Source organism: Streptomyces erythrochromogenes (genome assembly GCF_040684695.1).
Taxonomy (GTDB): Bacteria; Actinomycetota; Actinomycetes; order Streptomycetales; family Streptomycetaceae; genus Streptomyces; species Streptomyces erythrochromogenes_C.
In genome coordinates this window covers 55,564-109,502 of the sequence record NZ_JBFBGM010000029.1, presented here as the reverse complement: position 1 = coordinate 109,502, position 53,939 = coordinate 55,564, and the positions used below count along the sequence as shown (strand labels likewise).

Genomic DNA, 53,939 nt, shown 5'->3' with positions numbered 1-53,939 from the left:
ACTGCAGGGGGGACCCTGTGGGAGAGTAGGACGCCGCCGAACAATCATTGTGGGAAAGCCCCGCACCGTCATGGTGCGGGGCTTTTCTGCGTTCAGGACAGCAGCGGGGTCTCCTGTAGGGTCAGGGGGCATCGAACGACCATTTCTACCGTCACAGTGGAGGCCCCCGGGTGGAGGTCCAGGAGACTCGGGTTCAGACTGACCGAATTTTCACCATTCCCAACATCCTGAGCATGGCTCGCCTGGCCGGCGTGCCCCTGTTCCTGTGGCTGATCCTCGCGGAGTACGACGGGTGGGCCCTTGCCGTCCTCATGCTCAGCGGGGTCAGCGACTACCTCGACGGGAAGCTCGCCCGGCGCTGGAATCAGATCAGCAAGCTCGGCCGGCTGCTGGATCCCGCCGCGGACCGCCTCTACATCCTGTCGACGCTGTTCGGTCTCACCTATCGCGAGATCCTGCCGTTGTGGCTCACCGGCGCCCTCCTCGCACGTGAGCTGATGTTGCTGGTCATGGTGTGGATCCTGCGCCGCCACGGATATCCGCCGCCGCAGGTCAACTTCCTCGGCAAGGCCGCGACCTTCAACCTGATGTACGCCTTCCCGTTGCTCCTGCTCAGTGACGGAAGCGGCTGGTTGGCCTGGTTGGCCTCAGTTTTCGGATGGGCGTTCGCGGGATGGGGTACAACCCTCTATTGGTGGGCAGGAATCCTTTACGTGGTTCAAGTCCGCCGCCTGGTGAAGGCTGACGCCACGGCCGATTGAGCCCGCCCGACGCCGGATGACGCGGAGGAGTCGCGAAGTCACCGAACGAGGTGGGTGAGAGTCGGCACGACTGTCATCTCTCAAGGAGGACTCTTCCGACATGAAGGCCGTCGTGATGGCCGGTGGCGAGGGCACACGCCTTCGTCCCATGACCTCGAGCATGCCCAAGCCGCTCCTGCCGGTGGCGAACCGTCCGATCATGGAGCACGTGCTCAGGCTGCTCAAGCGGCACGGGCTCAGCGAGACCGTGGTTACCGTTCAGTTCCTGGCGTCGCTCGTCAAGAACTACTTCGGGGACGGCGAAGAGCTCGGGATGGAGCTCACCTATGCCAACGAGGAAAAGCCACTCGGGACCGCCGGCAGCGTGAAGAATGCCGAGGAGGCCTTGAAGGATGACGCCTTCGTCGTCATTTCCGGCGATGCGCTGACCGACTTCGACCTCACCGACCTGATCCGCTTCCACAAGGAGAAGGGCGCACTCGTCACGGTGTGCCTGACCCGGGTGCCGAACCCGCTGGAATTCGGCATCACGATCGTGGACGAGGAAGGAAAGGTCGAGCGCTTCCTGGAGAAGCCGACCTGGGGCCAGGTGTTCTCGGACACCGTCAACACCGGCATCTACGTCATGGAGCCCGAGGTCTTCGACTACGTCGACGCCGACGTCTCGGTCGACTGGTCCAGTGACGTCTTCCCCCAGCTGATGAAGGAAGGCCGGCCGATCTACGGCTATGTCGCCGAGGGCTACTGGGAAGACGTGGGCACGCACGAGAGCTACGTCAAGGCGCAGGCCGACGTCCTGGAGGGCAAGGTCGAGGTCGAGATGGACGGCTTCGAGATCTCGCCCGGCGTGTGGGTCGCCGAAGGAGCCGAGGTCAGCCCGGACGCCGTGCTGCGCGGACCCCTCTACATCGGGGACTACGCCAAGGTCGAAGCCGGCGTGGAGATCCGCGAGCACACGGTCATCGGGTCGAACGTCGTCGTCAAGAGCGGAGCCTTCCTGCACCGGGCCGTCGTCCACGACAACGTGTACATCGGCCCCCACAGCAACCTCCGCGGCTGCGTGATCGGCAAGAACACCGACATCATGCGCGCCGCCCGGATCGAGGACGGAGCCGTCATCGGCGACGAGTGCCTCGTCGGTGAGGAATCGATCGTTCAGGGGAACGTGCGCGTCTACCCCTTCAAGACAATCGAGGCCGGTGCCTTCGTCAACACGTCCGTGATCTGGGAGTCCCGCGGACAGGCCCACCTCTTCGGCGCGCGCGGGGTCTCCGGCATCCTGAACGTCGAGATCACCCCCGAGCTCGTGGTCAGGCTCGCCGGCGCCTACGCCACCACCCTGAAGAAGGGTGCGATCGTCACCACGGCCCGCGACCACTCCCGCGGCGCCCGAGCCCTCAAGCGGGCCGTGATCTCGGCGCTCCAGGCCAGCGCGATCAACGTACGCGACCTGGAGAACGTACCGCTGCCCGTGGCGCGGCAGCAGACCGCGAGAGGAAGCGCCGGCGGGATCGTCCTGCGGACCTCGCCCGGAGTGCCGGACTCAGTCGACATCATGTTCCTCGACGAACGCGGGGCGGACCTCTCCCTCCAGCAGCAGCGCAAGCTGGACCGCGTGTACGCGCGCCAGGAGTACCGGCGCGCCTTCCCCGGCGAGATCGGCGACCTGCAGTTCCCGGGCAGCGTCTTCGACGCGTACACCGGCTCGCTCCTGCGGCGGGTGGACACCACGGGCATCGGCGACGCCGGGCTCAAGGTCGTCGTCGACGCCACCAACGGCAGCGCCGGACTCGTCATGCCGAGCCTGCTGGGCCGGCTCGGGGTGGACGCCCTGACGATCAACCCCGGGCTCGACGAGTCCAGGCCGACGGAGACCGCCGAGTCCCGGCGGGCCGGCCTGGTGCGGCTGGGCGAGATCGTCGCCTCGGCGCGGGCGGCCTTCGGCGTGCGGTTCGACCCGGTGGGCGAGCGCATCTCCCTCGTCGACGAGCGCGGGCGGATCATCGAGGACGACCGGGCGCTGCTCGTCATGCTCGACCTGGTGGCCGCGGAGAAGCGCAGCGGCAAGGTCGCGCTCCCGGTGACCACGACGCGCGTCGCCGAGCAGGTGGCGGCGTACCACGGCACACAGGTGGAGTGGACGACGACGTCGCCCGACGACCTGACCCGGGTCGGACGGGCCGAGAACACGATCTTCGGCGGAGACGGCCGGGGCGGCTTCATCGTTCCGGAGTTCAGCAGCGTCTTCGACGGATCGGCGGCGTTCGTGCAGCTGCTCGGCCTGGTCGCGCGCACCCAGCTCACGCTGAGCCAGATCGACGCCCGGATCCCGCGCGCGCACGTCCTCAAGCGGGACGTGCCGACCCCGTGGGCGGTGAAGGGGCTCGTAATGCGGCGGGTCGTGGAAGCCGCCGGAGACCGGCAGGTGGACACCACCGACGGGGTTCGGGTGGTCGAGGCCGACGGACGCTGGGCGCTGGTCCTGCCGGACCCGGCGGAAGCCGTCACTCACCTGTGGGCCGAAGGCCCCGACGACACCTCCGCGCAGGCACTGCTGGAGGAGTGGGCGGGCGTGGTGGACGGAGCCGGGCACTGAGTGCCGGGCGGTTCGTGACATAGGGCGGAAGTCCGGTGGGCCGGGGCGGTGCGCCCGGCCCCGGCCCACCGGATGGACGCATTGGGTGTGTGCGGCGCCGACATGCGACGATGTGCGGCATGTCGCAGCCGCCCCACAACCGGACTCCGGCGTCTTCTGTGCCACCGCGGCCGGACGCCTCCATGTCGCTGCTGACGCACGTGATGGACCACAGCCTCGACGAGGGCTACGCGGAGGCGACGGCCAGGCGGCGGGCGGAGGGCACGGCCGGGCTGCCCCGCACGCTCAAGGCCAAGCTGGGGCTCGCCGCCGGACTCGTGATCGCCGCGATGGTCGTCACGCTCGGCGCGGCCGAGGCCCGGGTGGACGCTCCGGTGCTCGCCAAGGAGCGCCAGGAGCTCATCGACCGCGTGCAGCGGGCCGACGAGCGCGCCGACGCCCTGGAACAGAACATCGACCGGCTGAGGACCGATGTCGCCGCACGTCAGCGCGCGGCACTCAAGCAGCCCGGCGGGAGCCAGGGAGAGCTCGTCTCCCAGCTGGCCGGCGCCACCGAGGTCCGCGGGCCCGGGATCAAGCTGGTGGTGGACGACGCCAAGGGCTCCTCCACGGGCGACGGCGGGAAACCGCGCGAGAGCAGCGGCTTCTCCGACACCGGCCGGCTCCGCGACCGCGACATGCAGAAGATCGTCAACGGGCTGTGGCAGTCCGGCGCGGAGGCGATCTCCATCAACGGGCAGCGGCTGACGGAGCTGTCGGCGATCAGGGCCGCGGGCGACGCGATACTGGTCGACAACCGGCCGCTGGTGCCGCCGTACGAAGTGCTGGCGGTGGGGGACAAGAAGAAGCTCGGCCCGGCCTTCCAGGACTCGGCGGACGGCCAGTACCTGCACGTGCTGCAGGAGAGCTACGGGATCCGCTACACCCTGTCCGCGGCCGACGAGCTGCGGCTTCCGGCCGCTTCGAGCCTGATCGTACGTACAGCCACAGCAGCAGAGCAGCAGAAGGGTGCATCGTGATCGCGGTACTGGGCCTCTTGGCCGGAGTGGTGGTCGGACTTCTGGTCCGGCCCGAGGTACCGGCCGTGGTGGAGCCTTATCTGCCCATCGCCGTGGTGGCGGCGCTGGACGCGGTCTTCGGGGGCCTGCGCGCCATGCTGGACGGCATCTTCGTCGACAAGGTCTTCGTGGTGTCGTTCCTGTCGAACGTCGTCGTGGCCGCGCTGATCGTCTTCCTCGGCGACAAGCTGGGCGTCGGCTCGCAGCTGTCCACCGGCGTGGTCGTCGTCCTCGGCATCCGCATCTTCTCCAACGCCGCGGCCATCCGCCGGCACGTCTTCCGGGCGTGATGGCCATGAGCGCGAACGACACCCCGCCCGAGGAACCGAACGTCCCGGAACAGCCTCTTGAAGAGGGAAAGACACAGGCTGAGCCGGTTGCCGAGGAGACCGGGCGGCAGCGGCTGGCGGCGGGTCTGTGGCCGCCGAGGATCAGCCGGGCCCAACTGATCGTCGCGCTGCTGCTGTTCGTCCTCGGCCTGGGGCTGGCCATCCAGGTCCGCTCGAACAGCGACTCCAGTGCGCTGCGCGGGGCCCGTCAGGAGGACCTCGTACGGATCCTCGACGAGCTCGACGGACGGACCAAGCGGCTGGAGGACGAGAAGCAGCGGTTGGAGGACCAGCGCCGGGAGCTGGAGAGCAGCTCCAACCAGGCCGAGGAGGCCCGCAAGCAGACCGTGGAGAAGGAGCGTCAACTGGGGATCCTGGCCGGTACGGTGGCAGCACAGGGACCGGGCATCACGCTCAAGATCTCTGACCCCACCGGTCAGGTGCAGTCCGACCAGCTGCTGGACACCCTCCAGGAGCTGCGGGCCGCCGGGGCCGAGGCGATCCAGATCAACGGGGTGCGCATCGTGGCGGGCTCGTACTTCTCGGACGAGAACGGTGGGGTCGGCATCGACGGCAAGAAGATCACACAACCCTATGAGTTCAAGGTGATCGGCAAGCCCCAGGATCTGGAGCCCGCGCTCAACATCCCGGGCGGTGTCGTCCAGACGCTGGAGAAGGAGCAGGCCACGGTGGCCGTCACACGGTCGGCGAAGATCGTTGTGGATGCCTTGCGGGCTGCGAAGCAGCCTGACTACGCTCGGTCGTCATCGGGGTGAAGATGAAGCGGAGTGGAGAGTGGAGCGGCTCACGCGGGCTGATGCCTGCGGGGGGTCGACGCACCGAAGTTGCGGTGCGTGGTGGAAACTGTCTGGTGGTTACGGACGTTGTGAGAATGTCCGGGTCGGCAGGTGTCTGCATTCGGAGTTCGTCCTGCCCCACGGGCGGGTCTGTTTCAGTCAAGGGGAATCGCCCGTGAAGTTGTTTGAGAAGTTGTTCGGCAAGAAGAACCGCGAGGAGAGCGGCGCGGCGAGGCATCGCGCCGGGGGTCCGGAAGGGCAGGGCGACCGGCCGCTGTTCCGCGACGAGGTCGCCGGCGGGGGCGAGGTTCCGGGTGGTCCCGGCGCGTCGTCTGTTGACCCTGCTGGTACCGGCCGCATAGGTTTCGGTGAACCATCAACCTCAAGTGCGGGTGGAGGGTTTGCCCCCGACCCGTATGCCACCAACGCCTCCGCGGGGCAGCCGCGGCGCGAGGAGCCGTCCATGTCGGCCGAGCAGGTTTGCAGCAGGTGCGGACACCGTAGCGATGCGGCCAGCCGGTTCTGCTCCAACTGCGGAGCGCCGCTGCGGGCGGGTCTGACGCCGGAGCGCGCCTCGGAGACCACGTCCACCATCTCGATCTCGGGCCTGGAGGCCTACGAGGCCGAGGTGACGGGACAGACGCACGTGTCGTCCTCGCTGTCCCCCGAGGCCCAGGCCGCGGTGGAGGCGCTTCCGCCCGGTTCCGCCCTGCTCATCGTGCGGCGCGGACCCAACTCCGGCAGCCGCTTCCTGCTCGACGGCGAACTGACCACGGCCGGCCGGCACCCGCAGAGCGACATCTTCCTGGACGACGTCACCGTCTCCCGGCGCCATGTCGAATTCCGCAGGGTCCAGGACGGCGGCTTCACCGTGGCCGACGTGGGCAGCCTCAACGGCACGTACGTCAACCGTGAACCGATCGACTCCGTCGCCCTCCACAACGGCGACGAGGTGCAGATCGGCAAGTACCGGTTGGTCTTCTACGCGAGCCTGCGGGGCGTCTGACCCTCCCCCGGACCCGGTCCGGGGGCACCCGAGGGAAGGTCCCATGCTGCGCAATCCGACAGGCGGCGCCGGAAACGGCACCGCCGGCTCGGCCGGGCGGCTGGTGAGCATCGGAACGGTGCTCACCACGCTGCGTGACGAGTTCCCCGAAGTCACGATCTCGAAGATCCGTTTTCTGGAGGCGGAGGGGCTGGTCGAGCCCCGGCGCACACCTTCCGGGTACCGCAAGTTCAGTACGGAGGACGTGGAGCGCCTCGCCCGCATCCTGCGCCTGCAGCGTGATCACTACCTGCCGCTGAAGGTCATCCGCGAGCAGCTCGACGCGCTCGCACGCGGCGAGCAGATCCGCATCCCGGCGCCCGCGGCGCACGGAGACGGCGCCGACCCGTCCGACCCGGGTCCGGCCGCCGCCGTCTACGGCGAGGCGGTGCAGGAGCGGCCCCCCGCGGTCCGCGTGGGGCGGCCGGAGCTGCTCGAGGCCGTCGGCGTGGACGAGGACCAGCTCGTCGAGTGGGAGTCGTACGGGCTGCTTGCCGAGGCGCCGGGCGGCGGCTTCGACGCCGACGCGGTCACCGTGGCCCGGCTCGTGGCCGACCTGGGGCGTTTCGGCCTGGAGCCGCGGCACCTGCGCGCCATGAAGGCGGCCGCCGACCGGGAGGCGGGTCTGGTCGAACAGGTGGTGGCACCGCTGCGCCGGCACCGCAACCCGCAGACCAGGGCCCATGCGGAGGCCACGATGAAGGAGCTCGCCGGGCTCTCCGTACGGCTGCACGAAGCCTTGGTGCAGACCGCTCTCGGCGTCCGGTTGCGCTGACCGTCATCGGTCCAGGTGGAGCCCCGACTACCCAAACCTGCCGAGCAGGTCCTAGGGTTGCTGTGTGAACGAGCTCGACGTTGTGGGTGTCCGGGTGGAAATGCCCTCCAACCAACCGATCGTGCTCCTGCGTGAAGTGGGAGGCGATCGGTACCTCCCCATCTGGATCGGTCCGGGGGAGGCGACGGCCATTGCCTTCGCCCAGCAGGGGATGGCCCCTGCCCGGCCGCTGACGCACGACCTCTTCAAGGACGTGCTGGAGGCGGTCGGTGAGGAGCTCACCGAGGTCCGGATCACGGATCTGCGGGAGGGCGTCTTCTACGCGGAGCTCGTCTTCGCCAGCGGGGTCGAGGTGAGCGCGCGGCCTTCCGACGCCATAGCGCTCGCCCTGCGGACGGGGACGCCGATCTACGGCAGTGACGGCGTCCTCGACGATGCCGGCATCGCCATCCCGGACGAGCAGGAGGACGAGGTGGAGAAGTTCCGCGAGTTCCTCGACCAGATCTCACCCGAGGACTTCGGTACCGGCCCGCAGTGAGTCGCCGACCGCGTCGTCCACGGTGTGGCTCCAGCCCATTCGAGTAGCCTTTCCCCGCAATCGGATACGGGAAACCACTCTCAGGGTGATTATCACTCGGCGTGCCGAGTGTGGCGATCGTTGACGCACCCCTGGTGACTGCCTACCTTCGAGGTGGGCAGGTCAAGGACGGAGGGTCGACGTGAGGATCACGGGCGACGGTACGACCGGGGGCACCCCCGTACGGAGTGACGCTGGGCCGTACCCGCTGCACGGTGGTGCGGTCGGAGCCGCGCGCCGTCAGCCGGAGTCGACGCCGGTCGGACCGGTGGACGGCGACCCGGCGCCCGGCCAGGTCGGCTACCGCGGGCCGACGGCGTGCGCCGCGGCCGGCATCACCTACCGGCAGCTCGACTACTGGGCGCGCACCGGGCTGGTGGAGCCCAGCGTGCGGGCCGCGTACGGCTCGGGGACGCAGCGCCTCTACAGCTTCCGCGACGTCGTCGTCCTCAAGATCGTCAAGCGTTTCCTGGACACCGGCGTGGCACTGCAGAACATCCGCACCGCCGTGCAGCACCTGCACGACCGCGACCTCGCGGACCTCGAGCGGATGACGCTGATGAGCGACGGCGCCACCGTGTACGAGTGCACCTCTCCGGACCAGGTCGTCAGCCTCCTCCAGGGCGGGCAGGGCGTCTTCGGCATCGCCGTGGGCGTGGTGTGGCGCGACGTGCGGAGCGCGCTGTCGCAGCTGCACGGGGAACGCGTGGACACCGGGGAGACCCTCGTCGGTCACAACCCGACCGACGAGCTGGCCGCCCGCCGCAACCGCGCCGTCTGACCCGGGCCGGCCGAGCCGCCGCAATGTCAGTGGCGTAGGGCAGCATCGGTGCCGTGAGAGCCGCCCCGACCATCCTCCACCTGGACATGGACGCCTTCTACGCCTCCGTCGAGCAGGCGTCCAAGCCGAGCCTGCGCGGCAAGGCCGTGATCGTCGGCGGGCTCGGGCCGCGCGGGGTCGTCGCCACCGCCTCCTACGAGGCCAGGCGGTTCGGGGTGCATTCGGCGATGCCCACGGCGCAGGCCAGGAGGCTCTGCCCGAACGGTGCCTACCTGATCCCGCGGTTCACGCTCTACCGGCAGGTCAGCGACGTGGTGATGGCCATGCTGCGGGAGCTGTCGCCACTGGTGGAGCCGCTGAGCCTGGACGAGGCCTTCGTGGACCTGGAGGCGGGCGGGGTCGCCTTCGACTCGGGCTCCGCCCGGGCGACGGGCGAGCGGCTGCGCGCCGGCATCAGGGCCGCCACCGGGCTCAGCGGGTCCGTGGGGCTCGCCGGATCGAAGATGCTGGCCAAGGTGGCCTCCGAGGAGGCCAAGCCGGCCGGGCTGCTGCTGATCGAGCCGGGGACCGAGCGCGAGCTGCTCGCGCCGATGTCCGTACGGACCCTGCCCGGAGTGGGGCCGGCCACCGGGGAGCACCTGCGCCGCGCCGGGATCACCACGGTGGGGGAGCTGGTGGAGGCCGGCGAGGACGAGCTGGTCCGGATGGTCGGGCGGGCGCACGGCACGGGCCTGTACCGGATGGCGCTGGGGCTGGACGACCGGCCGGTGGTCGCGGAGCGGGACGCGAAGTCGGTGTCGGTCGAGGACACCTTCGACGTGGACCTGCACGACCGGGTGCGGATCAGGGGGGAGGTGCAGCGGCTCGCGGACCGGTGCGTGGGGCGGTTGCGGGACTCCGGGCACTCGGGACGCACGATCGTGCTCAAGGTGCGGCGCTACGACTTCTCCACGCTGACGCGGTCCGAGACGCTGCGCGGGCCCACGGACGACGCGGCGGTGGTGCGGGAGGCGGCCGCGCGGCTGCTGGAGGCGGTGGACACCACGGGCGGGGTGCGGCTGCTGGGGGTGGGCGTGACCGGACTGGCGGACTACACGCAGGAGGACCTCTTCGCGCAGTCGCTCGCCGCTGAGGCGGCCGAGGCGGCCGGGGCGGCCGGGGCGGCCGGGGCGGAGGCGGCGGAAGAGGAGGGCGGTGCGGACGCCACGGCCGGGCAGGCGGGGCCGGAGGCCGCCGACGGCGTCGCGGGGGCCCGGGAGGGTTCCGAGCCGCCCGTGGTGGCGCAGGAGGCGCAGGAGGCTCCCGAGCGCCGCTGGGCGGCCGGGAGCGACGTACGGCACGTCCTGTACGGGCCGGGGTGGGTACAGGGCAGCGGGGTGGGACGGGTGACCGTGCGGTTCGAGCAGCCCGGATCGGAGCCCGGCCGGGTGCGGACCTTCCGGGTGGACGACCCCGAGCTGGAGCCGTCCGACCCGCTGCCGCTGGTGGGGGAGACGGCCTAGGACCGGGGGCGGCGCCCGGGGTCAGCCCTCGTCGCCGGCCAGGCGCCCGAAGTCGCGGTGGAAGTCCGACGGCAGGGTCGTGTCCAGGCCGTAGTGGTGGTAGAGCTGGAGTTCCTGTTCGGGTGAGAGGTGGCGGCCGACGCCGAAGTCCGGGGCGTCCTTGATGAGGGAGCGTTCGAAGGGCACCCGCAGGGTCTCGCCGACCATCTCGCTCGGCTCCAGCGGGACGAAGGCGTCCCGGCTGAACAGGCCGGTGCGGACGGCGGCCCATTCGGGGACGCCCGTGGCATCGTCGAGGTAGACCTCGTCGACGGTGCCGATCTTGGCACCGTTGCGGTCGAACGCCTTGCGGCCGATCAGGCTGCGCGGATCGATGTCGGTCTGCACGGTCCCTCCAAATGGTCGCAACTGTCGCAACTGCTCCGTCATGACTACAGAAGTGCATTTCCGCAGAGGAGGCCACTCGGGGAGCCTCTTGAACCCCGCTGGTAGTCTGGGTGACGGCTGTCGACCCTGTGCGGGAGAGTCCTCCGAGTGAGCAAGACGGAGGCGCCGAAGGAGCAAATCCTCCCCGGAATCTCTCAGGCATACGTACCGCACGGACGAGGCCACTCTGGAAAGCAGGGCGGGAACCGGGCGCGCAGTGCCGGTCCCCCTCCTCACCGACGGTGAAAGCCGGATCTCTCGGGAGACCCCCGTGACTCCGGTGAAACTCTCAGGTGCAGATGACAGAGGGGGAGGCCGTCCGGGTGCCCGCGCCGTGGTGCCCCTCGCAGGTCATATGACCAGGAGGCCTCCGTACATGACCGCCAACCGCATTCCGCTCTCCCAGCTGGAGCGAGGCATCCCCTTCGAACAGCGCCACATCGGCCCGGATGCCGAGGCGCAGGCGAAGATGCTCGCCCACGTGGGCTACGGCTCCCTGGACGAACTGACCGCCGCCGCGGTCCCGGATGTGATCAAGACCGCCGACGCGCTCGACCTGCCCGAGGCGCGGACCGAGGCCGAGGTGCTCGCCGAGCTGCGCTCGCTCGCCGACCGCAACCAGGTCCTCACCTCCATGATCGGCCTCGGCTACTACGGGACCTTCACCCCGCCGGTGATCCTCCGCAACGTCATGGAGAACCCGGCCTGGTACACGGCGTACACGCCCTACCAGCCGGAGATCTCGCAGGGCCGCCTGGAGGCCCTCCTGAACTTCCAGACCGTCGTCGCCGAGCTCACCGGCCTGCCGACCTCGGGCGCCTCGCTGCTCGACGAGGGCACCGCGGCCGCCGAGGCCATGACCCTGGCCCGCCGCGTGGGCAAGGTCAAGGGCAACGTCTTCCTCGTCGACGCCGACGCCCTGCCGCAGACCGTCGCCGTCATCGAGACCCGCGCCGAGCCGATCGGCATCGAGGTCGTCGTCGCCGACCTCTCCGAGGGCATCCCCGCCGAGATCGCCGAGCGCGGCGTCTACGGCGTCCTGCTCCAGTACCCGGGTGCCTCCGGCGCCGTCCGGGACATCAAGCCGGTCATCGACCAGGCGCACGAGCTCGGCGCGATCGTCACCGTCTCGGCCGACCTGCTCGCCCTGACCCTGCTGACCTCCCCGGGCGCCCTCGGCGCGGACATCGCCGTCGGCACCACCCAGCGCTTCGGCGTCCCGATGGGCTTCGGCGGCCCGCACGCCGGCTACATGGCCGTCCAGGACAAGCACGCCCGCTCGCTGCCGGGCCGCCTCGTCGGCGTCTCCGTGGACGCGGACGGCAACAAGGCCTACCGCCTGGCCCTGCAGACCCGCGAGCAGCACATCCGCCGCGAGAAGGCCACCAGCAACATCTGCACCGCGCAGGTGCTGCTCGCCGTCATGGCCGGCATGTACGCCGTCTACCACGGTCCGGACGGCCTGCGGACGATCGCCGGCCGCACCCACCGCTACGCGACGCTGCTCGCCGCAGGTCTGAGCGCCGGCGGGGTCGAGACCGTGCACGGCTCCTACTTCGACACGATCACGGTCCGCGTCCCGGGCCGCGCGGCCGAGGTCGTCGCCGCCGCCCGCGAGGGCGGGGTCAACCTGCACCGGGTCGACGCCGACCTCGTCTCGATCAGCTGCGACGAGACCACCCTGCGCGCCGACATCGAGGCCGTCTGGGCCGCCTTCGGCGTCACCGCCGACATCGAGGCGCTGGACGAGTCCGCGGCGGACACCCTGCCCGAGGGCCTGCTGCGCTCGGACGCCTACCTGACCCACCCGGTCTTCCACCAGCACCGCTCCGAGACCGCGATGCTGCGCTACCTGCGCAAGCTCTCGGACAAGGACTACGCGCTGGACCGCGGCATGATCCCGCTGGGCTCCTGCACCATGAAGCTCAACGCGACCACCGAGATGGAGCCGGTGACCTGGCCCGAGTTCGGCCAGCTGCACCCCTTCGCCCCGGTGGAGCAGGCCGAGGGCTACCTCACGCTCATCACCGAGCTGGAGGAACGTCTCTGTGAGGTGACCGGCTACGACAAGGTCTCCATCCAGCCGAACGCCGGCTCCCAGGGCGAGCTCGCCGGCCTGCTGGCCGTGCGCGCCTACCACCGCGCGAACGGCGACGAGCAGCGCACCATCTGCCTCATCCCGTCCTCCGCGCACGGCACCAACGCCGCCAGCGCCGTGATGGCCGGCATGAAGGTCGTCGTCGTCAAGACCGCCGACGACGGCGAGGTGGACGCGGACGACCTGCGCGCCAAGATCGAGCAGCACCGTGACGAGCTCGCCGTGCTGATGATCACCTACCCCTCCACGCACGGTGTGTTCGAGGAGCACGTCGCCGACATCTGCGCCCAGGTGCACGAGGCCGGCGGCCAGGTCTATGTCGACGGTGCCAACCTCAACGCCCTGGTCGGCCTGGCCAAGCCCGGTCACTTCGGCGGTGACGTCTCGCACCTGAACCTGCACAAGACCTTCTGCATCCCGCACGGCGGCGGCGGCCCGGGCGTCGGCCCGGTCGGCGTCCGGGCCCACCTGGCCCCGTACCTGCCGAACCACCCGCTGCAGCCGACGGCCGGCCCCGAGACCGGCGTCGGCCCGATCTCGGCCGCGCCGTGGGGCTCCGCCGGCATCCTGCCGATCTCCTGGTCGTATGTGCGCCTCATGGGCGGCGAGGGCCTCAAGCGCGCCACCCAGGTGGCGGTGCTCGGCGCCAACTACATCGCCAAGCGCCTGGAGCCGCACTACCCGGTGCTCTACACCGGCCCGGGCAACCTGGTCGCGCACGAGTGCATCATCGACCTGCGCCCGCTGTCGAAGGCCACGGGCGTCAGCGTGGACGACATCGCCAAGCGTCTGATCGACTACGGCTTCCACGCGCCGACCATGTCCTTCCCGGTCGCCGGAACGCTCATGATCGAGCCGACCGAGTCCGAGGACCTCGCCGAGATCGACCGCTTCTGCGACGCGATGATCGCCATCCGCGCCGAGATCGAGCGGGTCGCGGGCGGCGAGTGGCCTGCGGGCGACAACCCGCTGGCCAACGCCCCGCACACGGCGGCTTCGCTGGGCGGCGAGTGGAACCACCCGTACACCCGGGACGAGGCCGTCTTCCCGGGCGGGGTCGTCCCCGCCGAGAAGTACTGGCCGCCGGTGCGCCGCATCGACGGTGCGTTCGGCGACCGGAACCTGGTGTGCTCCTGCCCGCCGCTGGACGAGTACGACAACTGAGGCGCCCGCCTCTGACGTCCGTCGCATGACATGACGAAGGGGCCGGCCCGGGACACCTTCCCGGGCCGGCCCCTTCGTCGTCCGACGTCGTCTACGCAGCCGCGAGCGGGCGGTGCGGGGCGATGATCTGCCCGTCCGGCAGCAGCTCACCGGTGTCCTCGAAGAGCAGGACGCCGTTGCACAGCAGGCTCCAGCCCTGTTCCGGGTGGTTGGCCACCGGGCGAGCGGCCTCCCGGTCGGCGGATTCGGCAGACGGGCAGGCTGGCTGGTGCTGGCACATGGATGCGTTCTTTCGCTGCGGTGTGGTCTGAGTGCTACGGCTCGATACCTGATTCATGGCCGTCCCCCTGGGTCATCCCCGCAGCCGCGGGGCGCTTGCCATCAGTGTTCCCCCACAACAGCCGCTTCGCAGGTATTTCCCGGCAGCTGTCCTCATGGATTGATGACGCATCACTCGTGCGGGCGGTTCAGGCCAACTCCCCTGTCATTTCGGATGGTTCGGGAGTGGCCCGGGGGGACTAGGCCGAATGGGCGAATCGGGTCAGGCGGCGGGCGCGGCCAGGGACGGCGGGACCGGCGCCGTCGCGGGCGTGAGCCGGTGCGTCAGCACGGGCAGGAGTTCGGAGACCGGATGCGGCCGGTAGGCGGCGATCCCGGGCGGGGCCGGGGCCAGCGGTACCAGCAGGTCCTCGCCGGCGGGCAGCCCGGCGGCGGCGTCCGCGCCCACGGCCCCGTGCAGCCACAGCGTCAGCATGTAGAGCTCCGGTACGGAGAGCAGCCGGGGCTGGTAGCCGGTGGTGAGCAGTTCGGCCTGGCGCAGGGCGCGCTCGGTGGCGGCGACGTAGGGGCCCTCGAAGAAATGGGAGAAGGTCCAGCCGTCGGGCGTCAGTCGCGTGTCGGCCGCCGCGACGTGGCGGTCCCCGCTGCGGATCAGGAACCGCCAGCCGACGAGCCGGGTGCGGGGCGGCCGGCCGGCGGACGCGAGGTCCGAGAGGTTCAGCCGGTCCAGGACGTGGACCGGCAGGGGGAGTTCGGCGGTCAGCGGCCCCTGGATGGCGCGCAGGGCCGGGGTGTGCGCCTCGTGGACGGCGGTGGGGGAACCGAGTGCCGCGAGGACGCTGCGCAGGGCGGGTGCGGGAGCCGGGGGGACGTGCAGCGGCATGGTGGGTCGCCTCTCACTTGGGAGACCTGTGGAACGGGGGCAGGTGCGGGACGGCGCTGTCGCATTCTGGGGCCAGAGGGGGGCCGAGGGGCAATGGCCGCGCGCCAACTCTCTGCCTCGTTTGCGGAGTTTATACGACATGTGTTCACGCAGTGTTTCGGCTAGCTGTCCCGCCTATTGCCGACAAGGCGCTTACCGGTCCCGCTGACATGGCATTCATGCCGGATGCGCGCGAACGTGCCGCGCTGACCTCGGAGGTTACCGGAAGGGGGCTCGGCTGGAAAGCACCTGTTTTCAGGAGCGGGCAAATGTCAAGATGAATTTGCATGAAGCGACTTGCCAGGTGAATGTGCCGAAGCGCCCTTCGGCCAACCCGGCGCGCGCTCCTCGCCACGCACACCCCCTCCGCGTTATGGATCACGATGCCGGGGCATCATCGACCGTAACGCGCGCCTGGATGCCCCGGGCCAGGCCCACTCGAGGAGGGACGCTTCGATGGGGGAGAAGGTCGTGGCGGGCGGATTCGACCTGTCCGATCGGCAGCGGTATCGAAGGAAACTCCATGAGTGTCTGGAGGGACTGGAGCGACTTCTGGCGGAGAAGAGGTTCGATCGCCCCAAGAACATGATGGGGCTGGAGATCGAGCTGAATCTCGCGGGAACCGACGGTTTGCCGCGCATGGTGAATGCCCAGGTGCTGGAGCGGATTGCCAGCCCCGATTTCCAGACCGAACTGGGAATGTTCAACCTGGAGGTGAACGTTCTGCCGCACCGGCTCGGCGGCCGGGTATTCGACCAGCTCGCCGAGGAACTCAGCGCGGGGCTGGGATATGCCCACCGCCAGGCCGCGGAGATCGACGCCGGAGTGGTGATGATCGGCATCCTGCCGACGATCTCCCGCACGGACCTGGTCACCGCGAACCTCTCGGCGGTGGACCGCTACTCCCTGCTGAACGAGCAGATCCTGATGATGCGCGGGGAGGACTTCACGCTCGACATCGACGGCGTCGAGCGGCTGATCTGGACCTCCGGGTCGATCGTGCCCGAGGCCGCCTGCACCTCCGTACAACTGCACCTCCAGGTGACTCCGGCCCGGTTCTCGGCCGTGTGGAACGCGGCGCAGGCGGTGACCGCGGCACAGATAGCCGTCGGCGCCAACTCGCCCTTCCTGTTCGGACGAGAGCTGTGGCGGGAGTCGAGGCCGCCGCTGTTCACGCAGGCCACCGACACCCGGCCGCCGGAGCTCCAGGCGCAGGGCGTGCGGCCGCGCACCTGGTTCGGCGAGCGGTGGGTGGACTCGGCGTACGAGCTCTTCGCCGAGAACGTCCGCTACTTCCCCTCCCTGCTGCCCATATGCGACGAGGAGGAGCCCCTGCGGGTGCTGGCCGAGGGCGGGGTGCCGAGCCTGCAGGAGCTGGTCCTGCACAACGGCACCGTCTACCGCTGGAACCGGCCCGTGTACGGGGTGGCGGACGGCGTGCCGCACCTGAGGGTGGAGAACCGGGTGCTGCCGGCCGGCCCCACCGTCACCGACGTCGTCGCCAACGCCGCGTTCTACTACGGTCTCGTGCGCACCCTGGCGGACGAGCCGCGTCCGGTGTGGACCCGGCTGCCCTTCGCCGAGGCGGAGGCCAACTTCGACGCGGCCTGCCGGTACGGGATCGACGCGCGGCTGCGGTGGCCGCGCCGGGGCCGGGCCGGCGGCCTGGTCAGCGTGCCGGCGGTACGGCTGGTCCTGGACGAGCTGCTGCCGATGGCGGCGGCCGGTCTGGACGCCTGGGGCATCGAGCCCGCCGACCGGGACCACTACCTCGGCATCATCGAGGAGCGCTGCCGACGGCGGGTGAACGGTGCGACGTGGCAGGTGGACACCTACCACCGGGCCCTCGCGGCGGGGCTGGAACGGGACGAGGCGCTGGCCGCGACCACCCGGCGCTACAGCGAGCTGATGCACAAGGGCGACCCCGTGCACACCTGGCCCGTGGGGCTGACGGAGGAGGTGGGCGCGGCACTGCCGGTCGTGCGCTGAGGTGCCCCGCCGCGCCCGGCGCCCTCCTGCGACCCTCCCTCGGTGATCCACCCGCCCGGCCGAGAAGGCAGTATGGGTGGTCACAACGGGATGGCAGGACGGGAGTCGGGCGTGCGGGCTGAGCCGGAGCCGGTGTTCGTGGAACTGGGCGAGGACGGGCGGCGGGGCCTCCTGCGCACCGAGACCCTGCTCGTCCTGGCCCTGTCGCTGGGCGCGAGCGCGCTCTCGGCGCTGATCAGCTTCATCGGTTCGCTGACGAAGCCGGGGGGCCTGAAGGACCAGGCCGCCACGCTCAACGGCTCCTACGCCCCCGGCCGGCCGTGGCTGGACCTGGCCTGGCAGCTGTTCGGCATCGCGAGCGCGCTGGTCCCCGTACTGCTGGTCGCGCACCTGCTGACCCGTGAGGGCGCACCCGGTCTGCGGGTGCTGGGCTTCGACCTCACCCGGCCCCTGCAGGACCTGGGCCGGGGCGTCCTCGTCGCGGCGGGGATCGGGAGTGCCGGGCTGGCCTTCTACCTGGGGTCGCGGGCCGCCGGGTTCAACCTCACGGTGGTGCCGGAGGCCCTGCCCGACGTGTGGTGGAAGTTCCCCGTGCTGATCCTCTCCGCGATCCAGAACTCCGTGGTGGAAGAGGTCATCGTCCTGGCCTACCTGCTGCGCAGGCTCGACCAGCTCGGCTGGTCGCCGATGGCGTCGCTGGCGGCCAGTGCGGTGCTGCGCGGCTCCTACCACCTCTACCAGGGCATCGGCGGCTTCATCGGCAACATGGTGATGGGCGTCGTCTTCGTGCTGGCCTACCGCCGGTGGGGACGGGTCGGACCTCTCGTGGTGGCCCACGCGCTGCTCGACATCGTGGCCTTCGGCGGGTACGCCCTGCTCGCGGGCAAGGTGGGGTGGCTGCCGACGCCGTGACGCGGCGGCGCACCCGATCGGCCCCGCAGAGCGGCGCCGTGGGCCGCTGCGGTGCGACGCTGGGGGGAGTGAGGAGGCGCGCGCGGTGGCTGTCATGGACTCCCTGGTGTCGTTCGCCCCGTTCCTGGTGCCCGTGATCAGTGGCCTGGTGGGCGGGGCCAGCCTCCTCATCCGGGACCGCCGGGAGGCGCGCAGCGCCGACCACAAGTACCGCAGGCGGCTGGAGAAGGCCCAGCTGGAGGTCCAGTTCATCACCGGCTGGATCCAGGCCAGGGAGCTGGCCCCGTCCGACGGCCCGGCTCCCGACCCGGAGCCGGGGCGCTGGCTGGACGACTGCTACGCGTCGGTGCGCCGGGCCAAGGCGGACGCGGGCGGGCAGCAGCGGTCGGGTCCCGTCTCGCTGCGCCGTCTGCTGCTGCTGGGCGAGCTGGCGGGCCCGGCGAGGAGCGTGCGGGTCGCGTACTGGATCTCCCTCGCCCTGTTCAACCTGGCGCTCGCCTGGTGGGTGAACGCGCTCGTCTCCGGCGTACCCGGCTTCATGCACGACGAGGGCGTCCCCGAGTCCGACGAGATCTCCTCCTACCTCCTGACGGCGGTCGGCATGTTCGTGGTGTCGGCCGTCCTGTGGCTGTGGACCGTCCGTCTGGGCGAGGCCGAGCCGGGGCAGGTCTACCGCAAGCGCATCGACTCCCAGGCCTGGGAGGACAACGAGCGCAAGCGGCGCGAGGCGGCGGGCTGACCCGCCCCCTCACGCCCGCCCCGTCCGGGGAGGCCCCGCCGCCCGCACCCGCGCCCACGCCCGCGCCCCGTCCCCGTACGCCCGGTGCGCCGCCGCCGTACGGTCACGGGGCCGTGAGGAGCTCCCCGTCGAGGACGGTGACCGCGTGGCCGGTCAGCAGAGTGCGGTCGCCGGCCAGGGTCACCCGTACGAGCCCCTGCCGGGCGCCGCCCTGGAGACCGGTCAGTTCGGTGCGGCCCAGGCGCTGCGCCCAGAACGGGGCGAGCGCGGTGTGGGCGCTGCCGGTGACCGGGTCCTCGTCGATCCCGAAGGCGGGGAAGAAGCCCCGGGAGACGAAGTCGTACCCGCGGGAGGGGTCCTCGGCGGGGGCGGTGACGATCACACCCCGCTTGGCGAAGGCGCGCAGGGCGGCGTGGTCCGGCTCCAGCTCGCGGACGGTCTTCTCGTCGGCGAGTTCGATGACGAGGTCGCCGATGTGCGCGGCGGTGTCGTGGACGGAGAGGATCGGCGCCCCGCCGAGGGCGTGGTCGACGGCGGGCGGCGCCGGGACCGCGGTCAGGGACGACGTCGGGAAGTCCATCGTGATGGTGCCGTCCGCGCCGGTCTCGGCCGTGAGGACGCCGCAGCGGGCGGAGAAGCGGATCAGCCCCTCGGCGAGTCCGGCGGTGGCCAGCACGTGCGCCGTGGCGAGGGTGGCGTGGCCGCACATGTCGACCTCGGCGGCCGGGGTGAACCAGCGCAGCACCCAGTCGGCGTCCCCGCCGGGCGGCAGGGGGTGGGCGAAGGCGGTCTCGGAGAGGTTCACCTCGGACGCCACCTGCTGGAGCCAGGTGTCCGGGGGGAAACCGCCGTCGAGGAGCAGGACTCCGGCGGGGTTGCCGTGGAAGGGGCGGTCGGTGAAGGCGTCGACGATTCGGATGCGCATGGAGCGACGGTAGGACGGTTCCTTGATCGTCGACAAAGGCCAATCCGGGGTGACTGGCCTTCTCCGAAGCTGTTCGGTGAAGAGTTTCCGATATATCGTTGACGGATCGCGATCGCTCATCGATAGTGGATACATCGGAGAACCGATGAAACGGACACGACGTGACGAAAGGAGCGCAGACATGCGTTCACACGGACAGCACGGACAGCACGGCCACGGGCACGAGCACGGACGGGGCCACGGCCACTGCGGGCCGGACCGTCGGGAGGGATTCCAGGGATTCCGCGCGGCCTTCGGCCCGTTCGGGCCGCCCTTCGGTGCGGGCCCCTTCGGTGGCCGCGGCGGCCGCGGGGGACCGCGGGGGCGGGCCCGGCGCGGTGACGTGCGCGCCTCGATCCTGGCGCTGCTCGCCGACCGGCCGATGCACGGCTACGAGATGATCCAGGAGATCGGCGAGCGTAGCGGCGGGGCCTGGAAGCCCAGCCCCGGCTCGGTCTACCCGACCCTGAGCCTGCTGGAGGACGAGGGGCTCATCAGCAGCGAGAGCGAGGGCGGCAAGAAGCTGTTCACGCTCACCGAGGCCGGCCGCGCCGAGGCCGAGTCGGGGCCGGACGCCCCCTGGGAGGACGCCGGGCGGGGCTTCGACTTCGAGGCGATGCACGAGGTCCGACAGGCCGGCGCCGGCCTGATGGAGGCCTTCGGCCAGGTCTTCAGGACCGGCTCGCCCGAGCAGCGGGAGAAGGCGCTCGCGGTCCTCACCGACGCCCGCAAGAAGCTCTACCTGATCCTGGCCGACGAGCACTGAGCGCCGAGCCGGGAGGGCCGGAACGGCCGGGGCGGCCCGAGCGGACCTCGCCGAAAGCGGCGCGCCCCGCGACATCTCGTCGCGGGGCGCGCCGCCGTGTGTGCCGCGGTGGCCGCGGCCGGGTCAGACGACCAGGCCCGCGAGCTTGCGCAGCGACTCGTTCAGGGCGGCGGTCGCCGAATCCTTCAGCTTGCCCGCCATCAGGGAGACGGCGGCCCCGGTGAACTCCCCGTCGATGCGGACCGTCGTGGCCCCGCCGTCCGGCGTCAGGGTGTAGCGGGTGAGGACGGCGACGCCCATCGGGCCCTTGCCGGTGATGGCGAAGAGGCGCTCGTCCTCCAGTTCCGAGACGGTCCAGACGACCTCGGCCGGGAAGCCCATCATCTTCATGTTCTCGGCGAAGGTCGATCCGACCGCCAGGGTCTGCGGGCCGCCCTGTGGGAAGTTCGTGTGGGTCATGCTCCACTGCCCGTACGCGTCCCAGTCCGTCAACTGGGACCAGAGCTGCGCGGCGGACGCCTCGATGCGTGATTCCGCGGTGACTTCAGCCATGCGACCACCCCTTCTCGTCGGGTACGTGCGCGGAAGGTAGCCCCGGCGGCGGAAACATTCAATACTGACGACCTGTCAGATCCGGTGGGGGCGGACGGGTGTGATCTCAGGTCTGTCTCAACAGGTGTCACCGCAGTGACGCTCCTGACCGGCCCTGTCATGATGGCCGGATGCAAGCGACAGGGAAAAACGCCGGACTGGGCCTCGCCCTCGTCTCGGCGTTCGCGTTCGGTGGTTCCGGAGTGGCTGCGAAGCCGCTGATCGAGGCGGGTCTGGACCCCCTCCACATGGTCTGGCTCAGGGTGGCCGGCGCGGCACTGGTGCTGTCCCCGCTGGCCTGGCGCCATCGCGACCTCCTGCTGCGCAGGCCCGCGCTGCTCGCCGGCTTCGGCCTCATCGCCGTCGCGGGCGTGCAGGCCTTCTACTTCGCCTCCCTGTCGCGGATCCCGGTCGGCGTGGCACTGCTCCTGGAGTACCTGGGCCCCGCGCTGCTGCTCGGCTACATCCGCTTCGTGCAGCGCAAGCCCGTGACGCGCGGAGCCGCCGCCGGTGCGGCCGTGGCCGTCGTCGGCCTGGCCTGCGTGGTCGAGATCTGGGCCGGGCTGAGCCTGGACCCGCTCGGCGTGCTCTTCGGCCTCGCCGCGGCCTGCTGCCAGGCTTGCTACTTCGTCTTCGCCGACCAGGGCTCCGACGGGAAGGACGCCCCCGACCCGCTCGGGGTGATCGCCTACGGGATGCTCATCGGCGCGCTGGTGATGACGGTCATCGCCCGGCCGTGGGAGATGGACTGGCATGTGCTGGGCGGGGACGCCTCCGTCGGCGGCACGATGGTGCCCGCGCCCGTGCTGCTCGGCTGGGTCGTGCTCGTCGCCACCGTCTTCGCGTACGTCACCGGCGTGGTCTCGGTGCGCAGGCTCTCGCCCCAGGTCGCGGGCGTGGTGGCCTTCCTGGAGGCCGTCGTGGCCACGGTGCTGGCCTGGATCCTGCTCGGCGAGTACCTCTCCACCTGGCAGATCGTCGGCGGCGCCCTGGTACTGGGCGGTGCCTTCATCGCGCAGTCCTCCCGGCCGGCCCCGCAGCCCGTGGCCGAACCGGTCCCGGTGGACCGCGAGCCCACCAAAGCCCCCCTGTAAGGTGGCGGGCATGCCTTCGACCGTGCTTCCGCCTCCCGCGTTCTAGCGGGCGGCGCCCCCACGATGACGACCCGGCCCGGGGAGCACCCGGGCGGGTCGGCGCTGCCCGCGAAGCGATGACCCGAACCACTCATCCTTCACGCACGCGCGGAGAACACACGTGTCGAACCACTCGCCCGCTGCCGGGCGCAGCCTGCTGTACCTCGTCGTCGCCGGAGCCGCCTGGGGCACCGCCGGGGCGGCCGCCTCCCTCCTCTTCCTGGTCAGTGACCTCGGCCCGCTCGCCCTGTCGTTCTGGCGGTGCGCGGGCGGGCTCGTCGTGCTGCTCGGGGTGCTCGCCCTGCGGCGGGCCCGTTCCGGGCGCGGTCGGGTCCGGCCCGCCGCCGGCACCTCTTCGGCGGGCTCGCCCTCGGCGGGCTCGCTGATCGTCACCGGGCTGCTGTTCACCCTCTTCCAGGCCGCCTACTTCGCCGCCGTGCGCGAGACCGGCCTGGCCGTCGGCACCGTGGTCACCCTCGGCGCCGGGCCCGTCCTCATCGCCCTCGGCGCGCGCTCATGGATGGGAGAGCGCCTCGGCCGCGGCGGTGCGGTCGCCGTCGCGGGGGCGCTTGCCGGACTCTTCGTCCTGGTCCTGGGCAGCGGCGGCGCCGAGGTGCGCCCGCTCGGCGTCGGCTGGGCGCTGCTGTCGGCGGCCGGGTACGCCGGGATGACCCTGCGGGCCCGCCGCCTCGGGCAGCGCGGGGCGGCCGGGGACCCGCTGGTGACCACCGCCTGGTCCGTCGCGGTGGGCGCCGTGTGCCTGCTGCCGCTCGCCGCGGCGGAGGGGCTGCTGCCGCACACCGCGGACCTGGGGCGGGTGCTGTGGCTGCTGCTGTACGTCGCCACCGTGCCGACGGCGCTGGCGTACGCGCTCTACTTCACGGGAGCCGCGGCCGTGCGCGCCGCAACCGTCTCGGTGATCATGCTGATCGAACCGGTGAGCGCGGCGGCGATCGCCGTCCTCGTCCTCGGGGAGCGGCTGACCGGCGCCGTGGTGCTGGGGACCGTGCTGCTGCTGACGGCGGTCGGCGCGCTGATCGCCGCGGAGTCCCGCCGTCCGGCGGGCGCAGCCGGCGGGTCGGCCGGGCCCGCCGGGTCGGCAGGATCCGCGGGGCCGGCAGGATCCGCCGCCGCCCGACGACCGGCTCCTCAGAGCGCGGCGAGGTAGTCCGGGAGGGCGATGCCGGGGTCCAGGTCGGCGGCGGGCACGGGGCTCCCGTACACCGTGCCGACCGGGACGACTCCCGCCCAGTGCGGCAGGCCCAGGTCCTCGGCGTCGTCGTTCGACGGGCCCGTGCGGAGCTTCGCGGACACCTCGTCGAGGTCCACCCGGATCACCGCGGTGGCGGCGAGCTCCTTGGCGTTGGCCGGCCGCACGTCGCCGGAACGGCCCGGGGCGACGGCGTCGATCATGGCGTCCAGGGCCGTCCGGCACTCCTCCTCGTCGGTCACCTGGTGGGCGGTGCCGTGGACGACCACCGAGCGGTAGTTGAGCGAGTGGTGGAAGGCCGAGCGGGCCAGTACCAGGCCGTCGACGTGGGTGACGGTGACGCAGACGGGCAGGCCCGGGTCGGTGCGGCCGGCCGCGAGCAGCGGGCGGGACCCGGTGGAACCGTGCATGTAGAGCGCTTCCCCGACCCGCGCGAACAGCGTCGGCAGGACCACCGGCGCACCGTCGCGGACGAAGCCGAGGTGGCAGATGTAGGCCTCGTCGAGTATCGAGTGGACCGTCTCGCGGTCGTAGCGCGCCCGGTCGCGGGAGCGGCTGGGGACCGTGCGGTCGGTGGGCTCGTACGCACCGGTCGTCCCGGTGCTGTCCGTCGTCTCCGTGGCAGGCGTGGCGGTCATGGTGCGAACTCCATTGCACTAGTGCATAATGTTGTTTGTGCTAGGAGAGTATCGGATCGCAGGGCGTCGCACATCTGAAATCGCGGCCAGTGTCGAGGCGGGTGTGGCTTCGGGCGAGCTGCCGCCCGGATCGCTGCTGCCGCCGATGCGGGAGCTGGCGGGTGTGCTGGGCGTCAATCCCAACACCGTGGCGGCCGCCTACAGGACACTGCGCGAGCGCGGGGTCATCGAAACGGACGGGCGGCGCGGGAGCCGCGTGCGGGCCCGCCCGTCGAACACCCCGCGGGATGCGTTGCGGATGGTGGTCCCGGCCGGCGTGCGGGACATCGCGCAGGGCAATCCCGACGTGTCGTTGCTGCCCGCGCTGGACGGGGCGCTGGCCGCCGCCGCCCGCCGCCACGCACAGGAGCCCACCCTCTACGGCGCGGACCCGGTCGCGCCCGACCTCGCGCGGATCGCCCGCGCCGACTTCGACGCGGACGGGGTGCCGCCCGGGCCGGTCGCGGTGGCCTCGGGCGCGCTGGACGCCATCGAGAGGGTGCTGACCGCCCATCTGAGGCCCGGTGACGCGGTGGCGGTCGAGGACCCGGGGTGGGGCGGCTCGCTGGACCTGGTGCCGGCCCTCGGGCTGCGGGTGCTTCCGGTGGCGGTGGACGACGAGGGACCGCAGGCGGACGCGGTGGCCCGGGCCCTCGCGGCGGGGGCGCGGGCGCTGGTGGTGACCTCCCGGGCGCAGAACCCGACCGGTGCGGCGGTGGGCGCGCAGCGGGCGGGGGAGTTGCGGGAGCTGCTGGCGCGCCATCCCGGGGTGCTGCTGATCGAGGACGACCACGGGCACGGCATCGTCGACCTGCCGGTGCACCCCCTGGGCGGGGTGACCCGGCACTGGGTGACGATCCGGTCCACGGCCAAGGCGTACGGGCCCGACCTGCGGCTCGCCGTGCTGACGGGCGACGAGGTGACCCTGGACCGGGTGCGGGGGCGCCAGCGGCTGGGCCCGGGGTGGGTGAGCCGGCTGCTCCAGCACACCGTGGTGGAGCTGTGGACCTCGCGGGCCGTCGACCGGACCGCGGTCGCCCGGGCCTACGCGGAGCGGCGGGACGCGCTGGTCGAGGCCCTGCGGGAGCGGGGGGTACGGGCGCACGGGCGGACCGGACTGAACGTCTGGGTGCCGGTGGCCGACGAGACGGTGGTGGTCACGCGGCTGCTCGCCGCGGGATGGGCGGTGGCTCCCGGGGCCGTCTTCCGCGTCGAGGCGGGACCGGGGGTGCGGCTGACGGTGTCCCAGTTGGAGGCGGCCGAGGTGCCCGCCCTGGCCGACGCCGTGGCCGCGGCGGTCCGCCCCGGCGTGCCGGGCGGGCGCGGCGACTGACCGGCGGGAGCCGGCCGGCGGGCGGGGCGCGGCCCGGTGCGCCCGCCGCGCGCCCACCCCGTGCGCCCGCCCCGTCGGTCCTGCCGACAGGACCGACGGGGCGGGCGGTACCCGGTGGACGCGGCCCGGCGGGCGCCGGTCAGGACGGCTGGCGCGGGGCGGCGCGGGTCTGGGTGAGGGCGGCGCCCGCCAGGACGATCGCGGCCCCGACCGGGGTGTTCCAGTGCAGCTGCTCGCCGAGGACCAGCACCCCGGCCGTGGTGGCGATGACGGGGATGAAGTAGGTGACCATCTGGGCGGTGGTCGGGCCCACCTCCGTCACCAAGCCGTACTGCATCTGCAGGGCCATGCCGGTGCCGAGGGCGCCCAGCGCGATCACCGACAGGGTCGGCCACAGCGGGAACGCGGTCGGCGCCGAGGTGAACAGGGCGCTGACCAGCGCGAGCTGGAGGGTCGAGATCATGAGCTGTGCGCCGGTCAGGGCCACCGGGGAGCCGGGTGTGCCGGCCAGCGTGCGGCGGACGTAGATCCAGCCGATGGGGTAGCAGAGCGAGGCCAGCAGGGCGAACGCGGTGCCCTTGGCGTCGACTCCGGAGAATCCGTGCCAGGCGCCGAGCACGGTCAGCACGCCCAGGAAGCCCAGGCCCAGGCCGGCGAAGCGGCGGCGGGTCGGGCGGTCCTCGGAGAGGGCGACCATCGACAGGGCCATGCCCCACAGCGGGGAGGTGGCGTTGCAGATGCCGGCCAGGCTGGAGGGGATGCTCAGCTCCGCGTACGCGAAGAGCGAGAACGGTGCCGTGTTGAGCAGGAGCGCCGCCACGGTGAGGTGGCCCCAGGTGCGCAGCCCCCGGGGGAGCGGCTCGCGGCGGACCAGCAGGACGGCCATGAGGGCGAGCGCCCCGAACAGGACCCGGCCCAGGGCCACCTGGAACGGCGCGTACGCCTCGGTGCCCACCTTGATCAGCAGGAAGCTGAAGCCCCAGACCACCGAGAGGATCGCGAACCGCACGCGCCAGTCGAGGAGGCCGCGCCGACGGGCGCTGGTGGTGGCGGCCGCCGCCGTGGCTGTGGGGGCCGCGGCCGTGGTGGAGGACGGGGAAGGTGGTCCGAGGGTCGGCCGGGGGGCTGCGGGTGCGCTCATGACCCTTACTGTGCTCGTATCAACTTCGTAGGACAAGCGAGAGTTTCTCATGGTGACGGCGTAGCATCGCTTACATGTTGAACTTGGAGCGCCTGCGCACCCTCGACGCCCTCGCCCGCCACGGCTCGGTGAGCGGCGCGGCCGACGGGCTCCACGTCACCACCTCCGCCGTGTCCCAGCAGATGGCCAAGCTGGAGCGCGAGGTCGGCCAGCCCCTGCTGGCGAAGAACGGCCGCGGGGTCCGCCTCACCGACGCCGGACGGCTGCTCGCCGACCACGCGGCCCGGATCATCTCCCAGGTCGAGCAGGCCCAGGCCGACGTCGAGGCCCAGCGCGGGTGCGCCGTCGGCGAACTGCGCATCGGTGCCTTCCCGACCGCCATGCGCGGCCTGCTGCCCCAGGCCCTGACCGCGCTGCGCACCGGCCACCCGGAGCTGCGGGTCCGGGTGTGCGAGCAGGAACCCGAGGAGAGCATGGCGGCCGTCGTGCGCGGAGACCTCGACATGGCACTCGCGATCGACTGGCACAACAAGCGGATGCCGGTGCCCGCGGAACTGACCCGGACGCACCTGCTGGACGACTCCGTCGACATCGCGGTCCCGTCCGGCCACCGGCTGGCGGAGCGGACCGCGATCTCCCTCGCCGAGTTCGCGGACGACGAATGGATCTCCTGGAACGAGGGCCAGTTCTGTCACGAGTGGCTGGTCTTCACCCTGCGCGGCACGGGCATCGAGCCGCGCATCGCGCACATCGCCGAGGAGCACCACACCCAGCTGGCCTTCGTCGAGGCCGGGCTCGGGGTGTGCGTCGCGCCGAAGCTGGGCCGCGGCCCGGTACCGCCCGGGGTGCGCCTGCTGCCCGTCTGCGACGCCGTACGCCGCCACGTGTACGCCGTCTGGCGTGCGGACGCCGACCGCCGGCCCTCCATCCGGGCCGCGGTCGACGCCCTGCAGAGGACGTCCGCCGAGCTCCAGCGCGCGTAGGCGCCCTCGGGACCCGCGGGCCGTCAGATCTTGCGGAAGTCCCAGGAGACGACCGTGTCAGGGGTGAGGCGGATCCAGGCGTGGCGGCCGTCGTGCGGCATCTCCTCGATCCCGAAGTTCTTGACCGGGAAGATCCGCTCCGCCTCGGCCAGTTCGGGGCAGGGCTCGCCCGTGCGCGGCGCCTCGCCCACGAAGACCGCGCTGCCGGACAGCTCCACGCCGCGCAGCTCGTCGTAGGACTCGCCCGCGTCCACGACCACCGAGATCCGCGGGTCCTTGCGCAGGTCCGCCCAGCGCCGGCTGCGGGTGATCGAGTACAGCCACAGCGAGCTGCCGTCCCACGCGAACCACAGGGCGCCCACGTGGGGGCGCCCGTCGGGCGAGACCGTCGCCACCCGGCAGGTCCGCTGCTCCCTCAGGAAGGCGTCCACTTCCGCCTCGCTCATCATGATGCGGCGGCCCCGCCGCTGGGTCTCGTCCACCGGTCCCGCGCCCCTTCCCATCTGACTATGTGTCAGGAATCATGAGGGCTCTTCCGACGCCACGCCAGGGGGAGTCATGCCGGATCTCGATCCCGCCACGACCGCGCTGCTCACCGTCGAGTGCCAGAACGGCGTCGTGGGCGAGGAGAGCGCGCTGCCCGAACTGGCCAAGGAGGCGCGGGACTCCGGGATGCTGGAGCGGGTGGCGGCGCTGGTCGACGCCGCGCGCGGGGCCGGCGTACAGGTGCTGCACGCGGTCGCCGAACGGCGGCCGGACGGGCTCGGCGCCAACACCAACGCACGGCTCTTCCGGGCCGCCGGAAAGCTGCCGGTGCGGCAGCTGACCGGGAGCCGCGCGGTGGAGGTGGCCGCACCCATCACGGTGGACGGGCGGGACCTCGTCGTACGGCGGCTGCACGGGCTCTCGCCCATGGCCGGTACCGACCTGGACGCCCTCCTGCGCAATCTCGGGATCCGCACCCTCGTCGTCACCGGGGTCTCCTCCAACATCGCCATCCCGAACACCGTCTTCGACGCCGTGAACCTCGGCTACCGGGTCGTGGTCCCGTCCGACGCCATCGCCGGGGTCCCCGCCTCCTGCACCGCCGAGGTGATCCGCAACTCGCTCGCACTGGTGGCCGCCATCACCACGGCCGAGGCCCTGCTCGAGGCGTGGGTCCCCGCGGGCTGATCGCGGGCTGACCGTGGGCCGATCGTGGGCCGATCGCGCGTGGAGCGGGCTCCGAGCGGGCCCCGAGCGCGTACTTCCGGACAAGCTCGGTGGCCGTCCGGTGAACCCGGGGCGCCCGCGGGCGGTGCGGCGTCCGCATCGCCGCACGTCACCGTCCGCAGCCGTCGATGGTCGCACGGAGTGACCGGATGATCGCACCCCGTCTGAGCTGCTCGAATGCCTCTTCGATCTCCGTTATGCGAACAGGGTGTCCGTAAATCGGTCGTCGATGTGCAATGCCCCTTGGACTCAGCGAGGATTTGGCGCAACGGAACGCGATACCGAAAGTAATGGGCGCGTTCAACCAATGAATCGAAAGTGAGTCTTCCCGTGCGTTACCGTCGCTCCGCCGCCGTCTCCGCCGCCGCGCTCCTCTGTCTGGCCGGTGCCACCGGCATCGCCCAGGCCAAGCCCGAGAGCCTCTACGCCCCCTCGGCCATGGTCTTCAGCGTCGCCCAGGGCGACGACGTGACCGCCCCCACCGTGCTGCGCGCCACCACGCTCAGCTGCGCGCCCGGCGCCCAGGGGACGCACCCCGACCCGAAGGCCGCCTGCGCGGCCCTCAAGTCCACCGGCGGCAGCTTCGACCGGCTCCTGTCCACGCCGAACCCGGACCGCGCGTGCCCGATGCACTACGCGCCCGTCACCGTCTCCGCGGTCGGCGTGTGGGAGGGCCGCCGGGTGGCCTGGGACCACACCTTCGCCAACTCCTGCACCATGGGCGCGACCCTGAACGGCAACGCGGTCTTCGCCTTCTGATCGGGGCGCCCCGCCGGACGGCGCCGGGGGAGGGGGCGCCGTCCGGCCGGGGGCCGTCCGGCCGGGGGCCGGCCGGGGGCGGGCGCGGCGGTCAGGCCGCCGGGAGTTCCGCCGCGGGCAGGCGGCCCGCCCGCACCGCGTCGACCAGGGCCTGGTGGTCGCGTTCGTTCTGGTCGGCGTACGCCTCGGCGAACTCGGCCAGCGCCCGGTCGAAGACGTCGCCCCGGCCGAGGTACGCCGCGATCGCCACCCGGTCGCCGGAACGCGCGTGCGCACGGGCCAGGGTCATCCCGCAGGCGTTGCCGAACGTCTCCAGCTGCGCCGGCGACATCGTCTCCGGCATCGCGATGCCCTTCCAGTCGCGCAGTTGGCGGACGTAGAAGTCCCGCTTCCTGCCGTCGATGCCGTCCACCCGCTCCCAGCCGAGGAAGATGTCGCTCGCCGCCTGCATCAACCGCTGCCCCGACACCACGCGTTCGCCCTGGTTCCGGTACACGCTGGCGCCCACGTGGTCGGCGAGCACGGAAGTGTCGGCCTCCTTGGCCTGGAGGAAGAGCGGGTCGCGGCCGTCCCTGCCGAGCAGGAGCAGGATCCAGCAGCGGGTGCCCACGCTGCCGACGCCGACCACCTTGCGGGCGACGTCCACCAGCCGGTAGTCCTCCAGCAGCGACCGCCGGTTGCTCTCCAGCGTGTGGCCGTAGTGGCCGACCAGCTGCCCCAGCCGGTCCACGAGCTCGTCGCGCTCGGAGTCCGGCAGGAGGTCGGCGAGCGGTACCAGCAGCGGGGGGTCCGGCGCGATCCTCGGCCGGCCGTCGACCACCTCGGTGAGCTTGTCGAAGACCTGCAGGCTGTCCCGCGACCTGGCCTTCGCCATCGCCGTGGCCAGCTTCTTGCGGCCGCGCTTGTCGAGCTGTTCGGTGACCAGGGCCTCCAGGCCCTCCGCGTCGATCTTCGCGTACCAGACGTCGAGGTTGCCCATCCCGGCGAAGCCGGACATCGACTCGCGGTACGAGCGCACCGCGGAGTTCACGATGCGGGCGCGCTCGGCCTCGTCGAAGCCGTTCGCCCGGGCGGCGATCACAAGACTCGCCGACAGCCGCTTGACGTCCCACTCCCACGGGCCGGGCAGTGTCTCGTCGAAGTCGTTGATGTCGAACATGAGCCGCCGCTCCGGCGAGGCCAGCAGGCGGAAGTTCAGCAGGTGCGCGTCACCGCAGAGCTGTACGGCGATGCCCGAGTCCGGGCTGCCGGCCAGGTCGGACGCCATGATCGCGGCGGCTCCCCGGTAGAAGCGGAACGGAGACTCCGTCATCCGGGCGTAGCGGATGGGGACCAGCTCCTGCACCCGCGTCGCGGACTGCGCCTCCAGGATCGCCAAGGGGTCCTGCCGGTCGGGGGACGGCTGGTACACGGCGTGCCCCGACCGGGGGCAGCGGCGTCGGGCTTCCCTGCCCATCGCCCTGCGCTCCTCGGGCGTGGCATCGGGCACCGCGCGCATCGCGGTGATCGCACTCCGGGACATGGAGGCCCTCCTGACTGCCTGGCCTGACTGATCTGCGTGCCTGCGAACGTGACCGGCCGACCCTGCCGACCTGCTGAGCCGGTGGTGCCGCCGAAGGGTGACCCACGATGACCGACCCCCGGGGCCGGCGGCCGGGCCGGCTCCCGGGGGTGGTCGTTCCCGCCTCAGCCCATGGCCTCCATCTGTGCCTCGGCCTCCGCCTCGGCGACGGCTATGGCCACGCCGAGCGCCCGGGTGATGTTGCCCGCCGCCGTCATCACGCGGGCGGTGCCGACGATGGGGGCGATGGCGACCAGTACGTCCTGCAACTGCTCCGCCGTCAGCCCGGCCTTGAGGGCGGGGTCGATGTGCGCGACGTAGGAGATCGGGGGAGCGTCCGACGCGGCGAGGGCCGCGATGCGGACGAGGAGCAGCATGTTCGGGTCCATCCCGCAGCGCTCGAGCGAATCGCCCGTCATGGCGGCCAGGGTGTCCAGAACCGGGGTTTCAGATGCAGTGGACATGTCGCATGCCCTCCTGGGGTGTTGTCGCGCCGGGCGCGGGGACGGAAGTCCGAGGGAGCGGCCGCCCCGAGTCCCGGCGCGCAGCCTCGCCCTCAACTCTAGGTCTGCCGTCCGCCGGGCGCGCGAGGGCGGACGGCGGTCACCGTACGGGGCGGGCGCGGTACTCAGGGACACCTCCGGGAAGGGCGTGCGGGCCGCTCCAGGGCCGCCGCCCCGGGTGCGGGTGCGGGGACGAGGGGCGGTGCGCAGCATGGAAGCACCCCGTCCGACCACCCCGCGCCGGGAGCATCCCGTGAAGAGACCGAGCCCGAGACCGAGCCCGAGCCCCGCGCCGGCGGCCCGCGCCGCCGCGGCCCTCCTGACGGCGGCCGCTCTCACCGCCCTCGTCGCCCTGCCGGGGGGCACGGCCCACGCGTTCACCGGCGACAACCACGAGGACATCACCCGTCGCGCCCTGCCCTGGGAGCCCGCCACGCTCACGGAGATGGCCGACGCCCGGGACGGGGCGGTCAACGCCAACGACAAGCGCCCGTACTTCGACCTCGGCCCCCTGCACTGCGACAACGCCGACTACCTGGCGCCGCGCCACGACCCCCGTTACCCCCGCACCCGGGACGAGGCCACCACCGAGCTCATCGCCTGCGTCGGCACCTCCGTCGCCCGCTTCCGCAACGCCGTACGGGCCGCCGACGGCCTCGTCGACGCCGAGGGCAGGGTGCGCGCGGACCAGACCGACCTGTCCGCGCACTGCACCTGGGACGAACGGCCCGGCCCGGCCAAGTGCGACGTCCTCGAACAGCTCGGCCGCGGCTGGCACCAGCTGGAGGACTTCTACTCGCACTCCAACTGGACGGACGAGGCGGCTCCGGGCGCGATCGGGGTCGCCAACCCGCCGGGGCTGCGCCGCTCCGGCGTCGTACCGTTCTTCGACATCCGCCGCTACAGCGCGATGGAGGACGCCGACTGGAACCGGGAGGTCCGGGCCCTCGTCCCCGAGGACCTCGCGACCGGCTGCTACCCGGACTTCGACTCCACCGGGGTCAAACCGGCCGACTGTACGGGCCGCGTCGCCCACAACCGCGACCTGAACAAGGACACCCCCGCGTCCGCCCGGGCCATGACGGACGACAACTTCCGCCATGCCACCGCGGGCGCCACCGCCGAGATCACCCGCCAGTGGAACGCCTTCAAGGAGGAACTCCTCGCCGCCCATCCCGAGCACGGGCGCGGCGCGCAGATGGTCTGCGCCCTCGTCCACGACGACCCGGTGGCCGACTGTCCGTCCGGCTGACTCCCGGGCGGGTCGTCCGGCCGCTCCCCCCGCCTGCTGGAAGCATGCCCCCCATGGCATCCACGGCAGGGACGGCGACCGGGAACCCGTCGAAGGCACGACTCGTCCTGATGACGCTCGCCGCGGGCCAGTTCCTCATGGCGCTCGACAGTTCCGTCATGAACGTCTCCATCGCGACGGTCGCCGACGACATCGGCACGACCGTGACCGGGATCCAGGGCGCCATCACGGCCTACACCCTGGTGATGGCCATGCTCATGATCCCCGGCGGCAAGGTCGGGGCGCTGATCGGCCGCAAACGCGCCTTCCTCATCGGCTGCGTCATCTACGGCTGCGGCTCCCTCGTCACCTCCCTCGCGCCCAACCTCACCGTGCTGATGATCGGCTGGTCGTTCCTGGAGGGGGTCGGGGCGGCGCTGATCCTGCCCGCGATCGTCGCGCTCGTCGCCGGGAACTTCCCCGTCGAACGCCGCCCCGCCGCCTACGGCCTCGTCGCGGCGGCCGGCGCCATCGCCATCGCCCTCGGGCCCCTCATCGGCGGCATCGCGACGACCTACTTCTCCTGGCGGTGGGTCTTCGCGGGCGAGGTGCTGGGGGTGATCGGCATCCTCGTCCTCGCCCGCCCCATCGTCGACGCCGTGAGCGAGGAACGCCCGCGCATCGACCTCCTCGGCGTCCTCCTGTCGGCGCTCGGGCTCGGGATCTTCGTCTACGGGGTGCTCCGCTCCGACGAGTGGGGCTGGTTCCGGCCGAAGCCCGGCGCGCCCGTGTGGCTCGGGATCTCGCTGACCGTGTGGTGCATCCTGGCCGGGCTCTTCCTGGTCTGGCTCTTCCTGCGCTGGGAGGCCCGCCTCGTCGCGCGGCGCAGGGACCCGCTGGTCGACCCGGCCATGCTGCAGAACAGGCAGCTCGCCGGCGGCCTGACGATGTTCTTCTTCCAGTACCTCGTGATGATGGGCGTCTTCTTCGTCGTCCCCCTCTACCTGTCGGTCGCCCTGGGTCTGTCGGCCCTGTCCACCGGCGCCCGGCTGCTGCCGCTGTCGGTGACGCTGCTGGCCGCCGCCACCCTGATCCCGCGCTTCCTGCCGCACGTCTCGCCGCGTCGCGTGGTCCGGCTCGGGACCCTGGCGATGCTCGTGGGGGCGGTGGTCCTGATGGCCGCGCTCGACGTCGACGCGGGCGCCGAGGTGGTCACCGTCCCGCTCCTGCTGATCGGCTTCGGCATGGGCGCACTGGCCTCCCAGCTCGGCGCGGTCACCGTCTCCGCCGTGCCGCAGGCGCAGTCCGCGGAGGTCGGCGGCGTCCAGAACGCGGTGACCAACCTCGGCTCCTCCATCGGTACGGCACTCGCCGGATCCATCATGATCGCCACGCTCACCACCTCCTTCCTGACCAGCGTCGAGCAGAACCCCGCCGTCCCGGAGACCGTCAAGAACCAGGCGGTCGTCCAGCTGTCGAGCGGTGCGCCCTTCCTCTCGGACGCCCAGCTGGAGACCGCGCTCGCCGAGGCCGGCGTCGGCCCGGAACTGACCGCGGCGACGATGGAGGCGAACGAGCAGGCCAGGCTCGACGGGCTGCGCGCGGCCCTCGCCGTCCTGACCCTCGCCGCGCTCCTCGCGCTGTTCTTCACCCAGCGCATCCCCGCGGTCCAGCCCTCGGGGGCGGAGGCGGCCGCCCCGCCGGCCTGAGCGCAGGGGCGGCCGGATCCGCCGGATTCCGCCCGAGGCACCAAAATCCTTTGAACATGCACCTTGTCTGCCGGATAGCCTGGGAAAATGCTCACAGAAGTGATCGCGACCCGCTATGTGACGCCCCTGCGTGAGGGCGGCTCGCTACCGGGGATCGTCGAGGCCGACGACCTCGGTACCTACGTCATGAAGTTCACCGGAGCCGGCCAGGGCCGCAAGACCCTGGTCGCCGAGGTCATCTGCGGCCGCCTGGCCCAGCGGCTGGGCCTGCGGGTCCCCACGCTGGTGCAGATGCAGCTCGACCCCGTGATCGGGCTCGCCGAGCCCGACCAGGAGGTCCAGGAGCTGCTCAAGGCCAGCGGCGGCCTCAACCTCGGCATGGACTACCTGCCGGGTTCCATCGGCTTCGACCCGCTCGCCTACCGGGTGGACGCGGCCGAGGCGGGGCGCGTGGTCTGGTTCGACGCCCTGATTAACAACGTCGACCGGTCGTGGCGCAACCCGAACATGCTGGTCTGGCACGGGGACCTGTGGCTCATCGACCACGGCGCCACCATGATCTGGCACCACAACTGGCCCACGGCCCGGGCCGCCGCCGCCAAGCCCTACAACGCCTCCGACCACGTACTGGCCCCTGTGGGCCCGGACATCGAGGCCGCGGCCGCCGCCCTCGCCCCGCTGGTCACCGAGGAACTGCTCACGGAGGTCACCGCCGAGGTGCCGGACGAGTGGCTGGTCGACGAGCCGGGGTTCGACTCCACGGACGCGCTCCGCCGCGCCTATGTGGAGGTGCTGCTGCCGCGCGCGGCCACGATCCACGAGAGGATCTCGCTGGAGGCCGAGGTGAAGGCGCCGGCCGGGCCCCCCGGCTGGCTCACCGACCACCTGCCGGAATGGCCCCACAAGACCCAGACGAAGAAGAGCGGCTACGAGTGACCGAGCGGCACGTGTTCGAGTACGCGCTGGTGCGCGTGGTACCCCGGATGGAACGCGGCGAGTGCTTCAACGCCGGCGTGATCGTCTACTGCCGCGCGCACTCCTACGTCGCCGCGCGCACCCACCTCGACGAGGCGAAGCTCCTCGCGCTGGACCCGGGGGCCGACGTGGCCGGCGTACGGGCCGCCCTGCGCGGGGTGGAGGGCGTGTGCGGCGGCGGCGAAGCGGCCGGGCAGGCGGCGGGCGACGACGCGGGGCGCCGGTTCCGCTGGCTGATCGCCCCGCGCAGCACCGTGGTGCAGCCGGGACCGGTGCACACCGGCCTGACGGCCGACCCCGCGGCGGAGGTGGAACGGCTGCTGGACCTCCTCGTCCGCTAGCCGGTGTCCGTGGCCGGTGTCCGCGGCCGGTGTCGAACCGGCGGCCGTTGACACGGGGTGCCATGGCTCCTAGCGTCTCCTCAGCTGAAGCTACTAAGCGGTTGCTCACCTCTGGGTGATCGCTTCTCAAGGGCGAGGAGAACAGCATGTCCACCACCGAGCAGCGCGTCGCGATCGTGACCGGGGCGGCCCGGGGCATCGGCGCGGCCACCGCCGTGCGCCTGGCCGCCGAGGGCCGCGCCGTCGCCGTACTCGATCTCGACGAGGCGGCCTGCAAGGACACCGTGGAAGCCATCACGGCGGCCGGCGGCCGGGCCCTCGCGGTCGGCTGCGACGTCTCGGACGGCGCCCAGGTGGAGGCGGCCGTCGAGCGCGTCGCCGCCGAGCTCGGCGCCCCCACCATCCTGGTCAACAACGCGGGCGTGCTGCGCGACAACCTGCTCTTCAAGATGAGCGAGACCGACTGGGACACGGTCATGAACGTCCACCTGCGCGGCGCCTTCCTGATGTCGAAGGCGTGTCAGAAGTACATGGTGGAGGCGAAGTTCGGTCGCATCGTGAACCTCTCCAGCAGCTCGGCGCTCGGCAACCGCGGCCAGGTCAACTACTCGGCCGCCAAGGCCGGTCTGCAGGGCTTCACCAAGACCCTGGCCATCGAGCTCGGCAAGTTCGGCGTCACCGCCAACGCCGTCGCCCCCGGCTTCATCGTCACCGAGATGACCGCCCAGACGGCCGCCCGCGTCGGCATGGGCTTCGAGGACTTCCAGGCCGCCGCGGCCACCCAGATCCCGGTCCAGCGCGTCGGCCGCCCGGACGACATCGCCAACGCCATCGCCTTCTTCACCGGCGAGGCCGCGGGCTTCGTCTCCGGCCAGGTCATGTACGTGGCCGGCGGCCCCCTCAACTGACGCGACGACGAGAGGCAGGGCGTACGTCATGACGTACAGCGGTACCGACAACGGCAGGGTCGCGCTGATCACCGGGGCGAGCCGGGGCATCGGCTACGGCATCGCCGAGGCGCTGGTCGCCCGGGGCGACCGGCTCTGCATCACCGGGCGCAACGAGGAGGCCCTCAAGGAGGCCGTGGAGCGCCTCGGCGCGGACCGGGTGATCGGGGTGCCCGGGAAGGCGCACGACGAGGCCCACCAGGCCCACGCCGTCGAGCGCACGATGGAGGCCTTCGGCCGGGTCGACTTCCTGGTGAACAACGCGGGCACCAATCCGGTCTTCGGCCCGATCGCGGACCTGGACCTCGGGGTCGCGCGGAAGGTCTTCGAGACGAACGTGGTCTCGGCGCTCGGATTCGCCCAGCGGACCTGGCACGCGTGGCAGAAGGAGAACGGCGGCGCGATCGTGAACATCGCGTCGATCGCCGGCGTCTCCGCCTCGCCCTTCATCGGCGCGTACGGGATGAGCAAGGCCGCCATGGTCAACCTGACCCTCCAGCTCGCCCACGAGATGGCGCCGGGGGTCCGGGTCAACGCGATCGCCCCGGCGGTGGTCAAGACGAAGTTCGCCCAGGCGCTCTACGAGGGCCGCGAGCAGGAGGCCGCGGCGGCCTATCCGCTCGGCCGGCTCGGGCTCCCGGAGGACATCGGCGGGGCCGCCGCGTTTCTTACATCTGCACAAGCGGAATGGATCACGGGGCAAACTCTGGTCGTCGACGGTGGGATGTTCCTCAATGCCGGGGTGCACTGACCGATAATCGGACGTATTTGCCTCCGAAAGGGAGGTAAATGTGTATCGAATATGCACGGAACCGGTCAAGTGCCTCACGAAACCAACCCATTGGATTCGTGAGGCACTGCGGTAGGGTCTGCCGCACCCCTGGCTGATCGAGGAGCGTGCACGTGTTCAACCGGACCAGATGCCTGCAGATCACTGCGGCCCTTGCGTCCATATCCCTGCTCGCCGGTTGCGGCCTGCTGTCGGATGACGACGGCGACGAAGCGAAGCGGATCGTCGTCGGGACCACGAGCGCGCCGAGCACCCTCGACCCCGCCGCGGCGTGGGACGGCTCCTGGGAGCTGTACCGGAACGTCTACCAGACCCTGATGGCCTTCCCCACGGGCTCCACCAAGCCCCAGCCGGACGCCGCCCAGAACTGCGAGTTCACGGACGGCGCGAGCCAGGCCTACCGCTGCACCCTGCGCAAGGGACTGAAGTTCTCCAACGGCGAGCCCCTCGACTCCAAGGCCGTCAAGCACTCCATCGACCGGATCAGGACGATCGGCTCCAAGGTCGGCCCGAAGGACCTCTTCGGCAGCCTCGACAAGATCGAGACCCCGGACGCGCTGACCGTCGTCTTCCACCTGAAGACCTCGGACGCCACCTTCCCGTACGTCCTCGGCTCGCCCGCCGCCTCGCTGGTCGCGCCCAAGGACTACCCCGCCGACAAGGTGCGCGAGGACGGCAAGATCACCGGCTCCGGCCCCTACGTGCTGGACTCGTACAAGGACGGCGGCGAGGCCGTCCTCTCCGAGAACAAGACCTACACCGGCTTCGCGAACCGCCAGAACAAGGCCGTGACCATCCGCTACTACGCGGACTCCCAGAAGATGGTCGCGGACCTGAAGGCCAAGGAGCTGGACGCCACCTACCGAGGCCTGTCGGCCCCGCAGGTCACCGACCTCCAGAGCCCCGCCGCGCACGCGCTGGGCGTCCAGGTCGTCGAGAACGTCGGCGCCGAGATCCGCTACCTCGTCTTCAACCCGAAGGACCCGGCGGTCAACAAGCTCGCGGTCCGCCAGGCCATCGCCCAGGTCATCGACCGCGGCACCCTCGTCTCCAAGGTCTACCAGGGCACCGCGGAGCCGCTGTACTCGATGGTCCCCAAGGGCGTCGTCGGGCACAAGACGCCCTTCTACGACAAGTACGGCGCGGCGGACGTCGCCAAGGCCAAGAAGATCCTCAAGGAGGCCGGGATCAACCAGCCGGTCGACCTGACCTTCTGGTACACCACCGACCGCTACGGCTCCTCCACCGCCGAGGAGTTCACCGAGATCAAGCGGCAGCTCGACGAGAGCGACCTCTTCCGGATCACCCTGCGCAGCCAGCCCTGGAAGGCCTTCCAGGAGGGCTACAAGGGCCAGGAGTACCCGGTCTTCGGCCGAGGCTGGTTCCCCGACTTCCCGGACCCGGACAACTTCATCGCGCCGTTCGTCGGCAAGGAGAACGCGGTCGGCACCCCGTACGAGCAGAACGAGATCCTCACCGACCTGCTCCCCAAGTCCCGCCGCGACAGCGACCGCTCCTCCGGGGTCCAGGAGTTCGAGAAGGCCCAGCAGATCTTCGCCGAGGACGTCCGGCTGCTGCCCCTGTGGCAGGGCAAGCTCTACGTCGCGGCGCGCGAGGACATCGCGGGTGCCGAGCGGGCCCTCGACCCGCAGACCGCCATGCAGATGTGGGAGCTGTACCGCAAGACCAGCTGGTAGCCGCGGTCCCGCCCGGGAGATCTCCCGGGCGGCCGACGCGTTGTCAGTGGCCCCCGGTAGGTTCTGGAGCAGTTGCACGAACATGTACCGGAGGTTGTCGCCGTGACCCAGATGCTGCCCGAGTCCTGGCTCCCCGTCCTCGGCGGGGAGCTGGACCAGCCCTACTTCAAAGAGCTCACCGAGTTCGTCGAGAAGGAGCGGGCGAACGGGCCGGTCTACCCGCCCCGCGAGCAGGTGTTCGCGGCGCTGGAGGCCACGCCCTTCGAGCAGGTGAAGGTGCTCGTCCTCGGCCAGGACCCCTACCACGGCGCCGGCCAGGGCCACGGCCTGTGCTTCTCCGTGCAGCCCGGGGTCAAGACCCCGCCCTCGCTGCGCAACATCTACAAGGAGATGAAGGAGGAGCTCGGCCTGGAGGTCCCGGACAACGGGTACCTGATGCCCTGGGCCCAGCAGGGCGTCCTGCTGCTCAACGCGGTGCTCACCGTCCGCGAGGCCGAGCCGAACTCGCACAAGGGCAAGGGCTGGGAGAAGTTCACCGACGCCGTGATCCGCGCGGTGTCCGAGCGGCCCGACCCGGCCGTCTTCGTCCTGTGGGGCGCCTACGCCCAGAAGAAGATCCCGCTCATCGACGAGGAGCGGCACGTGATCGTCAAGGGCGCCCACCCCTCCCCGCTGTCTGCCAAGAAGTTCTTCGGCTCCCGGCCCTTCACGCAGATCAACGAGGCCATCGCCGCCCAGGGCCATGAGCCGATCGACTGGCGGATCCCGGACCTCGGCTGACGCCCCACCGCGCCTCGGCGCCACAGCCGGTGCCTCCGGCTAGCTTCGTGACGACCGGACCGCGGCAGGTCCGGCAGAGCGAGCCGGAGGCCGCCGTGACCGAGCAGCAGGAGGCGTCGGAGGACGCCGTCATGACCAGGATCGGCCAGGCGGTCATCCTGCTGCACGCCGGGGACCGGGAGGAGGCCCGCAACCGGCTCGGCGAGATCTGGCAGGAGATCGGCGAGGAGGGGGACTCCCTCCACCGGTGCACCCTCGCCCACTACATGGCCGACGCCCAGGACGATCCCTGCGACGAGCTGGCCTGGGACCTGCGGGCCCTGACCGCCGCCGACGCCCTGGGCGACGAGCCCGGGCACGGGGAGGGGGACGGGCACGGGGACGAGCGCTGGGCGCAGCGGGAACCGCTCCCCGCGATGCGCGTGTTCTACCCGTCCCTGCACCTCAGCCTGGCCGCCGACTACCTCAAGCTCCAGCGGCCGGGAGCCGCCCGGGTCCACCTGGCGCGGGCCCGCGCCGCCACCGGTGCCCTGTCCGACGACGGCTACGGCAACGGCGTACGGGCGGCCATCGCCCGGCTGGAGCGCCGGCTCGCCGCCGAACCGGGCGGCGGCTGTCCCTGGCCCTTCCCCGAACAGGCGTAGGCCCGCTCAGCCGCCGTGCACGCCCGCGCAGATCCGGGCCTCCGGGCTGTCGGGGTGCCAGCGGCCGTGGCGCCGCCCCAGCGCGCAGACGTCCGCCGGCCGCACCGGCAGCTTCCGCACCAGCTCACGCTCCGCCTCGGCATCGGGCCGGGCATGGCGCCGGGGGCCGTCAGGACGCCCCTGGGCGGGCTCGGCGGCCCGCCGGGGCTCCGGGATGTCGGGGACCGGCGGAGCGTCCTGCACGGGCCCGCCGGGGGAGCCCTGGGCGGGTCGCCCCGCCGTCCGTACGGCGGGAGCCCCGGCCGCCGGCCGCGCGGGCTGCTCCGGGGCCGCCTCGACCGCCTCCAGCGCCTCCAGGGCGGGTGCCCGGACCGCCACGGGGGCGGCCCCCGGCCCGCCGCGCGGCTCGTGCCGGGGCGGGACCCCGGCGGCGGGGGCCGCCGCGGGCTGCACCGGTCCGGGGCTCACATGGACACAGCCGGAGACCGCCGATACGGCGCAGGCGACTCCGAGCAGCAGCTTTGTCGTCGTTCGCGTGGGATGCACCCGCGCAACTCTGCTGTGCGAGGACCCCGTTGTGAAAACCCGGAGCCCATATTCACCCCGCACGGGTGACGGGCGGCCGGGTGACCGGCCGAGCGCGGGCACCCGGGGCCGCCCGCCGGCTCACTCGCCGGTGGCGCCGTCTATCTGCTCGCGCAGCAGGTCCGCGTGGCCGTTGTGGCGCGCGTACTCCTCGATCATGTGGGTGTAGACCCAGCGCAGGCTGAACACCTCGCCGCGGCGGTGGCTCTCGGCCTTCGACACCAGGTCCAGCGACCGGCCCGCGGCGGCCTTCCGGGCCAGTTCGACCTCCGCCCGCCACACCGGCTCGGTCTCGGCCCAGGTGGCCGCGTCGGTGAGGTGGAAGTCGCCGTCCCGGTCCTCGTCCGTGACGTACAGATCGGGCACTTCCTCGCCCAGCATGATCTGCCGGAACCAGTACCGCTCCACCTCCGCCATGTGCCGTACGAGCCCCAGGAGGCTCAGCTCGGAAGGCGCGAGCGCGGTCCTGCGCAGCTCCTCGTCCTGCAGTCCCTCGCACTTCCACATGAGGGTGGCGCGGTGGTAGTCGAGCCAGCCGTCGAGCATCTCGCGTTCGGCGGCGGTGGTGGACGGTTCGGTGCGGTGTGATCCTGAACTGGTGGTCATGGGGCCCATCCTGAGCGAACCGGTCCCCGGTCACCAGGGGATTAACAGCGATTAAGCTGCCAAGATCCCACAAGGACCGAACTTGGAGGCCCCGGTGAAGGTCGGCTGCATCGGACTCGGCGACATCGCGCAGAAGGCGTACCTGCCCGTCCTCACCACCCGCGCGGACATCGAACTGCACCTGCAGACCCGCACCCCCGAGACCCTCGAACGCGTCGGCGCGACCCACCGGATCCCCGCCGCGCACCGGCACACCGATCTCGACTCCCTCCTCGCCGAAGGCCTCGACGCGGCCTTCGTGCACGCGCCGACCGGTGCCCACCCCGAAATCGTCTCCCGGCTGCTGGAGGCCGGGGTGCCGACGTACGTGGACAAGCCCCTCGCCTACGAGTTGGCGGCGTCACGGCGCCTCGTGGAACTGGCCGAGGAACGCGGGGTCTCGCTCGCCGTCGGCTTCAACCGCCGCTTCGCGCCCGGGTACGCACAGTGCGCCGACCACCCGCGCGACCTGATCGTCCTGCAGAAGAACCGGGTCGGCCTGCCCGAGGACCCGCGCACCCTGGTGCTCGACGACTTCATCCACGTCGTCGACACCCTGCGCTTCCTGCTGCCCGGCGAGGTCGAACACACCGACGTACGGGCGGTGCTGCGCGACGGCCTGATGTGCCAGGTGGTGCTGCACCTCTCCGGCGCCGGATTCAGCGCGCTCGGCATCATGAACCGCCTGTCCGGATCGAACGAGGAGGTCCTGGAGGTCTCCGGGACGGACACCAAGCGGCAGGTCGTCAACCTCGCCGAGGTGATCGACCACAAGGGCCAGCCCACCGTGCGCCGCCGCGGCGACTGGGTGTCCGTCGCCCGTCAGCGCGGCATCGAACAGGTCGTGGACCACTTCCTGCAGGCGGTCGCGGAGGGCCGGACCCTCGGCGCGCGCGACGCGCTGCTCACCCACGAGCTGTGCGAGCTGGTGGTGAACTCGGCTCTGGAGCAGGCGGCGAAGGCCTCCTGAGCGCCCGGGCGCCCACCGCTCCGCAGGAGAAGGCCAGGGCGCCGAGGGCCGCGGTCACCGGCCAGTCCCCGAAGCGGACGTAGAGGGTCGAGCCCCGGGCCAGCGGCACCTCGTACACCTCGGCGGTCCGGGCCGACGTGGGCAGTGCGGAGCCGATGCGCTCGCCCGACGGGCCGTTCACGACACTGATCCCGGTCAGGGTCGCGTGCACCATCGGGCGGCCGTTCTCGGCCGCCCGCAGGGCCGCCAGGGAGGCGTGCTGCGCCGGCGCCCAGCTCTCCTGGAAGGTGGAGGTCGCCGACTGGGCGATCAGCAGGGAGGCCCCGTCACGGGTGAGGCGCCGGCTCATGTCGGGGAACGCGGACTCGAAGCAGACCAGCGGGCCGAGCCGGACGACCGGGTCCGCGGCGCGTCGTCCCGGCAGGTCCATGACCACCGGGGCGTCCCCCTGCATCCGGTCCTCGCCGGCCGCGCGGCCGACCGAGGTCGCCCAGCCTAGCAGCGCCCGGGCCGGCACGTACTCCCCGAAGGGAACCAAGCGCATCTTGTCGTAGCGGTCACCCGTCGGTCCGCCAGGCCCGACCAGCACCGCGCTCTTGTAGATCCCCGGGCGGTCCGCCCGCCGCGCGTCCACGTTCACCAGCAGCGGGGCCCCGACCTCCGCGGACAGCGCCGCCAGCCGGCGGGCCAGGTCCGGACGGGCCGACAGGTCCTCGCCCACGCTGCTCTCGCCCCACACCACCAGGTCGACCCGCTGCCCGGCCAACGGCCGGGTCAGCCGCTCACCGGCCGCGAACCGCCGCTCCGCGCTGTCGGGGCCGTCGGGCACCGGCCCCGGCTGTACGACGGCCACCCGCAGCCCGCCCGACTCCGTCGGCCGCACCGCCCAGACCCACACCGTGCCGGTCAGCAGCGCGCAGCCCGTGAGCCCGGCCACCGCCGGCACCCGCGCCCCGGGCACGGCGACCAGCAGCACCACGGCGCAGTTCACCGCCACCAGCAGCAGACTGACCAGCCACACCCCGCCCACCGATGCCAGCCGGAGCGCCGCCGGGACCTGCCACTGGCTCGCCCCCAGCAGCCCCCACGGCCCGCCCAGCCCCTGCCAGGAGCGGACCAGCTCCGACAGCAGCCACCCCGCCGGTACGAGGACCATCGCGCAGGCCGCCCGGCCCGCCGGGGGCCGGCCGCCGAGCAGTTCCCGCACCAGCAGCGCCCAGGGGATCCACAGCACCCCCAGCAGAGCCGCCACCGGGATCAGGAACACGTGCAGGCTCGGAAGCAGCCAGTGGTGGACCGCCAGGATGAACCCGGCGCCGCCGAGCCAGCCCTCCAGGGCCGCCCGCCGCCCGCGGGGGGCCGACCTCAGCAGCAGCATCCAGGGCACGAGGGCCACGTAGGCGAACCACCACAGCGCGGGGGCGGGGAACGCGAGGGCGGGCAGTGCCCCGGCGGCGACCGCGGCGGGCGCGCGCCAGCGGCGGGACCACCCGTCGTGCTTCGGGATCATGGCGCGCCTCCGCTTCCAGTGTGGCAGTGGAGGGCGGAACCGCCCTCCGGGCCGGGCGAACGGGGTCCGGGCGGACGCGCTCACGCGGTCATGTGCCGCCACTTCTCGTGCACGGTGACGCGGGTGAGCCGCCAGCCGTCCGGGGTGCGGGCCAGGGCGAAGGTGTAGCGGCCCGCGGCCACGAAATTGGGGGAGGTGACCGAGCCGTCGGCCTCCGGTCCCTCCAGACGCATCGGATTGAGGAAGTCCGCGCGGACCTCGGCGACGTCGCCGGGCGCTCCGGCGACGTCCTCCAGCCGGATCAGCCGGTTGACGATCAGGTGCTGGCGCACGGGGAAGAGCTCCATGGTCTGCGCCAGCCACTCGGCGACCTCCGCCACCGGCCCCTCGATCCCGCCCGCCGAGCTGTAGTCGGCCCGCCCGCCGGCGGTGAACAGGGCCCGGTAGGCGACCCAGTCGCCGTCGTCGACGGCCACCGCGTAGCCCGTGACCACGTCGTCGATCGCCAGCCGGTCCATTACCGTCGCGAGATCCACACGCTGAGTCATCGGGTCAGTGTGGGGCTGCGCGGCCGCGAGGCCAAGGGGCGTGCGCCGACCGGATCTCCGCGCGGCCCGTCAGTGACCGGAACGTGCCTCCCGCTGCCTGACCACGACGAGGAACGCGTCGCTCGCGAGATCCATGACCACTTCCGCCGGTACGCCCTCGCGCATCCGCTGCGCCGCATACTCCTCGGCGGGCCAGCTCCCCCGCGGACTTCCGGCCGGAAAACGCTCCAGTACCACTCGTCCCATGGGACACCCCCTGCTGCTTGCCTTCCGTTCTCTTCGTGAACAACGACGCGGAGGCCGCCCGGGAACGTTCCCGGGCGGCCTCCGATTCACGCGAAGTGGTGGAATCCGGCGCTCACGAGCCGGACTCGCCGGCGTGCGGGCTCAGCACGCCCATGCCGATCAGCGCGAACAGCACGATGCCGAGCAGGATCCGGTAGATCACGAAGGGCATGAAGCTCTTGGTGGTGATGAACTTCATGAACCACGCGATCACGGCGTAGCCCACGAAGAAGGCGATGACCGTCGCGAAGACCGTCGGACCCCAGGAGATGTGGCCCGGGTCCTCCATCACGTCCTTGATCTCGAAGGCGCCCGAGGCCAGCACGGCCGGGATGGCGAGGAGGAAGGAGTAGCGGGCGGCGGCCTCGCGGGTGAAGCCCAGGAGCAGACCGCCGGAGATCGTCGCACCGGAGCGGGAGACGCCCGGGATCAGAGCCATCGCCTGGCAGAAACCGAAGATCAGACCGTCCTTGACGCCCAGCTGCCGGAGCGTCTTGCGCTCGCGGATCGCCCGGTGCCGGCCGCCCTCCTCGTCCCGCGCGGCCAGCCGGTCGGCGACACCCAGCACGATGCCCATCACGATCAGGGTCGTGGCCGTCAGCCGCAGGTCGCGGGCCGGGCCGACGATCGCGTCCTTGAAGACGAGGCCGAGGATGCCGATCGGGAGCGAGCCGACGATCACCAGCCAGCCCATCTTGGCGTCCTGTTCGGAGCGCAGGGCCTTGGTGTACAGGGACCGGAACCAGGTGGAGACGATCCGCGCGATGTCCTTGCGGAAGTAGATCAGAACGGCGGCCTCGGTGCCGATCTGGGTGATGGCCGTGAAGGCCGCTCCTGGGTCGTGCCAGCCGGCGAATGCCGCGGTCAGCCGCAGGTGGGCGCTGGAGGAGATCGGGAGGAACTCCGTAAGCCCCTGGACGAGACCGAGGATTAGGGATTCGAACCAGCTCATGTCGGGGTGCGCTCGTCCTTGTGATCGTCGGGCAGTTCGGGTCCGATGCTAGGGCCCGTGCGGAGCGCCGCTGACCACTGGGGGGTGCTGGGGGGTCAGTTCATACACCGGACCGCCGGTTCGAGGGGGTGCCAGGCGGTGCCTTTTGCGCCAGCCGACGATCCCCGCGCCCACCACGGAGACCACGATGAAGCCGAACGAGATGAGGAACGCGGGCGATCCGGGGGAGGACGCGCTGGCTCCCGCGATCACGTACGCCGTGGTGTTCGGGACCACGCCGAGCGCCGTCGCGAGCAGGAACGGAGCCCAGCCGCAGCGGGACACCGCCGCGCAGTAGTTGGCCACGACGAAGGGCACCCCGGGGAAGAGCCGCACCGCCAGCATCGAGCGGAACCCGTGCCGGCTGAGCTGTCCGTCGGCCGCTTCCAGCCAGCGTCCGCGCAGGAACGGACGCAAAGCCTCCTGGCCCATCACCCGGCCGAGCCCGAAGGCGATCCCGGCCCCCAGCACGGTGCCCCCGACCGCCGCGACGAGGCCGAACTGCGTGCCGAAGACGGCTCCCGCGGCCAGGTTGAGCAGGGGGCGCGGCACGAACGCCGCCGAGCACACGCCGTACACGGCTGCGAACAACAGCACGGCCGCGCCGACCGGGAGACCCGGGGGCCAGCCCTCCGAGAGGATCCGCTGGGGCTCGAAGACCAGCACGCACACGCCTGCCGCGGCGAGCAGCACGACGAGCAGCGCCAGCCGGGTCCACGGCGCGAGGAGGAGGGACATCCCGGGAGACTAGCCCAGCCATGCGGCATTGCGCCGTAATCTGGGCCTCATGCTGTCGAACGACGGGCGACCCCCCGCGGTTCCCCGCAGCACCCTCGCGGACACCCTGCTGGATCGGCTGACCCGGACGTACGCGCCCGCGGCCGATCCCGTGCGGGCCGAGGCCATGACCGCGTACATGAAGCACGCCGCACCCTTCCTCGGCATCCCCGCACCGCTGCGCCGCGAGCTGTCCAGGACAGTGACCAAGAACACTCCCCGGCCGTCCGAGGCGGACGTCGCGGCGCTCGCGCTGCGCTGCTGGCGGCTCCCCGAGCGGGAGTACCACTACTTCGCGGTGGACTACCTGCGCCGCCACGTCGGCACGTGCTCCTCCGGGCTGCTGCCGGTCGCCCGGCACCTGATCACCACCGTCCCCTGGTGGGACACCGTCGACCTGCTCGCCGCGCACACGGTCGGCCCGCTGGTGGCCGCGGACCCCGGCCTCGCCCCCGTCATGGACGCGTGGATCGACGCCGAGGACCTGTGGCTCGCCCGCACGGCCCTGCTCCACCAGCTCCGCTACAAGGACGCCACCGACACCGGCCGGCTCTTCACCTACTGCCGCCGCCGGGCCGGCCACCCGGACTTCTTCCTCCGCAAGGCGATCGGCTGGGCCCTGCGCGAGTACGCGAAGACCGACCCGGACGCGGTGCGCGCCTTCGTCGACGCCGAACGCGCCGCCCTGTCCCCGCTGTCCGTGCGCGAAGCGCTCAAGAACCTCTGAGCCCCAGCCGGTTCACCGGTAAATCATTCGACGGACGCGGACCGGTCCGGCAGGATCGGGGACATGTCCCGGTACGCCTTCCCCGCAGCGCCGTCCGCAGTCGCGGACGCGCCGAAGGCTGCCGAATTCGCGGACGCACCCGTCTTCGCCGCATTCGACGGCGCACGAAGCTGACCCTTCCCGGATCGTCCGGCGGACCCCGCAGGGGGAGGGTCGGCTCGGTTCAGGGGTCCCGTCCACGCTTCGAGCAACGGGAAGAGATCATGGCCAAGACGGCCTTCGTGCGGACCAAGCCGCACCTCAACATCGGCACCATGGGTCACGTCGACCACGGCAAGACCACCCTCACCGCCGCCATCACCAAGGTCCTCGCCGAGCGCGGGGGCGCGTCCTTCGTGCCCTTCGACCGCATCGACCGGGCCCCCGAGGAGGCCCGGCGGGGCATCACCATCAACCTCACGCACGTCGAGTACGAGACCGACACCCGCCACTACGCCCACGTCGACATGCCCGGTCACGCGGACTACATCAAGAACATGGTCACGGGAGCGGCGCAGCTCGACGGGGCGATCCTCGTCGTCTCCGCGCTCGACGGGGTCATGCCACAGACGGCGGAGCACGTGCTGCTGGCCCGCCAGGTCGGCGTGGACCACATCGTCGTCGCGCTCAACAAGGCCGACGCGGGGGACCCCGAGCTGACCGACCTGGTCGAGCTGGAGGTCCGCGAACTGCTCACCGCGCACGGGTACGGCGGTGACGCTGCGCCCGTCGTACGGGTCTCCGGGCTCGGGGCGCTGGAGGGCGACCCCCGCTGGACGGGGGCGATCGAGGCGCTGCTGGACGCGGTGGACACGTACGTGCCGACCCCCGTGCGGTACACGGACGCGCCGTTCCTGCTGCCCGTGGAGAACGTGCTGACCATCACCGGCCGCGGGACGGTGGTGACCGGCGCCGTCGAGCGGGGCCGCGTACGCCTCGGCGACCGCGTCGCCCTCCTGGGCGGCGACGGCGAGCCGCTGGAGACGGTCGTCACCGGCCTGGAGACCTTCGGAAAGCCGATGGAGTCCGCCGAGGCCGGCGACAACGTCGCGCTGCTGCTGCGCGGGGTGCCCCGCGACGGCGTGCGCCGCGGGTACGTGGTGGCCGCCCCCGGCAGCGTGACGCCCAAGCGCCGCTTCAGCGCGCAGGTGTACGTGCTCTCCGGGCGCGAGGGCGGCCGTACGACACCGGTCGCCAGCGGATACCGGCCGCAGTTCTACATCCGCACCGCCGACGTGGTGGGGGACGTGGACCTCGGCCTCGCGGGCCTCGCCCGGCCCGGCGAGACGGTCGCCATGACCGTCGAGCTCGGACGGGACGTCCCGCTGGAGGCGGGGCTCGGCTTCGCGATCCGTGAGGGCGGACGGACCGTCGGCGCCGGGACGGTGACGGCCGTCCTGGGCTGACCCGCCCGACCGGACCCCGCTGTGGTGGCGGCAGGAAGGCTGCGCCAGACTGCCGTCACCACAGGCATGCGCACGGCGGAGGGGGCGGACGGGATGGGCGGCGACACGGCACTGGTGCTCGGCGGCGGCGGACTGACCGGCGTCGGATGGGAGTGCGGGATCCTCTACGGGCTCGCCCGCGCGGGCGTGGACCTCACCACCGCGGACCTGGTGGTGGGCACCTCGGCGGGCTCCGTGGTCGGCGCCCAGCTCACCTCGGGACGGTTCAGTGCGCAGGAGCTGTACGAGCGCCAGCTGGGCGATGCCACCGGGGAGATCGCCGCGAAGCTGGGCGCGGGCGTCCTCGCCCGGTACGCGCTGGCGATGGTGCGCTCGCGCAGGGACGCTGCCGCCTACCGCCGGCGGGTGGGGGCGATGGCCCTGGCCGCGGACACCGGCCCCGAGGCGGAACGCCGCAAGGTGCTGGCGGCCCGGCTGGTCCGCGACGAGTGGCCCGAGCGGCGGCTCCTGGTCACCGCGGTCGACGCGCTCAGCGGTGAGCTGAAGGCCTTCGACCGGGAGAGCGGCAGCGGGCTGATCGACGCCGTCGCGGCGAGCTGTGCGGTCCCGGGGGTGTGGCCCCCGGTGACGGTCGGCGGGCGGCGCTTCATCGACGGAGGCATCCGCTCCGCCACCAACGCCGACCTCGCCGCCGGCTGCGCACGCGTGGTGATCATCGCCCCGATCGCCCTCGGCTCCGGGCTCGTCCCCGCACCGGCCGCGCAGGCGGCCCGGCTGCGCGAGGCGGGCGCGAAGGTCCTGCTCATCACCCCGTCGGCCGCGGCCCGCAAGGCCTTCGGGCGCAACGTCCTGGACCCGGCCCGGCGGGACCCGGCGGCCCGCGCCGGCCTGGCGCAGGCCGCGGACCACGCCGCCGAGGCGGCCGCCGTCTGGTCGGGCGGGACGGACCGGGGCCCGGACCGGACGTCCTGAGGCCCCCGTTCCGGTGTGCCGGGGCCTGCCGGACAATGGAGCGGTGAGCGACGAACGGATCCCGGTGATACGGGACGTGGGCCAGGGCACCGCCAAACTGATGCCGGACGTCGACGGGGAACGGGCCTGGCTGCTGACCGTCGACGGGGCCCCGCAGTCCTATGTGGACCTGGACGATCCGCAGCACCTGGAGTTCGAGTACGTACGCCGCCTCGCGCACGTCCTGGACTGCGCGGCGGAGCCGGGGTTCCCGCTGGACCTCCTGCACCTGGGCGGCGGCGCGCTCACCCTGCCCCGCTACGCCGCGGCCACCCGGGCCGGATCCCGGCAGTCGGTGGTGGAGTTCGACGCGGGCCTGGTCGAGCTGGTCGCCGAGCACCTGCCGCTGCCGGAAGGGGCCGGGATCACGGTGCACACCGCCGACGCCCGGGCCTGGCTGGAGGCGGCGCCCGCGGACAGCGCGGACGTGGTGGTGGCCGACGTGTTCGGCGGCTCGCGGGTGCCGGCGCAGCTGACCTCGCTGGAGTACGCACGGGAGGCCGCCCGGGTGCTGCGGCCCGGCGGGCTGTACGCGGCGAACCTGGCGGACGGGGCGCCCTTCGCCTTCCTGCGGACGCAACTTGCCAACTTCGCCGCAGCCTTCGCGGAGGTCGCCCTCGTCGCCGAGCCGTCCGTGCTGAGGGGGCGCCGCTTCGGCAACGCCGTGCTGCTGGCCTCCGACGCCCCGCTGGGCGTGGGGGCGCTGGCCCGGCGGTGCGCGTCCGACGCCTTTCCCGCGCGGGTCGAGTACGGCGACGGCCTGGCCCGCTTGGTCAGGGGCGCGGCCACCGTGGGCGACGCGGACGCGGCCCCCTCGCCGGCTCCGCCGGAGGGCGCCTTCAGCCTGGGGTGAGGCTGGACGGGGACTGCGAGGACGGCGAGGAGTCCGCGGAAGCCTCGGCGGCCGCGGGGCCGGGGGCGACGGGCCCCCCGGTCTTGTGGACGGACGACTTGCGCGTCATCCGGCGCACGTCCGGGACCAGCAGGACCAGGGCGGTGACCAGGACGACCAGGGTCGCGCAGCCCCACAGGGCCTCGGTGCGGCCGAAGGCCGATTCCACCGGCCCGGCCAGGGCCGTGGCCAGCGGGAGCATCGAGACGGAGCCGAACCAGTCGTAGGCGGAGACCCGGGAGAACTTCTCCTCCGGGATCTCCTGGTGCATCGTCGTCATCCAGTTCACGCCGAAGACCTCGATCGCGGCTCCGCTGACGAACATCACCGCGCACAGCCCCCACACCGGCAGCGGCACGGCCAGTCCGGCCGACGGCAGCGCCAGCGGGAACACGCACAGCGTGCCGACCAGCAGCAGCCGGCGCGGCTTCCACGCGATCATCAGGACGGCCCCCGCGATGGTGCCGACGCCGAACAGCGCCAGGGCCAGGCCCCAGGGAGCCGGCCCGCCCAGCCGGTCCCGGGCGACCAGCGGACCGTAGACCGCCTCCGCGGCGCCGACGACGGCGACGACGACGGAGAACTGGAGCACGATGCTCCAGAGCCAGGGCCGGGTGCGGAACTCCACCCAGCCCTCCCGCAGGTCGGCCAGCAGACCGCCGCCGGGGGCCCGGCCTGGCGTGTGGCTGACGTCGAGGAAGGCGCGCAGCGCCCCGGCGACCGCGAAGGCCGCGGCGTCCACGGCCAGTACCCAGCCCGGGCCCATCGCGGCGATCATCGCCCCGCCGAGGGCCGCACCGCCGATGCCGGCGCCGTTCATGGCCATGCGGAAGAGGGCGAAGGCGCGGTTGGCGTGCTCGCCGGAGACGGTGGAGAGCAGCATGCCCTCGGCCGCCGGGTTGAAGAAGGCCGTACCCGTGCCGCACAGGGCGGTCAGCAGCATCATCTGCCACAGCTGCGGGTCGCCGGTGAGGACGAGCACCGCGAAGACGGCCTGCGAGAGGCAGTTCAGGGCGTTGGCGGCGACCATCACGCGGTGGCGCGGCAGCCGGTCGGCCACGGCCCCGCCGACGAGCAGGAAGAGGACGAGCGGCAGGGTGCGGGCGGCCGCGACCAGGCCCACGTCGCCACCCGAGCCGCCGGCTTCCAGGACGGCGAAGGCGGAGGCGATGAGCGCGCCGTGGCTGCCGAGGTTCGTGACCACCGCCGCACCCGTGAGCAGGGTGTAGTTGCGGCCGGCCCACTCCGGCCGGCTGCGGCGGGGGAGGGGCGCGGGTGTGCGGTGGGGTGCGTCGGGGGGAGAACTCACCCCCGGACTATCCCCGCCCCGGGCCGGGAAATCCAAATGGATATCCGGTCCGGGGCGGGGCGGTTTCAGCCGGAGATCATCCGGTGGAGAGCCGGATGGAGCTGAGGATCTTGTCGGAGACGTCCGTCGGGACCTCTTCCTTCACACCGGCCGCGGTGACCAGGGCGAAGCTGGCGAAGTCGCCGGCGGCGTTCTTGAAGGCGAAGCCGACCGCCTTGCCGTCGGTGGAGCACTTGTGCTCCTTCTTCACGTTCGGCGCGGTGGCGACGACCATGTGGCCCTTGATCCCGGAGGAGGTCGTGAACTCCTTGGGCTCGGTCACCTTGACCGTTCCCTTGGGCTCCTTCTGGGCGAAGCCCGCCCACACCCACGTGCCGGTGTTGTCGGTCGCGGCCTGGGCGGTGTCCTTGGCGCCCTGGGCCCCCTTGACGCCGGCGTCCGCGATCGAGAACTTCTCCAGGTTGCCGTCGGCGTCCTTGTCGACCGTGCACCACTCCTGCTTGAGGGTGGCGGTGCCGGACATGGTGATGACCGGCTTGCCGTCGTTCTTGACCTCGTCGTCGTAGAAGAGGGAGACGCCGGGGTCGTTGACGTTCCACTCCGGGGGCACGTCGTAGGCGACGTTGTACTTGGTGTTGGTGACGACCTTCCAGCCCGGGATGACGGGCTGCATGGCGCCGCCGGCCCGCGGGTTGGCGCTGCTGCCGGCCGGGGCGGGCGCCTCCACCGGTGCCGAGGAGCTCGTGGCCGGCTTGCCGTCGGCCTCGGTGTTCTTGTCGTCCCGGGTCAGGACGTACGCGCCGGTCGCGGCGGCCGCCACGACCACCGCGGCGGCCGCGACGATGGCCACGGTCTTCGTCGAGTACGGGCTCCCGCCGGAGGGCTGGGGCGCCTGGGGCGGCTGGGGCTGGCCCCAGGGCTGGCCGGGGCCGGCCTGGGGCTGCTGGTAGCCCGGTTGCTGCGGGTAGCCGGGCTGCTGCGGGTATCCGTAACCCGGCTGCTGCTGGTACGGGTTCGGCTGAGCCGGCTGTCCCGGCGGCTGCGCGTACGGGTTCTGATGCGCGTCCTGGGGGTTCTGCTCGCCCCCGGGCGGCTGCTGCTGTCCTGGCCACATGGCCGGTAACGATAGTGGGAGCGGTGCGGGCGGGCCACGGCCGCCCCCTGAAGAGCTCTGGCCAATCCTGTCTACTCGTGGGTAACATCGCGTTTCATGAGCGCAGATCAGATGAACGTGGGCGAACTGCTCGCCGCGACCGTTCCGATGGCCCGGACCCTGAACCTCGAGTTCCTGGAGACCACCCCCGAGCGTGCGGTCGTCCGGCTTCCCGACCAGCCCGACTACCACAACCACGTCGGCGGCCCGCACGCCGGAGCCATGTTCACCCTCGCCGAGTCCGCGAGCGGCGCCATCGTCCTGGCCGCCTTCGGCGACCAGCTCTCCCGAGCCGTGCCCCTCGCCGTGAAGGCCGAGATCGGCTACAAGAAGCTCGCCAAGGGCGTCGTCACCGCCACCGCCACCCTCGGCCGCCCCGCCGCCGAGGTCGTGG

At 72.1% G+C, this 53,939-nt stretch carries 55 protein-coding genes and 1 riboswitch (1 of these 56 running past the window's edge); of the genes, 36 read left to right on the top strand and 19 right to left on the bottom strand.

Annotation, left to right across the window (positions count from 1 at the left end):
• The first annotated feature begins 170 nt into the window (after positions 1-170).
• The 10 genes from clsA (at position 171) to AB0O53_RS31940 (ending at position 10,221) form a co-directional block, all read left to right on the top strand.
• A complete protein-coding gene (gene clsA, locus AB0O53_RS31985) occupies positions 171-761 on the top strand; it encodes a cardiolipin synthase ClsA (RefSeq protein WP_031149849.1) in 591 nt (196 codons plus the stop codon).
• 100 nt (positions 762-861) lie between these two features.
• The gene (locus AB0O53_RS31980; protein ID WP_350990634.1) at positions 862-3,357 is read left to right on the top strand and encodes a sugar phosphate nucleotidyltransferase; all 2,496 of its coding nucleotides are present in this window, start codon (positions 862-864) and stop codon (positions 3,355-3,357) included.
• Positions 3,358-3,467: 110 nt separating this feature from the next.
• Positions 3,468-4,376: a DUF881 domain-containing protein gene (locus tag AB0O53_RS31975; protein ID WP_350991413.1), complete on the top strand. Its 909-nt coding sequence runs from the start codon at positions 3,468-3,470 to the stop codon at positions 4,374-4,376.
• A complete protein-coding gene (locus tag AB0O53_RS31970; RefSeq protein ID WP_007262894.1) occupies positions 4,373-4,705 on the top strand; it encodes a small basic family protein in 333 nt (110 codons plus the stop codon). The genes AB0O53_RS31975 and AB0O53_RS31970 overlap by 4 nt, the downstream gene beginning before the upstream one ends.
• 5 nt (positions 4,706-4,710) lie before the next feature.
• The gene (locus tag AB0O53_RS31965) at positions 4,711-5,520 is read left to right on the top strand and encodes a DUF881 domain-containing protein (protein WP_350990637.1); all 810 of its coding nucleotides are present in this window, start codon (positions 4,711-4,713) and stop codon (positions 5,518-5,520) included.
• Between the two features lie 88 nt (positions 5,521-5,608).
• Positions 5,609-6,547, top strand: coding sequence for an FHA domain-containing protein (locus tag AB0O53_RS31960; RefSeq protein WP_350991415.1), 939 nt, complete (start codon positions 5,609-5,611; stop codon positions 6,545-6,547).
• A gap of 43 nt (positions 6,548-6,590) precedes the next feature.
• Positions 6,591-7,361: a transcriptional regulator FtsR gene (gene ftsR, locus AB0O53_RS31955; RefSeq protein ID WP_365200260.1), complete on the top strand. Its 771-nt coding sequence runs from the start codon at positions 6,591-6,593 to the stop codon at positions 7,359-7,361.
• Positions 7,362-7,425: 64 nt separating this feature from the next.
• A complete protein-coding gene (locus AB0O53_RS31950; protein ID WP_007262890.1) occupies positions 7,426-7,899 on the top strand; it encodes a bifunctional nuclease family protein in 474 nt (157 codons plus the stop codon).
• 181 nt (positions 7,900-8,080) lie between these two features.
• Positions 8,081-8,719 carry a MerR family transcriptional regulator gene (locus tag AB0O53_RS31945; protein WP_350990641.1) on the top strand — a complete coding sequence of 213 codons (639 nt, stop codon included), beginning with the start codon at positions 8,081-8,083 and terminating at the stop codon, positions 8,717-8,719.
• A 53-nt stretch (positions 8,720-8,772) separates the two neighbouring features.
• Positions 8,773-10,221: a DNA polymerase IV gene (locus tag AB0O53_RS31940; protein ID WP_365200257.1), complete on the top strand. Its 1,449-nt coding sequence runs from the start codon at positions 8,773-8,775 to the stop codon at positions 10,219-10,221.
• A 21-nt stretch (positions 10,222-10,242) separates the two neighbouring features.
• On the opposite strand, the gene AB0O53_RS31935 is transcribed toward AB0O53_RS31940, so the two are convergent.
• Positions 10,243-10,650: a PRC-barrel domain-containing protein gene (locus AB0O53_RS31935; RefSeq protein ID WP_350990645.1), complete on the bottom strand. Its 408-nt coding sequence runs from the start codon at positions 10,648-10,650 to the stop codon at positions 10,243-10,245.
• A gap of 79 nt (positions 10,651-10,729) precedes the next feature.
• A riboswitch (glycine riboswitch) is annotated at positions 10,730-10,828 on the top strand.
• Between the two features lie 195 nt (positions 10,829-11,023).
• On the opposite strand from AB0O53_RS31935, the gene gcvP reads away from it, so the two are divergent.
• A complete protein-coding gene (gcvP, locus tag AB0O53_RS31930) occupies positions 11,024-13,909 on the top strand; it encodes an aminomethyl-transferring glycine dehydrogenase (protein WP_365200254.1) in 2,886 nt (961 codons plus the stop codon).
• 91 nt (positions 13,910-14,000) lie between these two features.
• Here the strand turns inward: gcvP and AB0O53_RS31925 are convergent, their stop codons facing one another.
• Positions 14,001-14,189, bottom strand: coding sequence for a DUF5999 family protein (locus AB0O53_RS31925; protein WP_030009772.1), 189 nt, complete (start codon positions 14,187-14,189; stop codon positions 14,001-14,003).
• A 261-nt stretch (positions 14,190-14,450) separates the two neighbouring features.
• Positions 14,451-15,071: a hypothetical protein gene (locus AB0O53_RS31920; protein ID WP_350990650.1), complete on the bottom strand. Its 621-nt coding sequence runs from the start codon at positions 15,069-15,071 to the stop codon at positions 14,451-14,453.
• 495 nt (positions 15,072-15,566) lie between these two features.
• Between AB0O53_RS31920 and AB0O53_RS31915 the strand changes: the two genes are divergently transcribed.
• The 3 genes from AB0O53_RS31915 (at position 15,567) to AB0O53_RS31905 (ending at position 18,750) form a co-directional block, all read left to right on the top strand.
• Entirely contained in the window at positions 15,567-17,099 is a 1,533-nt protein-coding gene (locus tag AB0O53_RS31915) for a glutamate-cysteine ligase family protein (protein WP_350990652.1), read from the top strand.
• Positions 17,100-17,189: 90 nt separating this feature from the next.
• Positions 17,190-18,011 carry a CPBP family intramembrane glutamic endopeptidase gene (locus tag AB0O53_RS31910; protein WP_381898613.1) on the top strand — a complete coding sequence of 274 codons (822 nt, stop codon included), beginning with the start codon at positions 17,190-17,192 and terminating at the stop codon, positions 18,009-18,011.
• Positions 18,012-18,096: 85 nt separating this feature from the next.
• Positions 18,097-18,750, top strand: a complete 654-nt coding sequence (locus AB0O53_RS31905; protein WP_365200251.1) for a hypothetical protein — start codon at positions 18,097-18,099, stop codon at positions 18,748-18,750.
• 103 nt (positions 18,751-18,853) lie between these two features.
• On the opposite strand, the gene AB0O53_RS31900 is transcribed toward AB0O53_RS31905, so the two are convergent.
• Positions 18,854-19,675 (bottom strand): PhzF family phenazine biosynthesis protein, encoded by an 822-nt coding sequence (locus tag AB0O53_RS31900; protein ID WP_365200248.1) that lies wholly within the window; start codon positions 19,673-19,675, stop codon positions 18,854-18,856.
• A gap of 181 nt (positions 19,676-19,856) precedes the next feature.
• Here AB0O53_RS31900 and AB0O53_RS31895 point away from each other — a divergent pair, with 181 nt between their 5' ends.
• The gene (locus tag AB0O53_RS31895) at positions 19,857-20,480 is read left to right on the top strand and encodes a PadR family transcriptional regulator (protein WP_350990660.1); all 624 of its coding nucleotides are present in this window, start codon (positions 19,857-19,859) and stop codon (positions 20,478-20,480) included.
• A 123-nt stretch (positions 20,481-20,603) separates the two neighbouring features.
• Here the strand turns inward: AB0O53_RS31895 and AB0O53_RS31890 are convergent, their stop codons facing one another.
• A complete protein-coding gene (locus tag AB0O53_RS31890) occupies positions 20,604-21,032 on the bottom strand; it encodes a type II toxin-antitoxin system Rv0910 family toxin (RefSeq protein ID WP_046780772.1) in 429 nt (142 codons plus the stop codon).
• A 170-nt stretch (positions 21,033-21,202) separates the two neighbouring features.
• Between AB0O53_RS31890 and AB0O53_RS31885 the strand changes: the two genes are divergently transcribed.
• Together AB0O53_RS31885 and AB0O53_RS31880 are read left to right on the top strand one after the other, a co-directional pair.
• Positions 21,203-22,165, top strand: coding sequence for an EamA family transporter (locus AB0O53_RS31885; RefSeq protein WP_350990662.1), 963 nt, complete (start codon positions 21,203-21,205; stop codon positions 22,163-22,165).
• A gap of 160 nt (positions 22,166-22,325) precedes the next feature.
• Positions 22,326-23,372 (top strand): DMT family transporter, encoded by a 1,047-nt coding sequence (locus tag AB0O53_RS31880; protein ID WP_365200244.1) that lies wholly within the window; start codon positions 22,326-22,328, stop codon positions 23,370-23,372.
• On the opposite strand, the gene AB0O53_RS31875 is transcribed toward AB0O53_RS31880, so the two are convergent.
• The gene (locus AB0O53_RS31875; protein ID WP_350990664.1) at positions 23,354-24,052 is read right to left on the bottom strand and encodes a pyridoxamine 5'-phosphate oxidase family protein; all 699 of its coding nucleotides are present in this window, start codon (positions 24,050-24,052) and stop codon (positions 23,354-23,356) included. The genes AB0O53_RS31880 and AB0O53_RS31875 overlap by 19 nt on opposite strands.
• Positions 24,053-24,089: 37 nt before the next feature.
• Here AB0O53_RS31875 and AB0O53_RS31870 point away from each other — a divergent pair, with 37 nt between their 5' ends.
• Positions 24,090-25,424, top strand: a complete 1,335-nt coding sequence (locus tag AB0O53_RS31870; protein WP_350990666.1) for an aminotransferase class I/II-fold pyridoxal phosphate-dependent enzyme — start codon at positions 24,090-24,092, stop codon at positions 25,422-25,424.
• Between the two features lie 139 nt (positions 25,425-25,563).
• Here the strand turns inward: AB0O53_RS31870 and AB0O53_RS31865 are convergent, their stop codons facing one another.
• Positions 25,564-26,565: a DMT family transporter gene (locus tag AB0O53_RS31865; protein ID WP_365200241.1), complete on the bottom strand. Its 1,002-nt coding sequence runs from the start codon at positions 26,563-26,565 to the stop codon at positions 25,564-25,566.
• Positions 26,566-26,639: 74 nt separating this feature from the next.
• Here AB0O53_RS31865 and AB0O53_RS31860 point away from each other — a divergent pair, with 74 nt between their 5' ends.
• Entirely contained in the window at positions 26,640-27,548 is a 909-nt protein-coding gene (locus tag AB0O53_RS31860) for a LysR family transcriptional regulator (protein WP_365200238.1), read from the top strand.
• Between the two features lie 23 nt (positions 27,549-27,571).
• Here the strand turns inward: AB0O53_RS31860 and AB0O53_RS31855 are convergent, their stop codons facing one another.
• Entirely contained in the window at positions 27,572-28,030 is a 459-nt protein-coding gene (locus tag AB0O53_RS31855; protein WP_030842376.1) for a pyridoxamine 5'-phosphate oxidase family protein, read from the bottom strand.
• Positions 28,031-28,106: 76 nt separating this feature from the next.
• On the opposite strand from AB0O53_RS31855, the gene AB0O53_RS31850 reads away from it, so the two are divergent.
• Entirely contained in the window at positions 28,107-28,721 is a 615-nt protein-coding gene (locus AB0O53_RS31850; RefSeq protein ID WP_365200233.1) for a cysteine hydrolase family protein, read from the top strand.
• Positions 28,722-29,090: 369 nt separating this feature from the next.
• A complete protein-coding gene (locus AB0O53_RS31845) occupies positions 29,091-29,519 on the top strand; it encodes a subtilase-type protease inhibitor (protein WP_350990673.1) in 429 nt (142 codons plus the stop codon).
• 91 nt (positions 29,520-29,610) lie between these two features.
• Here the strand turns inward: AB0O53_RS31845 and AB0O53_RS31840 are convergent, their stop codons facing one another.
• Entirely contained in the window at positions 29,611-31,041 is a 1,431-nt protein-coding gene (locus AB0O53_RS31840; protein WP_350990675.1) for a DUF2252 domain-containing protein, read from the bottom strand.
• Between the two features lie 164 nt (positions 31,042-31,205).
• Positions 31,206-31,544: a carboxymuconolactone decarboxylase family protein gene (locus AB0O53_RS31835; RefSeq protein WP_350990677.1), complete on the bottom strand. Its 339-nt coding sequence runs from the start codon at positions 31,542-31,544 to the stop codon at positions 31,206-31,208.
• Positions 31,545-31,836: 292 nt separating this feature from the next.
• On the opposite strand from AB0O53_RS31835, the gene AB0O53_RS31830 reads away from it, so the two are divergent.
• From AB0O53_RS31830 to AB0O53_RS31790, 9 genes are all read left to right on the top strand, one after another.
• Positions 31,837-32,835, top strand: a complete 999-nt coding sequence (locus AB0O53_RS31830; RefSeq protein ID WP_365200229.1) for a hypothetical protein — start codon at positions 31,837-31,839, stop codon at positions 32,833-32,835.
• 53 nt (positions 32,836-32,888) lie between these two features.
• Positions 32,889-34,523, top strand: a complete 1,635-nt coding sequence (locus AB0O53_RS31825) for an MFS transporter (RefSeq protein WP_350990681.1) — start codon at positions 32,889-32,891, stop codon at positions 34,521-34,523.
• Positions 34,524-34,610: 87 nt separating this feature from the next.
• A complete protein-coding gene (locus AB0O53_RS31820; protein ID WP_365200225.1) occupies positions 34,611-35,459 on the top strand; it encodes a HipA family kinase in 849 nt (282 codons plus the stop codon).
• A complete protein-coding gene (locus tag AB0O53_RS31815; protein WP_350990685.1) occupies positions 35,456-35,839 on the top strand; it encodes a DUF3037 domain-containing protein in 384 nt (127 codons plus the stop codon). Before AB0O53_RS31820 ends, AB0O53_RS31815 begins: the two co-directional genes overlap by 4 nt.
• A gap of 146 nt (positions 35,840-35,985) precedes the next feature.
• Positions 35,986-36,747, top strand: a complete 762-nt coding sequence (fabG, locus tag AB0O53_RS31810) for a 3-oxoacyl-ACP reductase FabG (protein ID WP_030820472.1) — start codon at positions 35,986-35,988, stop codon at positions 36,745-36,747.
• A gap of 28 nt (positions 36,748-36,775) precedes the next feature.
• Positions 36,776-37,537 carry an SDR family oxidoreductase gene (locus AB0O53_RS31805; RefSeq protein WP_365200221.1) on the top strand — a complete coding sequence of 254 codons (762 nt, stop codon included), beginning with the start codon at positions 36,776-36,778 and terminating at the stop codon, positions 37,535-37,537.
• Between the two features lie 152 nt (positions 37,538-37,689).
• Positions 37,690-39,273 carry an ABC transporter substrate-binding protein gene (locus AB0O53_RS31800; protein ID WP_350990689.1) on the top strand — a complete coding sequence of 528 codons (1,584 nt, stop codon included), beginning with the start codon at positions 37,690-37,692 and terminating at the stop codon, positions 39,271-39,273.
• Positions 39,274-39,384: 111 nt separating this feature from the next.
• Complete coding sequence (locus AB0O53_RS31795) at positions 39,385-40,053, top strand: uracil-DNA glycosylase (RefSeq protein WP_350991417.1); 669 nt, start codon at positions 39,385-39,387, stop codon at positions 40,051-40,053.
• Positions 40,054-40,148: 95 nt separating this feature from the next.
• Positions 40,149-40,697: a hypothetical protein gene (locus tag AB0O53_RS31790; RefSeq protein WP_365200274.1), complete on the top strand. Its 549-nt coding sequence runs from the start codon at positions 40,149-40,151 to the stop codon at positions 40,695-40,697.
• 6 nt (positions 40,698-40,703) lie between these two features.
• Here AB0O53_RS31790 and AB0O53_RS31785 read toward each other — a convergent pair whose 3' ends face one another.
• Complete coding sequence (locus AB0O53_RS31785) at positions 40,704-41,243, bottom strand: hypothetical protein (protein ID WP_365200218.1); 540 nt, start codon at positions 41,241-41,243, stop codon at positions 40,704-40,706.
• A 120-nt stretch (positions 41,244-41,363) separates the two neighbouring features.
• Positions 41,364-41,888: a DinB family protein gene (locus tag AB0O53_RS31780; RefSeq protein ID WP_350990693.1), complete on the bottom strand. Its 525-nt coding sequence runs from the start codon at positions 41,886-41,888 to the stop codon at positions 41,364-41,366.
• A gap of 94 nt (positions 41,889-41,982) precedes the next feature.
• On the opposite strand from AB0O53_RS31780, the gene AB0O53_RS31775 reads away from it, so the two are divergent.
• Positions 41,983-42,897, top strand: coding sequence for a Gfo/Idh/MocA family protein (locus AB0O53_RS31775; RefSeq protein WP_350991421.1), 915 nt, complete (start codon positions 41,983-41,985; stop codon positions 42,895-42,897).
• Here AB0O53_RS31775 and lnt read toward each other — a convergent pair.
• The 5 genes from lnt to AB0O53_RS31750 all read right to left on the bottom strand — a co-directional run bounded on the left by lnt (position 42,833) and on the right by AB0O53_RS31750 (position 46,969).
• The gene (gene lnt, locus AB0O53_RS31770) at positions 42,833-44,407 is read right to left on the bottom strand and encodes an apolipoprotein N-acyltransferase (protein ID WP_365200215.1); all 1,575 of its coding nucleotides are present in this window, start codon (positions 44,405-44,407) and stop codon (positions 42,833-42,835) included. The genes AB0O53_RS31775 and lnt overlap by 65 nt on opposite strands.
• Before the next feature lie 80 nt (positions 44,408-44,487).
• On the bottom strand, positions 44,488-44,955 hold the full coding sequence (locus AB0O53_RS31765; RefSeq protein ID WP_350990697.1) for a nuclear transport factor 2 family protein: 468 nt from the start codon (positions 44,953-44,955) through the stop codon (positions 44,488-44,490).
• Between the two features lie 69 nt (positions 44,956-45,024).
• Complete coding sequence (locus AB0O53_RS31760) at positions 45,025-45,201, bottom strand: DUF8839 family protein (protein WP_106967693.1); 177 nt, start codon at positions 45,199-45,201, stop codon at positions 45,025-45,027.
• A gap of 112 nt (positions 45,202-45,313) precedes the next feature.
• Positions 45,314-46,192 (bottom strand): undecaprenyl-diphosphate phosphatase, encoded by an 879-nt coding sequence (locus AB0O53_RS31755; RefSeq protein WP_350990699.1) that lies wholly within the window; start codon positions 46,190-46,192, stop codon positions 45,314-45,316.
• Between the two features lie 48 nt (positions 46,193-46,240).
• Complete coding sequence (locus AB0O53_RS31750; protein WP_365200211.1) at positions 46,241-46,969, bottom strand: TVP38/TMEM64 family protein; 729 nt, start codon at positions 46,967-46,969, stop codon at positions 46,241-46,243.
• Between the two features lie 49 nt (positions 46,970-47,018).
• Between AB0O53_RS31750 and AB0O53_RS31745 the strand changes: the two genes are divergently transcribed.
• The 4 genes from AB0O53_RS31745 (at position 47,019) to AB0O53_RS31730 (ending at position 51,044) form a co-directional block, all read left to right on the top strand.
• Positions 47,019-47,735, top strand: a complete 717-nt coding sequence (locus tag AB0O53_RS31745; RefSeq protein ID WP_350990703.1) for a DNA alkylation repair protein — start codon at positions 47,019-47,021, stop codon at positions 47,733-47,735.
• Between the two features lie 263 nt (positions 47,736-47,998).
• A complete protein-coding gene (tuf, locus tag AB0O53_RS31740; protein WP_350990705.1) occupies positions 47,999-49,180 on the top strand; it encodes an elongation factor Tu in 1,182 nt (393 codons plus the stop codon).
• Between the two features lie 66 nt (positions 49,181-49,246).
• Entirely contained in the window at positions 49,247-50,152 is a 906-nt protein-coding gene (locus tag AB0O53_RS31735; protein ID WP_365200207.1) for a patatin-like phospholipase family protein, read from the top strand.
• 100 nt (positions 50,153-50,252) lie between these two features.
• Positions 50,253-51,044 carry a spermidine synthase gene (locus tag AB0O53_RS31730; RefSeq protein ID WP_365200270.1) on the top strand — a complete coding sequence of 264 codons (792 nt, stop codon included), beginning with the start codon at positions 50,253-50,255 and terminating at the stop codon, positions 51,042-51,044.
• Here AB0O53_RS31730 and AB0O53_RS31725 read toward each other — a convergent pair.
• Both AB0O53_RS31725 and AB0O53_RS31720 read right to left on the bottom strand, forming a co-directional pair.
• On the bottom strand, positions 51,031-52,392 hold the full coding sequence (locus AB0O53_RS31725; RefSeq protein WP_365200204.1) for an MFS transporter: 1,362 nt from the start codon (positions 52,390-52,392) through the stop codon (positions 51,031-51,033). The two genes, AB0O53_RS31730 and AB0O53_RS31725, sit on opposite strands and share 14 nt — an antisense overlap.
• 76 nt (positions 52,393-52,468) lie before the next feature.
• Positions 52,469-53,506 (bottom strand): DUF8017 domain-containing protein, encoded by a 1,038-nt coding sequence (locus AB0O53_RS31720; RefSeq protein WP_365200201.1) that lies wholly within the window; start codon positions 53,504-53,506, stop codon positions 52,469-52,471.
• 96 nt (positions 53,507-53,602) lie between these two features.
• Here AB0O53_RS31720 and AB0O53_RS31715 point away from each other — a divergent pair, with 96 nt between their 5' ends.
• Positions 53,603-53,939: the 5' portion of a DUF4442 domain-containing protein gene (locus tag AB0O53_RS31715; protein WP_173429180.1), read on the top strand. Its footprint extends 116 nt past the window's final position; the window shows 337 of its 453 coding nt (coding positions 1-337); its start codon is at positions 53,603-53,605; the stop codon falls past the right edge of the window.

What these genes read in the sequence shown, in the direction of transcription:
- AB0O53_RS31925 (WP_030009772.1), bottom strand. Translation starts at nt 14,189, where the DNA reads ATGTGCCAGCACCAGCCAGCCTGCCCGTCTGCCGAATCCGCCGACCGG.
- gcvP (WP_365200254.1), top strand. Translation starts at nt 11,024, where the DNA reads ATGACCGCCAACCGCATTCCGCTCTCCCAGCTGGAGCGAGGCATCCCC.
- AB0O53_RS31750 (WP_365200211.1), bottom strand. Translation starts at nt 46,969, where the DNA reads ATGTCCCTCCTCCTCGCGCCGTGGACCCGGCTGGCGCTGCTCGTCGTG.
- AB0O53_RS31755 (WP_350990699.1), bottom strand. Translation starts at nt 46,192, where the DNA reads ATGAGCTGGTTCGAATCCCTAATCCTCGGTCTCGTCCAGGGGCTTACG.
- AB0O53_RS31915 (WP_350990652.1), top strand. Translation starts at nt 15,567, where the DNA reads ATGGGGGAGAAGGTCGTGGCGGGCGGATTCGACCTGTCCGATCGGCAG.
- AB0O53_RS31910 (WP_381898613.1), top strand. Translation starts at nt 17,190, where the DNA reads ATGGCAGGACGGGAGTCGGGCGTGCGGGCTGAGCCGGAGCCGGTGTTC.
- AB0O53_RS31965 (WP_350990637.1), top strand. Translation starts at nt 4,711, where the DNA reads ATGAGCGCGAACGACACCCCGCCCGAGGAACCGAACGTCCCGGAACAG.
- AB0O53_RS31820 (WP_365200225.1), top strand. Translation starts at nt 34,611, where the DNA reads ATGCTCACAGAAGTGATCGCGACCCGCTATGTGACGCCCCTGCGTGAG.
- AB0O53_RS31975 (WP_350991413.1), top strand. Translation starts at nt 3,468, where the DNA reads ATGTGCGGCATGTCGCAGCCGCCCCACAACCGGACTCCGGCGTCTTCT.
- AB0O53_RS31765 (WP_350990697.1), bottom strand. Translation starts at nt 44,955, where the DNA reads ATGACTCAGCGTGTGGATCTCGCGACGGTAATGGACCGGCTGGCGATC.
- AB0O53_RS31885 (WP_350990662.1), top strand. Translation starts at nt 21,203, where the DNA reads ATGCAAGCGACAGGGAAAAACGCCGGACTGGGCCTCGCCCTCGTCTCG.
- AB0O53_RS31865 (WP_365200241.1), bottom strand. Translation starts at nt 26,565, where the DNA reads ATGAGCGCACCCGCAGCCCCCCGGCCGACCCTCGGACCACCTTCCCCG.
- AB0O53_RS31895 (WP_350990660.1), top strand. Translation starts at nt 19,857, where the DNA reads ATGCGTTCACACGGACAGCACGGACAGCACGGCCACGGGCACGAGCAC.
- tuf (WP_350990705.1), top strand. Translation starts at nt 47,999, where the DNA reads ATGGCCAAGACGGCCTTCGTGCGGACCAAGCCGCACCTCAACATCGGC.
- lnt (WP_365200215.1), bottom strand. Translation starts at nt 44,407, where the DNA reads ATGATCCCGAAGCACGACGGGTGGTCCCGCCGCTGGCGCGCGCCCGCC.
- AB0O53_RS31835 (WP_350990677.1), bottom strand. Translation starts at nt 31,544, where the DNA reads ATGTCCACTGCATCTGAAACCCCGGTTCTGGACACCCTGGCCGCCATG.
- AB0O53_RS31795 (WP_350991417.1), top strand. Translation starts at nt 39,385, where the DNA reads ATGCTGCCCGAGTCCTGGCTCCCCGTCCTCGGCGGGGAGCTGGACCAG.
- AB0O53_RS31735 (WP_365200207.1), top strand. Translation starts at nt 49,247, where the DNA reads ATGCGCACGGCGGAGGGGGCGGACGGGATGGGCGGCGACACGGCACTG.
- AB0O53_RS31920 (WP_350990650.1), bottom strand. Translation starts at nt 15,071, where the DNA reads ATGCCGCTGCACGTCCCCCCGGCTCCCGCACCCGCCCTGCGCAGCGTC.
- AB0O53_RS31780 (WP_350990693.1), bottom strand. Translation starts at nt 41,888, where the DNA reads ATGACCACCAGTTCAGGATCACACCGCACCGAACCGTCCACCACCGCC.
- AB0O53_RS31760 (WP_106967693.1), bottom strand. Translation starts at nt 45,201, where the DNA reads ATGGGACGAGTGGTACTGGAGCGTTTTCCGGCCGGAAGTCCGCGGGGG.
- ftsR (WP_365200260.1), top strand. Translation starts at nt 6,591, where the DNA reads ATGCTGCGCAATCCGACAGGCGGCGCCGGAAACGGCACCGCCGGCTCG.
- AB0O53_RS31840 (WP_350990675.1), bottom strand. Translation starts at nt 31,041, where the DNA reads ATGTCCCGGAGTGCGATCACCGCGATGCGCGCGGTGCCCGATGCCACG.
- AB0O53_RS31860 (WP_365200238.1), top strand. Translation starts at nt 26,640, where the DNA reads ATGTTGAACTTGGAGCGCCTGCGCACCCTCGACGCCCTCGCCCGCCAC.
- AB0O53_RS31805 (WP_365200221.1), top strand. Translation starts at nt 36,776, where the DNA reads ATGACGTACAGCGGTACCGACAACGGCAGGGTCGCGCTGATCACCGGG.
- AB0O53_RS31890 (WP_046780772.1), bottom strand. Translation starts at nt 21,032, where the DNA reads ATGGCTGAAGTCACCGCGGAATCACGCATCGAGGCGTCCGCCGCGCAG.
- AB0O53_RS31720 (WP_365200201.1), bottom strand. Translation starts at nt 53,506, where the DNA reads ATGTGGCCAGGACAGCAGCAGCCGCCCGGGGGCGAGCAGAACCCCCAG.
- AB0O53_RS31875 (WP_350990664.1), bottom strand. Translation starts at nt 24,052, where the DNA reads ATGACCGCCACGCCTGCCACGGAGACGACGGACAGCACCGGGACGACC.
- AB0O53_RS31900 (WP_365200248.1), bottom strand. Translation starts at nt 19,675, where the DNA reads ATGCGCATCCGAATCGTCGACGCCTTCACCGACCGCCCCTTCCACGGC.
- AB0O53_RS31745 (WP_350990703.1), top strand. Translation starts at nt 47,019, where the DNA reads ATGCTGTCGAACGACGGGCGACCCCCCGCGGTTCCCCGCAGCACCCTC.
- AB0O53_RS31935 (WP_350990645.1), bottom strand. Translation starts at nt 10,650, where the DNA reads ATGACGGAGCAGTTGCGACAGTTGCGACCATTTGGAGGGACCGTGCAG.
- AB0O53_RS31980 (WP_350990634.1), top strand. Translation starts at nt 862, where the DNA reads ATGAAGGCCGTCGTGATGGCCGGTGGCGAGGGCACACGCCTTCGTCCC.
- AB0O53_RS31850 (WP_365200233.1), top strand. Translation starts at nt 28,107, where the DNA reads ATGCCGGATCTCGATCCCGCCACGACCGCGCTGCTCACCGTCGAGTGC.
- fabG (WP_030820472.1), top strand. Translation starts at nt 35,986, where the DNA reads ATGTCCACCACCGAGCAGCGCGTCGCGATCGTGACCGGGGCGGCCCGG.
- AB0O53_RS31730 (WP_365200270.1), top strand. Translation starts at nt 50,253, where the DNA reads ATGCCGGACGTCGACGGGGAACGGGCCTGGCTGCTGACCGTCGACGGG.
- AB0O53_RS31825 (WP_350990681.1), top strand. Translation starts at nt 32,889, where the DNA reads ATGGCATCCACGGCAGGGACGGCGACCGGGAACCCGTCGAAGGCACGA.